The organism is Vibrio sp. 10N.261.51.F12 (assembly GCF_041471725.1).
In the GTDB taxonomy this organism is placed as follows: domain Bacteria; phylum Pseudomonadota; class Gammaproteobacteria; order Enterobacterales; family Vibrionaceae; genus Vibrio.
The window spans coordinates 568,368-626,038 of sequence record NZ_JBFROV010000014.1; the positions used below are offsets into that span (position 1 = coordinate 568,368).

The 57,671-nt window shown below is 44.6% G+C and carries 58 protein-coding genes (1 of these 58 only partly in view); 35 read left to right on the forward strand and 23 right to left on the reverse strand.

Annotated features, from left to right (window positions below):
• The first annotated feature begins 212 nt into the window (after positions 1–212).
• On the forward strand, positions 213–2,213 hold the full coding sequence (locus tag AB4405_RS09820) for a methyl-accepting chemotaxis protein (protein ID WP_372060606.1): 2,001 nt from the start codon (positions 213–215) through the stop codon (positions 2,211–2,213).
• 126 nt (positions 2,214–2,339) lie between these two features.
• On the opposite strand, the gene AB4405_RS09825 is transcribed toward AB4405_RS09820, so the two are convergent.
• The 3 genes from AB4405_RS09825 to AB4405_RS09835 form a co-directional block, all read right to left on the reverse strand.
• Complete coding sequence (locus tag AB4405_RS09825; RefSeq protein ID WP_372060607.1) at positions 2,340–2,984, reverse strand: murein L,D-transpeptidase catalytic domain family protein; 645 nt, start codon at positions 2,982–2,984, stop codon at positions 2,340–2,342.
• 363 nt (positions 2,985–3,347) lie between these two features.
• Complete coding sequence (locus tag AB4405_RS09830) at positions 3,348–4,127, reverse strand: DeoR/GlpR family DNA-binding transcription regulator (protein WP_372060608.1); 780 nt, start codon at positions 4,125–4,127, stop codon at positions 3,348–3,350.
• Between the two features lie 2 nt (positions 4,128–4,129).
• Complete coding sequence (locus AB4405_RS09835; protein WP_372060609.1) at positions 4,130–4,888, reverse strand: glycerophosphoryl diester phosphodiesterase; 759 nt, start codon at positions 4,886–4,888, stop codon at positions 4,130–4,132.
• Positions 4,889–5,180: 292 nt separating this feature from the next.
• Between AB4405_RS09835 and ugpB the strand changes: the two genes are divergently transcribed.
• From ugpB to AB4405_RS09895, 12 genes are all read left to right on the forward strand, one after another.
• Positions 5,181–6,488, forward strand: coding sequence for a sn-glycerol-3-phosphate ABC transporter substrate-binding protein UgpB (ugpB, locus tag AB4405_RS09840; protein ID WP_372060610.1), 1,308 nt, complete (start codon positions 5,181–5,183; stop codon positions 6,486–6,488).
• 70 nt (positions 6,489–6,558) lie between these two features.
• Positions 6,559–7,440, forward strand: coding sequence for a sn-glycerol-3-phosphate ABC transporter permease UgpA (ugpA, locus tag AB4405_RS09845; RefSeq protein WP_102471741.1), 882 nt, complete (start codon positions 6,559–6,561; stop codon positions 7,438–7,440).
• Entirely contained in the window at positions 7,440–8,288 is an 849-nt protein-coding gene (gene ugpE / locus AB4405_RS09850) for a sn-glycerol-3-phosphate ABC transporter permease UgpE (protein WP_372060611.1), read from the forward strand. The genes ugpA and ugpE overlap by 1 nt, the downstream gene beginning before the upstream one ends.
• Complete coding sequence (locus AB4405_RS09855; protein WP_372060612.1) at positions 8,289–9,395, forward strand: sn-glycerol-3-phosphate import ATP-binding protein UgpC; 1,107 nt, start codon at positions 8,289–8,291, stop codon at positions 9,393–9,395. It abuts the gene before it with no gap.
• Positions 9,388–10,347: an HAD-IIB family hydrolase gene (locus AB4405_RS09860; protein WP_372060613.1), complete on the forward strand. Its 960-nt coding sequence runs from the start codon at positions 9,388–9,390 to the stop codon at positions 10,345–10,347. The genes AB4405_RS09855 and AB4405_RS09860 overlap by 8 nt, the downstream gene beginning before the upstream one ends.
• A gap of 317 nt (positions 10,348–10,664) precedes the next feature.
• Positions 10,665–11,504 (forward strand): 5-dehydro-4-deoxy-D-glucuronate isomerase, encoded by an 840-nt coding sequence (gene kduI, locus AB4405_RS09865; RefSeq protein WP_372060614.1) that lies wholly within the window; start codon positions 10,665–10,667, stop codon positions 11,502–11,504.
• Between the two features lie 198 nt (positions 11,505–11,702).
• Positions 11,703–12,692, forward strand: a complete 990-nt coding sequence (locus AB4405_RS09870; RefSeq protein ID WP_372060615.1) for a TRAP transporter substrate-binding protein — start codon at positions 11,703–11,705, stop codon at positions 12,690–12,692.
• 78 nt (positions 12,693–12,770) lie between these two features.
• On the forward strand, positions 12,771–13,304 hold the full coding sequence (locus AB4405_RS09875) for a TRAP transporter small permease (RefSeq protein ID WP_372060616.1): 534 nt from the start codon (positions 12,771–12,773) through the stop codon (positions 13,302–13,304).
• Positions 13,305–13,312: 8 nt separating this feature from the next.
• Complete coding sequence (locus tag AB4405_RS09880; protein ID WP_372060617.1) at positions 13,313–14,620, forward strand: TRAP transporter large permease; 1,308 nt, start codon at positions 13,313–13,315, stop codon at positions 14,618–14,620.
• Between the two features lie 82 nt (positions 14,621–14,702).
• On the forward strand, positions 14,703–15,470 hold the full coding sequence (locus AB4405_RS09885) for an IclR family transcriptional regulator (protein WP_102471748.1): 768 nt from the start codon (positions 14,703–14,705) through the stop codon (positions 15,468–15,470).
• Positions 15,471–15,752: 282 nt separating this feature from the next.
• On the forward strand, positions 15,753–16,286 hold the full coding sequence (locus AB4405_RS09890; protein ID WP_372060618.1) for an acyl-CoA thioesterase: 534 nt from the start codon (positions 15,753–15,755) through the stop codon (positions 16,284–16,286).
• A gap of 244 nt (positions 16,287–16,530) precedes the next feature.
• Positions 16,531–16,962: a DUF3010 family protein gene (locus AB4405_RS09895; protein WP_102471750.1), complete on the forward strand. Its 432-nt coding sequence runs from the start codon at positions 16,531–16,533 to the stop codon at positions 16,960–16,962.
• Between the two features lie 111 nt (positions 16,963–17,073).
• Here AB4405_RS09895 and AB4405_RS09900 read toward each other — a convergent pair whose 3' ends face one another.
• Positions 17,074–18,141: a methyltransferase gene (locus AB4405_RS09900; protein ID WP_372060619.1), complete on the reverse strand. Its 1,068-nt coding sequence runs from the start codon at positions 18,139–18,141 to the stop codon at positions 17,074–17,076.
• A gap of 30 nt (positions 18,142–18,171) precedes the next feature.
• Entirely contained in the window at positions 18,172–18,564 is a 393-nt protein-coding gene (locus AB4405_RS09905; protein WP_372060620.1) for a hypothetical protein, read from the reverse strand.
• Positions 18,565–18,635: 71 nt separating this feature from the next.
• Between AB4405_RS09905 and AB4405_RS09910 the strand changes: the two genes are divergently transcribed.
• The 17 genes from AB4405_RS09910 (at position 18,636) to AB4405_RS09990 (ending at position 34,380) form a co-directional block, all read left to right on the forward strand.
• Entirely contained in the window at positions 18,636–19,310 is a 675-nt protein-coding gene (locus AB4405_RS09910) for a beta-ketoacyl synthase chain length factor (RefSeq protein WP_372060621.1), read from the forward strand.
• A 21-nt stretch (positions 19,311–19,331) separates the two neighbouring features.
• Positions 19,332–20,120 carry a lysophospholipid acyltransferase family protein gene (locus AB4405_RS09915; RefSeq protein WP_372060622.1) on the forward strand — a complete coding sequence of 263 codons (789 nt, stop codon included), beginning with the start codon at positions 19,332–19,334 and terminating at the stop codon, positions 20,118–20,120.
• Between the two features lie 10 nt (positions 20,121–20,130).
• The gene (locus AB4405_RS09920) at positions 20,131–20,388 is read left to right on the forward strand and encodes a phosphopantetheine-binding protein (RefSeq protein WP_372060623.1); all 258 of its coding nucleotides are present in this window, start codon (positions 20,131–20,133) and stop codon (positions 20,386–20,388) included.
• A gap of 18 nt (positions 20,389–20,406) precedes the next feature.
• The gene (locus AB4405_RS09925; protein ID WP_102471756.1) at positions 20,407–20,664 is read left to right on the forward strand and encodes an acyl carrier protein; all 258 of its coding nucleotides are present in this window, start codon (positions 20,407–20,409) and stop codon (positions 20,662–20,664) included.
• Positions 20,664–21,221 (forward strand): hypothetical protein, encoded by a 558-nt coding sequence (locus AB4405_RS09930; protein WP_372060624.1) that lies wholly within the window; start codon positions 20,664–20,666, stop codon positions 21,219–21,221. The genes AB4405_RS09925 and AB4405_RS09930 overlap by 1 nt, the downstream gene beginning before the upstream one ends.
• 6 nt (positions 21,222–21,227) lie before the next feature.
• Positions 21,228–22,637, forward strand: a complete 1,410-nt coding sequence (locus AB4405_RS09935; protein WP_372060625.1) for an AMP-binding protein — start codon at positions 21,228–21,230, stop codon at positions 22,635–22,637.
• A 91-nt stretch (positions 22,638–22,728) separates the two neighbouring features.
• Entirely contained in the window at positions 22,729–23,112 is a 384-nt protein-coding gene (locus AB4405_RS09940) for a 3-hydroxyacyl-ACP dehydratase (protein WP_372060626.1), read from the forward strand.
• Between the two features lie 16 nt (positions 23,113–23,128).
• Positions 23,129–24,973 (forward strand): glycosyltransferase, encoded by a 1,845-nt coding sequence (locus tag AB4405_RS09945; RefSeq protein ID WP_372060700.1) that lies wholly within the window; start codon positions 23,129–23,131, stop codon positions 24,971–24,973.
• Positions 24,957–26,495, forward strand: a complete 1,539-nt coding sequence (gene hutH / locus AB4405_RS09950; RefSeq protein ID WP_372060627.1) for a histidine ammonia-lyase — start codon at positions 24,957–24,959, stop codon at positions 26,493–26,495. Before AB4405_RS09945 ends, hutH begins: the two co-directional genes overlap by 17 nt.
• 38 nt (positions 26,496–26,533) lie before the next feature.
• On the forward strand, positions 26,534–26,986 hold the full coding sequence (locus AB4405_RS09955; RefSeq protein WP_372060628.1) for an acyl-CoA thioesterase: 453 nt from the start codon (positions 26,534–26,536) through the stop codon (positions 26,984–26,986).
• Between the two features lie 55 nt (positions 26,987–27,041).
• Entirely contained in the window at positions 27,042–27,656 is a 615-nt protein-coding gene (locus AB4405_RS09960) for an outer membrane lipoprotein carrier protein LolA (protein ID WP_372060701.1), read from the forward strand.
• Complete coding sequence (locus AB4405_RS09965; RefSeq protein WP_372060629.1) at positions 27,628–30,084, forward strand: MMPL family transporter; 2,457 nt, start codon at positions 27,628–27,630, stop codon at positions 30,082–30,084. The genes AB4405_RS09960 and AB4405_RS09965 overlap by 29 nt, the downstream gene beginning before the upstream one ends.
• A gap of 59 nt (positions 30,085–30,143) precedes the next feature.
• Positions 30,144–30,773 carry a DUF3261 domain-containing protein gene (locus AB4405_RS09970; RefSeq protein WP_372060702.1) on the forward strand — a complete coding sequence of 210 codons (630 nt, stop codon included), beginning with the start codon at positions 30,144–30,146 and terminating at the stop codon, positions 30,771–30,773.
• 2 nt (positions 30,774–30,775) lie between these two features.
• The gene (locus AB4405_RS09975) at positions 30,776–31,981 is read left to right on the forward strand and encodes a beta-ketoacyl-[acyl-carrier-protein] synthase family protein (protein WP_372060630.1); all 1,206 of its coding nucleotides are present in this window, start codon (positions 30,776–30,778) and stop codon (positions 31,979–31,981) included.
• On the forward strand, positions 31,974–32,438 hold the full coding sequence (locus AB4405_RS09980; RefSeq protein ID WP_372060631.1) for a hotdog family protein: 465 nt from the start codon (positions 31,974–31,976) through the stop codon (positions 32,436–32,438). Before AB4405_RS09975 ends, AB4405_RS09980 begins: the two co-directional genes overlap by 8 nt.
• On the forward strand, positions 32,435–33,160 hold the full coding sequence (locus AB4405_RS09985) for a 3-ketoacyl-ACP reductase FabG2 (RefSeq protein WP_372060632.1): 726 nt from the start codon (positions 32,435–32,437) through the stop codon (positions 33,158–33,160). The genes AB4405_RS09980 and AB4405_RS09985 overlap by 4 nt, the downstream gene beginning before the upstream one ends.
• On the forward strand, positions 33,157–34,380 hold the full coding sequence (locus AB4405_RS09990) for a beta-ketoacyl-ACP synthase (RefSeq protein ID WP_372060633.1): 1,224 nt from the start codon (positions 33,157–33,159) through the stop codon (positions 34,378–34,380). Before AB4405_RS09985 ends, AB4405_RS09990 begins: the two co-directional genes overlap by 4 nt.
• Before the next feature lie 157 nt (positions 34,381–34,537).
• Here the strand turns inward: AB4405_RS09990 and AB4405_RS09995 are convergent, their stop codons facing one another.
• From AB4405_RS09995 to AB4405_RS10030, 8 genes are all read right to left on the reverse strand, one after another.
• On the reverse strand, positions 34,538–34,690 hold the full coding sequence (locus tag AB4405_RS09995) for a hypothetical protein (RefSeq protein WP_198593108.1): 153 nt from the start codon (positions 34,688–34,690) through the stop codon (positions 34,538–34,540).
• A gap of 226 nt (positions 34,691–34,916) precedes the next feature.
• Complete coding sequence (locus AB4405_RS10000) at positions 34,917–36,224, reverse strand: TRAP transporter large permease (protein WP_372060634.1); 1,308 nt, start codon at positions 36,222–36,224, stop codon at positions 34,917–34,919.
• A 19-nt stretch (positions 36,225–36,243) separates the two neighbouring features.
• Entirely contained in the window at positions 36,244–36,723 is a 480-nt protein-coding gene (locus AB4405_RS10005; RefSeq protein ID WP_372060635.1) for a TRAP transporter small permease, read from the reverse strand.
• A 79-nt stretch (positions 36,724–36,802) separates the two neighbouring features.
• The gene (locus tag AB4405_RS10010; RefSeq protein ID WP_102471768.1) at positions 36,803–37,762 is read right to left on the reverse strand and encodes a TRAP transporter substrate-binding protein; all 960 of its coding nucleotides are present in this window, start codon (positions 37,760–37,762) and stop codon (positions 36,803–36,805) included.
• Between the two features lie 735 nt (positions 37,763–38,497).
• Positions 38,498–39,220, reverse strand: coding sequence for a DsbA family protein (locus AB4405_RS10015; RefSeq protein WP_372060636.1), 723 nt, complete (start codon positions 39,218–39,220; stop codon positions 38,498–38,500).
• Positions 39,221–39,297: 77 nt separating this feature from the next.
• The gene (locus tag AB4405_RS10020; RefSeq protein ID WP_372060637.1) at positions 39,298–39,834 is read right to left on the reverse strand and encodes a protein disulfide oxidoreductase; all 537 of its coding nucleotides are present in this window, start codon (positions 39,832–39,834) and stop codon (positions 39,298–39,300) included.
• Positions 39,834–42,038, reverse strand: coding sequence for a protein-disulfide reductase DsbD family protein (locus tag AB4405_RS10025; protein WP_372060638.1), 2,205 nt, complete (start codon positions 42,036–42,038; stop codon positions 39,834–39,836). Before AB4405_RS10025 ends, AB4405_RS10020 begins: the two co-directional genes overlap by 1 nt.
• Positions 42,039–42,103: 65 nt before the next feature.
• Positions 42,104–42,559 (reverse strand): hypothetical protein, encoded by a 456-nt coding sequence (locus tag AB4405_RS10030; protein ID WP_372060639.1) that lies wholly within the window; start codon positions 42,557–42,559, stop codon positions 42,104–42,106.
• Positions 42,560–43,139: 580 nt separating this feature from the next.
• Between AB4405_RS10030 and AB4405_RS10035 the strand changes: the two genes are divergently transcribed.
• Positions 43,140–44,270, forward strand: coding sequence for a DUF1624 domain-containing protein (locus AB4405_RS10035; RefSeq protein WP_372060640.1), 1,131 nt, complete (start codon positions 43,140–43,142; stop codon positions 44,268–44,270).
• A 71-nt stretch (positions 44,271–44,341) separates the two neighbouring features.
• Here AB4405_RS10035 and AB4405_RS10040 read toward each other — a convergent pair whose 3' ends face one another.
• From AB4405_RS10040 to AB4405_RS10080, 9 genes are all read right to left on the reverse strand, one after another.
• Positions 44,342–44,701, reverse strand: coding sequence for a PTS glucitol/sorbitol transporter subunit IIA (locus AB4405_RS10040; RefSeq protein ID WP_372060641.1), 360 nt, complete (start codon positions 44,699–44,701; stop codon positions 44,342–44,344).
• Between the two features lie 8 nt (positions 44,702–44,709).
• Positions 44,710–45,696 carry a PTS glucitol/sorbitol transporter subunit IIB gene (locus AB4405_RS10045; RefSeq protein ID WP_372060642.1) on the reverse strand — a complete coding sequence of 329 codons (987 nt, stop codon included), beginning with the start codon at positions 45,694–45,696 and terminating at the stop codon, positions 44,710–44,712.
• Entirely contained in the window at positions 45,693–46,256 is a 564-nt protein-coding gene (locus tag AB4405_RS10050; protein WP_102471925.1) for a PTS glucitol/sorbitol transporter subunit IIC, read from the reverse strand. The genes AB4405_RS10045 and AB4405_RS10050 overlap by 4 nt, the downstream gene beginning before the upstream one ends.
• 131 nt (positions 46,257–46,387) lie before the next feature.
• Positions 46,388–47,164: a DNA-binding transcriptional repressor gene (locus tag AB4405_RS10055; RefSeq protein ID WP_372060643.1), complete on the reverse strand. Its 777-nt coding sequence runs from the start codon at positions 47,162–47,164 to the stop codon at positions 46,388–46,390.
• A gap of 59 nt (positions 47,165–47,223) precedes the next feature.
• Positions 47,224–47,565 (reverse strand): transcriptional regulator GutM, encoded by a 342-nt coding sequence (locus AB4405_RS10060; RefSeq protein WP_372060644.1) that lies wholly within the window; start codon positions 47,563–47,565, stop codon positions 47,224–47,226.
• Between the two features lie 265 nt (positions 47,566–47,830).
• On the reverse strand, positions 47,831–48,607 hold the full coding sequence (srlD, locus tag AB4405_RS10065) for a sorbitol-6-phosphate dehydrogenase (RefSeq protein WP_372060645.1): 777 nt from the start codon (positions 48,605–48,607) through the stop codon (positions 47,831–47,833).
• 53 nt (positions 48,608–48,660) lie between these two features.
• Positions 48,661–49,017, reverse strand: coding sequence for a PTS glucitol/sorbitol transporter subunit IIA (locus AB4405_RS10070; protein ID WP_372060646.1), 357 nt, complete (start codon positions 49,015–49,017; stop codon positions 48,661–48,663).
• A gap of 9 nt (positions 49,018–49,026) precedes the next feature.
• A complete protein-coding gene (locus AB4405_RS10075; RefSeq protein WP_372060647.1) occupies positions 49,027–50,052 on the reverse strand; it encodes a PTS glucitol/sorbitol transporter subunit IIB in 1,026 nt (341 codons plus the stop codon).
• Positions 50,053–50,067: 15 nt separating this feature from the next.
• Complete coding sequence (locus tag AB4405_RS10080; RefSeq protein WP_102471779.1) at positions 50,068–50,616, reverse strand: PTS glucitol/sorbitol transporter subunit IIC; 549 nt, start codon at positions 50,614–50,616, stop codon at positions 50,068–50,070.
• A 369-nt stretch (positions 50,617–50,985) separates the two neighbouring features.
• On the opposite strand from AB4405_RS10080, the gene AB4405_RS10085 reads away from it, so the two are divergent.
• Both AB4405_RS10085 and AB4405_RS10090 read left to right on the forward strand, forming a co-directional pair.
• Complete coding sequence (locus tag AB4405_RS10085) at positions 50,986–51,963, forward strand: KpsF/GutQ family sugar-phosphate isomerase (protein ID WP_372060648.1); 978 nt, start codon at positions 50,986–50,988, stop codon at positions 51,961–51,963.
• Positions 51,964–51,991: 28 nt separating this feature from the next.
• On the forward strand, positions 51,992–52,642 hold the full coding sequence (locus AB4405_RS10090) for an HAD family hydrolase (protein WP_372060649.1): 651 nt from the start codon (positions 51,992–51,994) through the stop codon (positions 52,640–52,642).
• Between the two features lie 68 nt (positions 52,643–52,710).
• Here AB4405_RS10090 and AB4405_RS10095 read toward each other — a convergent pair whose 3' ends face one another.
• The gene (locus tag AB4405_RS10095; protein ID WP_372060650.1) at positions 52,711–54,036 is read right to left on the reverse strand and encodes a ferric reductase-like transmembrane domain-containing protein; all 1,326 of its coding nucleotides are present in this window, start codon (positions 54,034–54,036) and stop codon (positions 52,711–52,713) included.
• 187 nt (positions 54,037–54,223) lie between these two features.
• Here AB4405_RS10095 and AB4405_RS10100 point away from each other — a divergent pair, with 187 nt between their 5' ends.
• Both AB4405_RS10100 and AB4405_RS10105 read left to right on the forward strand, forming a co-directional pair.
• A complete protein-coding gene (locus AB4405_RS10100; RefSeq protein WP_372060651.1) occupies positions 54,224–55,396 on the forward strand; it encodes an efflux RND transporter periplasmic adaptor subunit in 1,173 nt (390 codons plus the stop codon).
• A 17-nt stretch (positions 55,397–55,413) separates the two neighbouring features.
• A protein-coding gene (locus tag AB4405_RS10105) for an efflux RND transporter permease subunit (RefSeq protein WP_372060652.1) crosses the window boundary here: on the forward strand, positions 55,414–57,671 show its 5' portion. It continues 898 nt past the right edge of the window; the window shows 2,258 of its 3,156 coding nt (coding positions 1–2,258); the start codon lies at positions 55,414–55,416; its stop codon lies beyond the right edge, outside the window.

Below are 57,671 nucleotides of genomic sequence, written 5' to 3' on the forward strand. Positions count from 1 at the left end.
AATGGTCCTTTTCTATTGTTAATTAACATACTTATTGAAGACAAAGAATTGCAAACGTAATACTAAATGGATAGGTATTTTTTTGACACCTCGTCAACACCTTGACACTCATTGCGCCACATCATCATTCTATAAATTAACCCGAAAACCTATTTTCACTTATTTCTATTATTTGTTAAATTCGCGTCAAATATATAATAAAGGCTTATATCATGTTCGGATTTTCTCGCTCAGTTAATATAAGAAGTACGATTCTTATTGTATTTCTTATTCCAACATCACTTCTTATCATTTTAATTGGCATTCAGATCAGCAAAACAAGTGAACAAGTTGCGCAAGCCGAGATATCCCAGGAGTCTGTAGAACTCTTTCATTTGTATGATGAAGTTGCCCATCAGTTTGCTGTTGAGCGTGGTCTAACTGCAGGGGTGGTGGCAGCCAAAGGTTTAGGGGCCCAAGTGGAAGCCTTACGGAAACAACGACAAAATGCCGATCGTGCTTACCAAAATCTTATCCGCTTTCAACCTGCACATATCGAGCCGGTATTATTTGATAACCTGATGGCAGATATCAAGCCACAACTTGAGAAACGCGCTAATATTCGGTCTCAAGTGGATGCGCTAACTATCAAAGATTCTCCTTTTGCTTTTTACACGGCAATTAATAGCCTAGCACTCGATAATTTATCGGTCCTTCTTACTCAAATTAGCGACACGCAGCTAAAGCTTCAGCTGCAAGGGTTATTAGAATTACTCGTCATCAAAGAAGAAGCCGGAAAAGCACGTGGCGCGCTGAATGGTGCATTTGCTGCTAAACGTTCATCTTTAGATTCCTATGCGAATATCAACAATTACATAGAAACAGAAAAAAATGCGCTACGACAAGCAAACCTGTTGCTTCAAGGCGATATTCAACACCAACTCACTCAGGCGACTCGCAGTAATACATGGCGTGAGGTGAACACCATACAACAGCAATACCTCGCCCAAAAAGCCTCACTCGACAACCTCAGTGGCCCAACGGCTCAAGTATGGTTTTCACTGGCAACGCAAAGAATCGGATTGATTAAGTCATTGCGCGACGCCTTTGCGCAGGATATCACTCACACTGCATTGAAACTTGAAACACAAGCAAACCGCTTGCGCTTTGGTTACATTGCATTGGCGCTATTTATTGTCGTACCGCTTACTATCCTCGCTATCCATTCCGTTCGCGCGATACGCAGGCGAGTCGCGACATTCACTCAACAGCTCGATCACATAGCCAAAAATAAAGATCTTACCTTGAAGCTAACCAGCTCAAAAAATGATGAGCTCGGTGAAATTGCCTACCATTTTAATTACCTTACGGACAGTTTAAGCCAGGCACTGAGTAAATCACTTGACGTAGCTAATCGCACGGAACAAGAGATGAAGAGCATGAGTCACTTGGTTAGTCAGGCCCAAGAAGTCAGCCAACAAACCCACTTACGCTGCGATAATATTGCGACAGCCATGACGGAGATGTCTCAGACCAGCCAAGAAGTGGCAAGCATTACCGTCGATGCACAACAAAGCGCTGACAGTGTGAAAGACAAAGCGGTTGAGTGTCACCAACACGGCGAAGCCTCGTTAGCCACAACAACCCGTTTGATTGGTAGTGTTAACGACACTTACACGTGCCTAGAGAGCCTTGAACAGCAAACGGTGAACGTGACCGAGATTCTCGATAATATTAATGCCATCTCTGAGCAAACCAACTTACTCGCCCTAAATGCCGCGATTGAAGCAGCACGAGCAGGGGAACAAGGCCGAGGGTTTGCCGTTGTTGCTGACGAGGTTAGAACGTTGGCACAGCGTAGCAAACAGTCCACAGAAGACATTCGTCATCTTTTGGATAGCATCAGTGACAACGCTAAAACCTCGTTTGGTAATATGCAACAAAGTCGAGACGCCAGTTACACGACTCAAACGAAAGTATCGGAAACCAACGATATGATGGACGCACTGATTGTGACCGTAAAAGAGATCACCGACTTCAATACGAGTATCGCTACCGCATCAGAAGAACAGTCTCAAACCACACTATCCGTCGAGTCTGATATCGACAACTTGTTGACGTTGGTTGAAACCACCAACCATACTGTCGCGAATCTTCATAACGAGATGAATACCGTCAAACAACGAATGTCGGAGCTGGTGCAAGAAGTGTCTGATTTTAAGCTGAATGCTTAATCAGATAGCGATTCATTAATGCTGAAGTAGCCGGAGGAAGGTGCGCAATGTGGCACTTTCCTCTGAATGGCGGTGGGAATAAGGTGCAGATAAAGGCAAGTCGTTAACGCCATCGCAGGCTAGGCATCAAGATGCCTTAGAGCTCGCATAAATGACACTGCCACCCTTGATGGTATCAATAATCTCTTTTGAGACAGCTTCTGGCAAAGCTGGACAACCCCAACTGCGCCCCAAATAGCCATTCTTTTTAATGAACGACTCATTCGCATAATTCGCGCCATGCACCACAATATAACGCTCACGGGCATTGTCATTCACACCACTTGTCATCCCATCTAATCTTAGTGAATAGCCATTTGACCCATAGTACGTCGTATCAGTAACAAACGTACCTAATGAGGTCTTACGTGAATTCACCGCATTGGAAAAAGCCGTCGCTTGTTTTGCGCCACTATTGACACCATGAGAGACATAAGTGTTAAACACTAAAGATTTCTTATCCATATCAATGACAAAGAATCGTTTATCAGTCGATGGTTTTGAATAATCAATGATAGTTAGCAACGATTTTTTACGCTCTGGGGTTTTACGATAAGCGATGTACGCATCTTTAAATAGTTGAAAATCAACGACACCGTCTAATGCTGCACTTTGGTATATTCGTTTCGCTATACTTGTGGGTATTTCTGTTTCGCTGCGCACATTAGTTGAAAATATGAGGCTGGTTATGAAAACCATTGCCCATAAAGGAAATAAATTTAGTTTAATCATTGCTACCAAGTAACCAATTAGAACGACTGCATGAGAAGTCTCACGCTCACAATTGACGCAATATTACGCTAAATTTTTCTAACTTTAAATATATTAGGCGATATTTCGACCAATAATTTGAAACTAATCGTGTATTTAATAACTTTGAATATACGGCCTTATTTAAAATCAACAAGTTAAGTTTTTCAATAATGCAGATATTATTATTACTTACCAATACACGCCACACTATTCATAAATTACAATTAACAGTATTTTCCAGTACGGTGAATTTATTTAATCACTCTCTAAGAAAACTGGTTTATCACTATTCAATAAACCATATTTCAATTACTTATCCTCCCTCTCTTTATTCAATTCCATTCATTCTTGTCCAACATTTGTGGGTTCAACACCAAAAACACGATCAAAGTGCTTCAGCGAGGCAATTTTAGCATTCGCTTTTCCTTGCCATTTTGTACGGTTGGCCACCAGCCATTTTTCTTGTGCACCACCGACAATATGCTGGCTCACAACCGCCTCTCTCAGTTCATGCTCGAAAGCGAACGCTTGAGATTCATTTGACGGCGTATTTAACGAGCTCATATGGCTGTCTCTCACGGCAGTAATCGACTTAATTGCCGCACAACTGATAATACCAATATCTGCGGTAAACTGAGCAAAGAAAGACACGACACTATCACCCACCACATCCCTATCATTAGTACGAACCCGCCCTCCCGGCACCCATGTTTCTATGTTGTTGTACTGCGACAAGATATGGGCGGCCTCAAAATTATTGGTGACCACCCTCAATTCTTGGTGTGCGACCAAGTGCTCCGCTATCATTGCAATCGTGGTGCCGATTCCCAAAAATACCGTACTGCCATTAGGTATACTTTGCGCCACTTGCTTAGCGATATCTTGCTTCTCATCTTGGTTTGTCGTTTGCCTCGCCACATAACTGCGATTGGCGAGAGTGACAGGTAAACCAACGCCACCATGATGACGACGTGCAAAACCAAGCCGACACAATTCATTGATATCACGACGAATCGTTTGCGTCGTCATCTCGAAATAATGGGCGAGCTCTTCTATAGAACAATATTCTTGCCCATGTATTTTATCGACGATCTCTTGTTGACGAATACTCAATGGTGGCATCTTTATATAACCTCTAGGTCATAATCATTAATAACCGATTTTGTTTCTTCATTAATATATGCCTGTGGTCTATCGGTAATCATCATGTCTACTCCCCAATGCCCATGTTCACTGACTGTTTCCGGACAATTTGGCGTATAACAATATAATTCATAACCCAGTGACTTAATATATTTCGCTTGCTTGTCGGTTAGGTACCGATAATCACAATGCACACTAAATGCTGACACCGCCAATAATATATAATTCGCATTCGAAGGAATATGTTGCCACAGTTGACCACGTTTAATCTCAGGAAAAATAACACCTAAATACTTTAATACGTCGGTATCAAAACTTGAAAACAATAAATCTGACGTTTTAATATTGCTTTTAATGATCACTGCCTTTATTTGATCGCAAAGCAAGAAAACGTCATCTTCAGGATAGGCCTTTATTTCTATATTTACCTTTGTACCGTTGTTTTTGGCAAGCTCAAGTGTTTCGCTAAGTGTCGGAATTGTCTCTTTATTAAATTCCCAACCAAACCAAGAGCCTGCATCGACCGTTTGAAGCTCTGCTTGAGTCATCGATGAGACTTTCCCCGTCCCATTGCTACATCGGTCAATGGTTTGGTCATGTATCACCATTGGAATATTATCTAAACTTAACTGAACGTCAATTTCAATCCAATCACAATGATACGCCTTAGCAAGATTAAACGCCGCCAATGTGTTTTCTGGTGCAATGCTTGATACGCCTCTATGTGCGGTCGTTTTCATGGCTCGTACCTCTATTCTTCTATTAATTTAAAAACTCTAAAAGTAAGTAATTTGAATGCTTTTGAAATTCGGTGTTCTTTCAAGTTCAAATGAAGAATCGCAAACCTACGTTACCGTTTTATTTCACAACAATTGAAAATGAGTGAACATAAAACGACAAATTAAGTTCATTTTTCTGTCACCTAAGCGTCATTAAGTTCATTTAACTTTCAAGTGAACATTTTGGCGGCGATAACATTATCCCGTCATTTTTTATTAAACGATATTGATGTCCTCAGATAAGGAAAATCTCATGTCAATTAAGACTCTTACTGGTTTAGCTATTACGACAGCGCTATTAAGTACTCAAGTTCACGCTAAAACAGAGGTCGAATGGTGGCACGCTATGGGTGGCGCGCTAGGTCAAAAAGTCAATGAAATTGCAGCTGACTTTAACGCAACCCAATCAGAATACGAGATAAAGCCAGTATATAAAGGCAGCTATGCCGAAACCATGACAAGCGCAATAGCTGCGTTTAGAGCGAAAGAACAACCTGCCATTGTCCAAGTTTTTGAGGTGGGCACCGCAACGATGATGGGTGCAAAGCAAGCGATCTATCCAGTGTACGAGTTAATGGAAGATACTAAAGAACCATTTAATACTGATGATTATCTTGCTGCGGTCACCGGTTACTACACGACTGAAGACGGTCAAATGGTATCGATGCCGTTTAACAGTTCAACGCCCGTTATGTACTACAACCGCGACATGTTTAAAAAAGCAGGTATCGAGACTGCGCCAAAAACATGGAAAGAAATGGAGTCAGTATCACGTAAGCTCATGGAATCAGGCGCTCAATGTGGCTTTACGACGACATGGCAATCTTGGACACAAATTGAAAACTTCGGCGCACGTAATAACATCGCCGTTGCAGACAACAACAATGGGTTTGGCGGTGTTGATACGCACTTCAAATTCAACGATGCGCCTTTTGTAAAACACATCGAGCAAATGGGTGAGTGGTCAAAAGCCGGTATATTTAGATATGGCGGTCGCCAATCTGACGGCATGCCTTTGTTCTACACACAAGAATGTGGCATGACAATGGGCTCTTCAGCAGGTCTGGCTGGCATCCAAGAGAATATGAAAGGCATCGACGTGGGTGTTGCTCAACTGCCTTACGACGATACGTTGATTGAAAAACCACAAAACACCATTATTGGTGGAGCGTCACTTTGGGTTCTTCGTGGTCAATCTGATGCACAATACCAAGGCGTTGCTAAATTCTTTAGCTACCTATCAAGCGCTGAGGTACAAGCTGATTGGCATCAGTTTACTGGCTACCTACCCATTACCAAGGAAGCCTACGCGCTAACGAAAGAACAAGGATTCTACAACGCTAATCCGGGGACGGATACCGCCGTCGTACAAATGACATCGACAGAGCCAACGGCGAATTCAAAAGGTATTCGCTTTGGCAATTTCTTGCAAACTCGCGACATCATCAACGAAGAGCTAGAAGCCGTATGGGCAGGTAAAGCAACCGCTAAAACTGCCCTAAACAATGCCGTCCGTCGTGGTGACGAACAACTGCGTCGCTTTGAGCGCACACAAAAATAACAAAACATAGTTGGTCGCCACCCTAATTATGGGGTGGCGATGCTTAATTGCAGTCCCTTGGAACACTTGTATGTCATCACCTGTTGTCTTTAAAAATAAATGGTTACCCGTCGCGCTTATCGCGCCTCAGTTGATCATCACTTTAGTTTTCTTCATCTGGCCTGCGGGTCAGGCTGTATTTCAATCTGCTCAGCTTGAAGATGCGTTTGGGTTGAGTCGAGAATTCGTGGGATTAGAAAACTTCGTCACATTGTTCAATGACCCCTATTACCTCAATTCCTTTTTGACCACATTACAGTTCAGCATTAGCGTTGCGTTTTTGGCCTTAATCAGTGCGCTTATATTATCGGCGTTTGCTGAGCAAATTGTTCGAGGGTCCACTTTTTATCGAACATTTTTAATTTGGCCATACGCTGTTGCGCCAGTAGTGGCAGGCTCACTTTGGTTGTTTCTTTTTGACCCAACGATTGGTGTTGTCACGGAAATACTGGAGTGGTTTGGTGTGAACTGGAACCCGACCCTCAACGGTAGTCACGCCATGTGGATGGTGATCATCACCTCTACATGGAAGCAAATCAGCTATAACTTTTTGTTCTTTCTTGCTGCATTACAATCGGTGCCAAAATCACTGCACGAAGCCGCAGCAATCGATGGCAGTGGTCCGATTAAACGCTTTATGACCATTAGTTTTCCGCTTATTTCACCGACGAGTTTTTTCCTGTTGGTGGTCAACTTTGTTTATGCGTTTTTCGACACATTTGCCGTTATCCATGCAATGACACAAGGTGGACCGAGTAATAGCACCTCAACACTGGTCTACAAGGTTTATAACGACGGTTTCATCGGGCTCGATCTCGGATCATCCGCGGCACAGTCCGTCATACTGATGGGTCTCGTCGCGCTTCTGACCGTATTCCAATTTAAATATGTAGAAAAAAAGGTGGCGTACTAATGGTTGAAAGAAGACCGCTATTTGGCATTTTCTGTCATGTAATTCTCATTCTCGGCATCCTCTCGATAGCCCTACCGGTTTGGGTGGCGTTGGTTGCAACAACTCATGACAATACGGCATTCGCCACCAGCACTCCGCTGTGGTTTGGCGACTTAGGGTTTAGCGTGTTTAGAGAGTTGTGGAGCAATGAAAGCACCTATAACAACTCAGCACTGCCCATTACGCATATGCTCTTCAACTCCTTTGTCATGGCATTGTGCATTACGGTTGGTAAGCTGACGATTTCCATTCTATCGGCGTACGCTGTGGTTTTTTTCCGATTTCCAGGAAGAATGCTCGCCTTTTGGATGATATTTTTCACCCTAATGCTGCCAGTAGAAGTACGAATCATGCCAACCTTTGAGGTCATCACTAACCTCAATATGCTCAACTCGTTCTCCGGACTCACTATTCCCTTGATTGCGAGTGCCACTGCGACCTTTCTGTTTCGTCAGTTCTTTTTAACCGTACCGCACGAATTAGTGGAAGCCGCTCGTATGGATGGCGCAGGGCCAATTAAGTTTTTCATTGATATCCTCTTGCCATTATCAAGAACCAATATCGCGGCATTATTTGTTATTACCTTTATCTACGGCTGGAACCAATACCTCTGGCCACTATTAATCACTACCGATACCCAGTACTTCACGATTGTCATGGGTATTAAACAAATGCTTGGCGTTGTCGATGGGGTCGTGGAATGGAACAAAATCATGGCGACAACCATTATTGCCATGCTACCACCAGTTATCGTCGTTATTGGGATGCAAAAAGCATTCGTCAAAGGCCTAGTCGATTCGGAGAAATAAATGTCAACGCTCACACTTTCAAATATTGCAAAATCGTACCCTAATGGATACCAAGCGGTACACAAACTGGATCTGGATATTAAGGATGGCGAGATGGTTGTCCTGGTTGGGCCAAGTGGCTGCGGCAAGTCAACGCTATTGCGAATGATTGCCGGTTTAGAAGAAATCACCTCCGGTACGCTGACGATTGATGATAAGGTCGTCAATGAACTTGAGCCCGGCGAACGCGACATCGCAATGGTCTTTCAAAACTACGCTCTGTACCCACATATGTCCGTTTTCAATAACATGGCGTATGGGTTGCGTAATCGCAAGACGCCAAAAGCCGAGATTCAGCGCCTTGTTGATGAAGCCGCTGAGATGCTTGAGCTCTCCCACCTACTCGACCGCAAGCCAAAAGAGTTGTCAGGTGGGCAACGCCAACGAGTAGCGATGGGCCGAGCTATCGTTCGTGAACCAAAAGTGTTCTTATTCGATGAGCCTTTATCGAACCTTGATGCTAAGTTACGAGTTCAGATGCGCCTCGAGATCAAAAAACTTCAGCGTCGACTCGCAACAACCGCCGTCTATGTGACTCACGACCAAGTTGAAGCAATGACACTGGCCGACAAGTTGGTGGTTCTTAACAAAGGTAATGTCGAGCAAGTTGGGTCGCCGCTAGAAATCTACGACAACCCTGCCTCTATGTTTGTGGCGACATTCATCGGCTCCCCTGCTATGAATATTCTGGATGCGCAAGTGGTCGTTGATGGACTTCAAATCGGAGAATCATTAATGCTGAGCACAACGCAAACATTGGATCTTGGCGAGATCAAGCTAGGATTAAGACCAGAACACCTAACGCTAACAGACCATCACCCTTGGTTTAATGTCGACGTTGAATTGGTCGAATCTCTTGGTGCAGACTTATTGCTTTACTGCCAAACGAAAGACGACCAACAACAAAAGCTCGTCGTGCGAGTCGAAGGACACAGTAATATCAATATTGGTGATACGCTTGGTCTAACCATCAATCCTGAACACGTGCACCTATTTGATGCCAAGACTGAAAAACGCATCGAATTTACGCCACATGCAGCGATCAACCAAGAGGTCATCAATGCCTAGCTCGCGACAACCCAACCCGTCTTTCCTAGGTGGTCCAAACCAACGAGATAGCCAGCGCCGGCTAGATAACCCAAAACCACTGGATAGCGTGTCATTAGACACGCTCAAGAATATTCAATGGTTGCTCACGGATGTGGATGATACGTTAACATGGGAAGGTACATTGCCGCCCGAAACGTTACATGCTCTAACCCAACTCAAGGCTGTTGGCGTACATGTTGTTGCCGTCACTGGTGCCTGCGCGGGTTGGTGCGACCAAATTGCCAAGCTGTGGCCCATCCATGGGGTCATCGGTGAGAATGGTGCATTTTATATGCAGAAGAACACCACTGGTTTTCATACTCAATCTGCGCTTCCGCTATCAACAATGAAACGGCAACAAACACGGTTACTCGAGCAATTGCAAACGCTGCTGGATGAATACCCTGACATTCAATTTGCTGATGACCAAACATTTCGCTATTGCGATGTGGCGATCAACATAGGGCAAGACCGGGCACCTGTTGACGCTACTATTTGTCAACGTTTACTCGAGCATATTCGCACATTGATGATCGACGGCCAGCAGGTAAAGGCAACGCAAAGCTCTATTCACATCAACGTCTGGCTCGGCGAACACAGTAAACGAGTGTCCAGTGAGACTTACCTCATCGACAATCAAATAAGCAATCACATAGGCACAAGCTCAGTGCAAGGTCTTGAAGACACGCCTAATAGAGATCTCGCTCTGTCTCTTGACCAGGTGACTTATATTGGTGACTCGCTAAATGACGAGTCCATGTTTGCGTGGCTACCCACTACCTTCGGCGTAAACAATATCTCACGCTGGTTACCCCAACTCAGTGATAAACCCAGTTATATCACCAAAGACAATGGTGGTTATGGCTTCGCTGAGCTGGCAAACAGGATAGTCGATGCTAAACGCATCGATAGATGTACAGGACACGATTAATTCATTTCTCAAAACCAAAGGGGTTCCCCTCCCCCTTTGGTTTACTCATTTTTTATATGCCATCCAACGATGAGCCACCGAACTAAACACACCCCAAAAAACAAAATGAACCATCATTTCAATTAAAAAAGTTAAAAATGATCAACCTCTCATTTCATTACTGATTCGATGCTTTTTTACCCGTACCTGTCACATATATTGGTTACTTTCCCAGCAATTAATTTCTTGAGTTCACAGACAAAATAAATTCAAATATAAACGATATTGATCAAATATGAATATTTAGTAAGCTTAACTCTATCAACAAGGAGTTATCGATGTTTATTAATTACAATAACAACCCCAAAGATTCAAAGGCTTACGATACATCTCGATTACGTGACGAATTTTTGACCGAGACACTATTCCAGCCTGATGCTCTACAAATGGTGTATAGCCATATTGACCGTGTCGTCGCCTTCGGGGTGTGTCCAAAAACAGTCAAAATCGCACTTGATGACCACATTGATAAACAAGCATTTGGCACGGAATTCTTCTTACAGCGCCGTGAACTTGGCATGATCAACCTCGGTGGAAAAGTCGAGGTAAAAACCGAACGCCAGACCTATACCTTGAATCCATTTGATGCACTTTATCTAGGCAAAGGCGAGCAAAACGTTGTTTTTTCCAGCCTTGATTCAACCATTGAACCGGCTATTTACTGCTTAAGCGCCCCTGCTCATCACAGTTATCCTTCCCGAGTTATCACTCAAAAGGACGCGCGAAAGGTTGAACTGGGCAGCAATGAAAGTGCGAATCAGCGCATTATCAATCAGTATCTGCACCCCGATGTGTTACCGACGTGCCAACTTTGCATGGGCGTAACTCATCTGGCAGAGGGAAGTGTCTGGAATACCATGCCAGCACACACACATGAACGTCGCATGGAGGCATACTTGTACTTCAATATTGCGCCAGAACATGTGGTCTTTCACTTTATGGGGGAACCCGACGAGACTCGCCATCTCATTGTAAGAAATAAACAACTGGTACTCTCGCCTAGTTGGTCTATTCACTCAGGTTGTGGCACAAAAAACTACAGCTTTGTATGGGGGATGCTTGGTGAGAATCAAACCTTTGACGACATGGATTTCGTTGATATGACAGCAATCCGATAACCACAGAATCTATTTTATCGCGTTATATCTAGGGCACACTTTTACCTAGGGCAACGCGTTAATAGTGACTGTTCAACTTAAGTGGCAAGCCGTATTCCAATATATAACCCAACAATATACGTACCTGAACTTTACGCACCAGAACTATACGAACCGAACTATACGAACCAGCAATGCATACCACATGGAGACAGTATCATGCGCAAAATAATGACGTTAAAAGTCGCGGCTCTAACCGCGATAATGAGCAGCACTTTAGGGTTCTCAGCTCTCGCTTCTGCCGCTACTGAGATTAAAGCAGCGTTCAACCAATCCGATAGCCACCCACAATATTTAGCACTTAAGGCATTTGGAGAGAAACTCGAAGAGCAGACCGATGGTCGCTACAAGCTGGCGATTTATCCTAACGATTTACTTGGCGATCAGCGTGCTGCGCTAGAGCTGGTTCAAAATGGCGCCATTCAAATGGCGGTTGTTGCTAACCCACTCGTCGAAAACTACGACCAAACCTTCCGAGTTTTAGGCATGCCTTACGTCTATACCGGTCCAGCGCATCAAGAAGCGGTCTTTACGTCAGGTGAATTAAATGATCTATTCGCGTCAACCAAGAAATTTGGTTTCGAGGTACTGACGGCGTATACCGCAGGTGCTCGAAGCATGTACACCAAGGCTGCTCCAGTGAACTCAATTGCTGATATGAAAGGCAACAAAATTCGCGTCATGCAATCCGATACCATGATTAAAACCTTATCTTGCATGGGTGGCACGGGCGTACCAATGAGCCAAGGCGAGGTGTATACCGCCATCCAACAAGGGGTCTTAGACGGTGCTGAAAATAATGAAATCACCTATGCGGATCTAAAGCAATATGAAGTGGCGCCGTACTTTTCGGCCACTCGCCACTTAATGGTGCCCGATTTAGTCGTTATCAGCAGCTATTTCTTAGACACGATGTCGAAAGAAGACCAAGCGACAATTAAGAAGCTAGCCAAAGAAAGTACACCTAATGAATTCAAAATTTGGAATAGCCAAATCGAGAGTGCGATGAAAACTGCGAAGGCAAATGGAGCGACGTTCAATGAAGTGGACGTGTCACCATTCCAGAAAAATTGCCAATCATTACAATCAAGTCTAATTGATACTAATGAGCAAAAAGCGCTGTACAAAAAAATTGTCGCTCTGCAGTAACGTACTCATCGGTAGTACTTGCTCGTAGCGGTAACGTGATCGCGGGGCCGTCATTCGGCCCCTATTAGGATAGACAACATGCAATATGAGAAAATGGATCGTCTTCTTTCGTATTTTACTACTGCAAAGTCATGGGTTGATAGAATCTTGTCTTTAACTCTCATCGGCATTGTCGGTGCAATGACATTACTCGTGACTTATCAGGTAGTGGTTCGCTATTTATTTAATAGCCCAAGCGCCATCAGTGAAGTGATGTCACGCTATTTATTCATTTGGCTCATCTTGTTCGGCAGTGCTTATGTGTTTGGTTTACGCGAGCATATGGCCATTACTTTTATCAAAGATAAGTTTAATGAGAAACTGAAAACTATCGTTGAGATGTTTATTGAATTTGTCACCGTATTTTTTGCATTTTCGATCATGATTATTGGTGGCTATAACAGTGCGGTTCGTCAGATGTGGCAACTAGATTCGGCTCTACAGATCCCGATGGGTGTTATCTATTCCGCGATTCCTATTGCTGGTGGATTGATCGCTTTCTACTTCTTATACAACGAATTCAAGCTCATCAATAAGCTACTACACCTGAATAGCGCATCATCAAACACGTGAGGTTTTAAATGGATATTGCATTAACGGCGTCACTCATCATGTTTTGTGGCGCGATATTTCTCTTAATCATCGGCGCGCCTATCGCGATTAGCGTCGGGGCCGCCTCCTTTGCCGCGATGACAGTGATTCTGCCCTACCACGGTGCTATGGTCACCTCAGCTCAACGAATGTTCGTTGGATTGGATTCGTTCGCCTTACTCGCCATTCCGTTTTTCATCTTGGCCGGTAATATTATGAACAATGGTGGCATCGCCATTCGGCTCATCAATTTTTCTAGAATTGTGAGTGGCTTTTTCCCCGGCTCATTGGCTCAAACCAATGTCGTTTCCAATATGTTATTTGGTTCTATTAGTGGCTCAGGGGTGGCATCCGCTGCCGCCGTGGGTGGCATCATGTCACCCATTCAAAAAAAAGAAGGCTATGACCCTGCATTTAGCACAGCCGTTAACATTGCTTCCGCGCCTACTGGTATGCTTATTCCACCCAGCAATACCTTGATTGTCTATGCCACAGTAGCAGGCAGTGTCTCTGTATCGGCCTTATTTGTTGGTGGCTACTTACCGGGCATCCTTTGGGGATTAGGTGTCATGATTGTGGCTGGCATTATGGCAAAGCGAAAAGGGTATATAGCGAAACACACCATGTCTTTAACAGAATGTGGACAGGTCACACTGCAAGCCATCCCAAGTCTGTCACTGATTGTGGTGGTGATTGGCGGTATTCTCGGCGGCATTTTCACGGCAACAGAGGCCTCTGCGATTGCGGTCGTTTACTCGCTATTTCTTACTGCATGCTACCGTTCATTACAGCTTAAAAAAATACCCGACATCTTTTTAAATACGGCTAAGATGTCCGCGATTGTTATTTTTATGCTAGCAACCTCTTCAATCATGTCTTGGGTGATGGCGTTTACTCAAATCCCAACCATGATAGCGGATTCGTTACTGGCACTGACCGACAACCCTATATTGATCCTGCTTATCATTAATCTGGTTCTTTTGTTTGTCGGGACCTTTATGGATCCCACGCCTGCGGTGTTGATCTTTACTCCGATCTTCCTGCCTATTTGTATGAACCTCGGGATGGATCCTGTGCAGTTTGGTATCTTGCTGGTATTCAATCTATCACTGGGCACCATTACTCCGCCTGTTGGCCCCATTTTGTTTACCGGGTGTAAGGTAAGCGGTATTAGCATCGACAGTGTGATCAAAACATTACTGCCCTTCTTCTTCGTGATATTTGGCGTACTTATGCTGGTGACTTACATTCCAGCGATCTCAATGACTATCCCGCAATGGATGGGTCTGATTCGCTAAAAACGGTCATTATCTTCATCTTTTAACTAGGAAGTGATGCTGTCATACTGTCGGCAATTTGTATGACAGCTAATCAAAATATATGGATAACATTAAGAAAACTGAGTATCGAGCACCTGCTCTTGAGAAGGGACTCGATATCCTCGAGCTACTGGCTTTCTCATCGGAACCTCAAAGCAAGAAACAGATCGCCGAAAAGCTTGATCGCAGTGTTAACGAAATTTTTCGGATGCTTTCCGTATTGATTGAACGCCAGTATATCGAGTTTGATTATGAAACCTCCAGTTACGCGCTGAGCTTAAAAATGTTTGCGCTCTCCAATCAACACCCTCCAACAGCGCAACTTCTCAAACGCGCCGCGCCGATGATGGAAGACTTATGCGGAAAAGTGTCTCAGTCATGCCACTTGAGCCAATACAATAATGGTGAGTTGCTTGTCATTGGCTCTCAAGAAAGCCCTTATAAAATGGGCTTTGGGTTAAGGCTTGGTGCGGTTATTGATGTCTGTTCTTCCGGATCAGGCATCGTTCTTCTTGCCTACAGTACGAAAGAAAAACAGCAAGAAATCATTGCTAAATCTGATGCGACAAAAGAAGAAATCGACTACGTACTCAGCCATGTAGATGAAACCTTGCAACAGGGCTACTATATTGGCGTCAGCCCGCAGATCTCTGGCGTCACCAATATCACCTTCCCTATTTTTGGCGTTCTTGGCGATATTATGGCCATCATTACTATTCCTTATATGACGCTGAATTCTAGGACAGTCCATCATCACATCGAAGACATTGAGAACACTCGACTCGAATTAATGCGCGTAGCCAAGTGCCTAAGTCAAAACTTAAAATAGCTGTAAAAAAATCCATTCATGATACTCAAAACAGACGTGAGGCTTAGCATGCGCTCACGCTTACTCTCAACGCATGTCAATGGGCTGACACTTCATTGATGAACCACATTCAGGTTCGCTATCCGCTGTTACTCCTCAAAATTCAGGCTAAACCTCACATCTTATGTAAAGTATTTGTTTTTAGAATGTTAACTCTATAGGGTATACAAAAACGCTGGTGTTTCTTTGGTACTGAATATCAGTCGATTCAATAGATGAGTAACCGTTTAAGGAAAAACGAGTATGTATCCGTTCCTACGTTTAGCAAAAGTGATGTGGCAGGCCAAGCGCAACACTACGATTCATTTCACCGACAAAAGCGAGATTTCGTTTTCTTGCCATCCATGGGATTTGGATATTTTTAATGAAATGAACAACGGCAGAGTCCTGACACTTTACGATTTGGGCCGTACCGAGCTAGGCATTCGGTGTGGGTTAATGAAAGTACTCGCCGATAAACGCTGGGGGTTAGTCGTTGCCGGTAGCTCCGTACGCTATCGAAAACGTGTTCATATGTTCAACAAAGTCACCATGCACACACAATGCGTGGGATGGGATGACAAATGGCTGTATGTCGAGCAGTCTATGTGGGTCAATGGCAAACCTTGCTCTTCGGTGTTGATTCGCGCAGGGGTAACCGCTAAAGAAGGCTTAATCTCACCCCAACAAATCCTCGAAGCCATGAACGAGCCTGTTGAGTCTCCACCACTCCCTTTGTGGGTAACCGAATGGGTGGATTCAGAGCAGCACAGACCTTGGCCGCCGATTGGCCACTAACTTAAGTCAAATATACCTAAATACCCTTACCATGGAGTAGAGGCTAATTCCTATCGGATCCCTCGTTATTTAATAACGTCGGGTGAGAACTGGTCTTCAGTTGTGACGTGTAAAATATCATTTTCCCTGAACCGAGGCTCTACAGCGTGATTCTTGTCTATGGCGCTCGACTAAAACACACAATGCTGGCACATAGTGACAACGCACCGTATAATCTCAGGTTCATCAAAGACAAGGTAATGAAATGAAAATTTGTGGTGTTGAACTTAGTGGTAATGACGCGATTGTAAGCCTACTATCACTGTCCGATGGGGTATTCACGATCCCAGACTGCCGAGTAGCTAAAGTATCAATCGGTGATGCAAACGATACTCAAAAAATGAAAGATTTTCAGTTTTCATTCGCTAAGTTGATGCAGGATTATCAAGTCGATCGCGTGGTTATCCGCCAACGTCAGACAAAAGGTAAGTTTGCGGGTGGAGCGGTTGGTTTTAAACTAGAAGCGGCTATCCAACTCATCAATGATCTTCCAGTTGAAGTCATTGCTGCTACTGATATCAAAGAGCGTCTGAAACGTAACCCGCTTGCTGTACCATTTAAAGAAACGGGCCTGAAGCAATATCAAGAGCCAGCATTTCTTGTTGCCTATGCATGCATCATGAACTCAAACGGCTAATCGTTGCGACACATTACCAATGTGTTCTAGCCCTTTGCACAAAAAGGCCGACATTGATACGTCAATGTCGGCCTTTTTTTACTCACTAAATACCTACGTAACACATCAAAATTATTTTGCGCGTAGTTTTAGCAATGTATGCCCCAAACCAATATTGTCCGTTCGATTCACGACTTCTAAGCCGGAAGCATCAACAATTTCTAAGAAATCTTCACTGCGGTAAAACCGGCTGTTGCCATTCGCTAAGCAAGTAAAATACAGCGATGTCGCATTGAGGCTAAAAGACGCAGCATCGTACTTTTGTGCATCCCAAAACAACTCTAATATATACACCGTTGAATCAGGCGCTAATTGCGCACGTACGTTTTTCAAAATGGTCAGGATTTCCATTGGAGAAAAACAATCAAGGAATTGACTCATCCACCACACATCAGCATGAGCAGGCAGGGCTTGTGCTTTATCCAGCATATTCGCTGGAAATGGATGAACACGCTCAGCAAACCCGTTATCCGCGACATTCTTCATTGCCACATTCAACTGTTGTGGCAAATCGACAATCGTCACCTCAACATCGTCGTTATAACCACAACACTGCATGGCCCATTTACCGGTGTTACCACCAATATCAACAATGTGTTTTGGCTCAAGGCTAAACACTTCTTTGAGCAAAATAGGGAACGAACGATCCGAATAGAAATGGTCAAATTTAAACCAGCTTTCTTTCGCTTTTTCAGGCAACTGAGACAACCCTTGATAAATGGTCTCCCATTCACCAAGCTCTTTCAAACCTGCCGGTTTGCCTTCTTTGATAGACTCAGTCAAATGCATCATAGCGGCGTAACACACGTCAGCAGTGAAATCCATATTGGCTTGAGTCATGCCATCGTGTAGCAGGAAGAATCCCATATTCGCCAAGGAATAGTTAGGTTTATTCCAAAGGACGATGTGTGCGCTGATCGCCATGTCGAGCAGCACCTTAACACCGTATTCGGAGACGCCCGTCGCGTCAGCAATCTCATCGGCATTCAACCCTACTTCACCGGCTTTATCCAATGCGGATAAAATCCCCAAATCTCGCAGGGTGCGGGCGGCTTGAAAAACAATAGGAGCAAAAGACAACTCCTGAGCGGCTGTTTTTGCTTGAAATGCATTGTATGGATCAATATTTTGTTCAGACACGTAGCAACCTAATTATGGCTATTTAATTGATTATTTTGATGCTGCAATGGCAGTCAATTTCTTTTTTATATCAGTATTCAAATTATTGGTCCAGCGATTGTAATTTCGGTGAATTTCGCCGTTCGATGCTTTCAAGTTATTTGAACTCACGTAAGTAATTGAATAATATTTTGCTGTATAAGGCATTTCAATTTCTGCTTCATGGCCACGCACCAAAATATTAGCATTCAACACACCTTCTTTTGGCTCTGTAACCACCCAACCTCTGTTCGTCGCCGCCTCAGTAATCACCGCTTTCACTTGTGCCGCAGTCAACTCTGTTGTTACTGGTTCATTTTCAAAGTTAAGAATCGGTTGTACTCGCCCACAGCCCACTAAAACTAATGTCATGAAAAATGCTATTGCGAACTTTAGTACCTTCATATTATTTCCTTACGTTTTGGTTTATAAAGCGATATAATTATCCCGTCAGCCTTCTAATAAATCAATGCCTTATGCCCAACCAACATCCATTAATCTCTTTCAATGTTGATCGCTGGCGTGCTAAATCCAGAGGATTACACACGCCACAAGATTGGATTACCTTATCTGTAACGAATCAATGGCCAAAAGAAGGTGACATTGAGGTAAACCATATTCCAGCCATGATGCGCCGCCGAATGAGCTCATTAAGTAAGCTTGCTGTGCAGTGCGCACTTGAGTTAATGAAAGACCAGTCTATTGATTATATTGTTTTTTCTAGCCGACATGGTGAGCTACACCGCAGTTCAGCATTGATTAAAGATATTATCAGTGGTGAAGATGCCTCCCCGATGGCATTTTCTCAGTCGGTTCACAATACCGCGGCTGGCCTTGCTACCATCGCGGCCAAGAGACCAATACCGGTGACTTCCATCGCCGCCTCAGATAACACGTTTAACAGTGCCATTATTGAGGCATGGAGCTATTTAGAAGAACATCCTTATCATCGTGTACTACTGGTTGATTTTGATGAACCCGTCCCTGATGTGTACGCGCAGTTTCAGGAGCAAGAATTTAATGGCTACAGCATCGGCCTCGTGTTGTCTCACGGTAACGATACCTCGTTTTCGATAAAACAAACCACGCGGCCCCCCCATGCTCAACCACAAGCATTGGATTTTCTACAACACTTGTTATCCCAACCGTAATCGGGAGAAGGTCAGAATCAAATGGCAGTGAAACCACTATATCAAAAGGTCAATCAGCTCTGGCGTATTATTGCCACAGGGTTCTGCTTTGGTATTTTTGGCTTCGGAGGACTCATTCTCAGTTTTCTCTTGATTCCTGTCATAATCCGAACGACCTCAGAGAAGGCCACTCGAGAATACCGGGTACAAGCACTGGTACAACGTTCATTTCATCTGTTTTGTCGCTTAATGAAGTTCACAGGCGCCATTGATTACAAGATCACAGGCGCAGAGGTTTTGCAGCAAGACCGAAATTGTCTCATTGTTGCGAATCACCCCAGTCTTATCGACTATGTATTAATCGCCTCACAACTCAAACAGTGCGACTGCTTGGTAAAAAGTGCCATTTGGACTAACCCTTTTATGAAACATATTGTCCAAGCCGCCGGGTACATCCCTAATGAAGCGCCCGACGATGTGATGGATTTATGCGAAGAGCGTTTTGACCAAGGCAACGTCCTGCTGGTCTTCCCAGAAGGCACACGAACCACGCCAGGTATCGAGCCCAAGCTTCAGCGTGGCGCCGCACAAATCGCCGTTCGAACCCAACGAGATTTGCGGGTCGTCCATATTACGGTCAGCCCAAGCTTCTTAACCAAAGAAAAAATGTGGTACAAAGTCCCGACAATCAAACCCTTTTTCCATATTGAAATAAAGGGTAAGATTGAGGTAAAGCCGTTTGTTGAACAAACACACTCTCCGACTTTAGCCGCCAGACATTTAAACCGTCATTTGGCTGAAGCACTTTTTCCAGAAAATGACCAACAATAAGCAGGATCTTGTGGAAGCATTACAACAGAAAATCAAACAACTCATTATTGATGCCTTAAACTTAGAAGACATCACCGTCGATGATATTGACACCGATGCCCCTCTTTTTGGTGAAGGTCTGGGGCTTGATTCTATCGACGCACTTGAACTCGGCTTAGCGATCAAGAAAACATTCAACATTGTGATTGATGCAGATGATACCAATACTCGCGAGCACTTTGCTTCTGTTGCAAACCTTGCTCGTTACATCTCATCTCAAGCCAGCTAATAGACGACAGATACCAACATGACAGAACTCAACCAACAACAAGTTTTTGAACAAGTAAAAAGCGCTCTAGTGGAGCTTTTTGAGATTGATGAAGCCGACATCCAATTGGACGCGCACCTCTATCAAGACTTAGATCTTGACAGCATTGATGCTGTTGATCTCGTCGTTCATCTTCAAAAAGTTACCGGAAAAAAAATCAAACCTGAAGAGTTTAAAGCCGTGCGAACCGTCAACGACATCGTTGTATCCGTCGCCGAGCTATTGAAAGATAAATAATGCGAGCGTTGCTGACAGCACTGTCTGCACTGGTTATCTTAGCTTACCCGTTTGCGGTTTATTTCGGTGTTGAGAGATTTGGCATTCAAGCGATTAGTGGGGTTCTTGTCAGCGTCTTTGTGATAAGAATCCTCTCAAGTAATAAGGTCAAGCTGAAAGAGTTTAAGCACCTTGCCTGGGTCAGTGGCTTAACCGGTATCACCTTAAGCGTGCTTGGTGTTCTATTCAAACAACACGGGTGGTTAACCTTCTACCCTGTCGTCGTCAACCTTTGTATGCTGACCGTTTTTGCTATTAGCCTCACGCAACCGCAATCCATCATTGAACGTTTTGCTCGCCTTCAGCAACCTTCTTTACCCGAGAGTGCCATTCGTTATACGCACAATGTTACGAAGGTGTGGTGTGGTTTTTTCGTGATTAATGCGAGCATCGCACTCTATACCTGCTTTCAATCGTTGGAAATCTGGACACTCTATAACGGGTTAATCAGTTACCTAGCCGCAGGAAGCCTGTTCGCTGCAGAGTGGATAATTAGACAATTTGTCCGCGAGGATTAGCCAACCATGTCACATCAACATTCAAAGACCAATCCAGTGAATCAATATTATTCTCTTGCTCGCTTGCTTAGCTCACCAAGAAGCGATGACCAGCTCATTGCTTTTAGCAACAACAAAAACTGGACATGGCATCAATTGCAGCTTGATGTGGCCAATATGTTACGCCAACTCGAACACGTTGAAGCGGAACGCATTGCTCTGTGCACCATCGACAGTTATCACTTTACGGTTGGTTTTCTTGCCATTTGTCACGCGAATAAAACGGTCGTCTTGCCCGGTAATTATCAGCCATCTGCCTTAGCAGAGCTGTCTGCCAACTTTGACTTGCTTATCCATGATGAGGATATCGCGCCACTAAGTGACCAACCTAGCATGACTATTGCCGTCAATACCGCCAAGTCAGGCAACGCGGATACGTTGCGGTTCTGTTCACTTGATTTAGACCGTATCGATGTCATTTTGTTTACATCCGGATCGAGTGGCACACCCAAAGCTATCAATAAAACCCTTACTCACCTTGATACTGAAGTGGCTATCTTAGAGTCGCTGTGGGGCGAGCGCTTGAAAGATAGCGTCATTGAGAGCACCGTCTCTCACCAACATATCTATGGCCTACTCTTTCGAGTACTTTGGCCACTATGCAGTGGTCGAGCGTTTGCCTGTGATAATCTAGAGTACCCTGAACAGGTGATGAACCATGCCAATGTCAATTGCGTCCTGATCAGTAGTCCTGCGTTGCTCAAACGGCTTCTAACCGCGCCATCACCGGCCTCTATTCGAGCCATATTCTCCTCCGGCGGTCCTTTACCCTACTCGGCGGCTCAGCAGGTGAACCTTTTATTCAACCAACTTCCATTTGAGGTTTTTGGTAGCACCGAAACCGGTGGTATTGCATATAGACAACAACGTTGTGAAACAGAATATTGGCAGTTATTTCCCGGCGTCATCGCTGAGTTAAACCCAGAGCAATGTTTGAGGTTGAAGTCACCTCATATTGACCCATTAAGCTGGTATCAAACTGCGGACGCCTGTGTATTACACCACAATGGACTATTTGAACTAAAAGGGCGCACCGACCGTATTGTTAAGATTGAAGAGAAACGCATCTCGTTAGTCGAGGTGGAGAAACGCCTAGAACAGCTCGACTGGATTTGCGAAAGTGCGGTAATCTCGATGCAAGATAAGCAGCGACTCTCACTCAACGCCGCTATCGTGCTCTCTGAATCGGGCAATAGAAAGCTCACAAAACTCGGCAAAGGCAAGTTTTGGTTACTACTGCGTTCAGAGTTAAGACAATGGATAGAGCCGATTGCTGTACCCCGTCGCTTTCGAATCCTCGACGACATTCCCGTTAATAGCCAAGGGAAGCGACAAGTGCGTGATTTAGAGCTGTTGTTTACTGACTCTGGCCAGTAAATATGTGATTCACAGACATGATGGCAATCTCGCAATAGCGAGAAACCACCGATTTTACCTTTACCGTTTCACGACCGATGCCGACAAGACGATGACAAAAAGAAAACCGACAATTATACAATCTAGCGTACAATTTGAAGAACAAGCATCGCCTAGCGCTGAGCTGTGTTTGAAAGCCGATGCGGACATCTTGGATTTTCAGGGCCATTTTAGCCACTTTCCACTGCTGCCCGGTGTCACTCAAATCGATTGGGCACTGTACTACGCGGTTGAATTATTGCATGTCCCCAGTACATTCAAAGGAATGGAAGTCATCAAGTTTCAAGAGCCTATCCTTCCTGATGCGAAAGTAACGCTGACTTTGCACTGGAACAGTGGTACTCAGAAGCTGGCTTTTAAATATACGTCAATGAATGGGGATAACCCCGTTGTGCATTCTTCTGGCAAGATGAAACTGGGCGAGCCTCGTGAATAACCCCTTGAGTAAAAAAATGACGGAACAGCACGGCGGTCCACAACACGACACACTCAATGACTCGGCCTCTCATGAGGTAAGCGAGCACTATACCCCGTGTTTTGTCATACCATGCTTTAATCACGGCTCAACCGTCGCAGATGTCGTCAACGCATTGAAGGGGTTCAGTTACCCGGTGCTGATCGTTGATGACGGCAGTGAACAATCCACCAAAGACGCCCTAGCCGTTTTACTGAAAACAGCACACGAGCAAGCTCTATCCAATGATAGCCACTCTAAACTTCACCTGATCACGCTTGAACAAAATCAAGGGAAAGGTGGCGCGGTCATGGCGGGGATTCGTCATGCAAAGGACCTCGGCTTTAGTCACGCGATTCAGATCGACTCCGACGGCCAGCATGATCTTGCCTCGTTACCCACCCTCATTGCAGCATCACTGCAGCATCCCGACGTATTGATTTCTGGGAAGCCTGTTTACGACGACAGCGTGCCAAAATCGCGCTTATATGGCCGATATGCTACTCACATCTGGGTATGGATAGAAACCTTGTCATTCGATATTAAAGACAGCATGTGCGGATTTCGAGCCTATCCGGTCAGCCGCACCGTTGCCGTGTTGAACAAGTATCGTATCGGTTCCCGTATGGATTTCGACATAGAAATTCTGGTTCGGATGTATTGGGAAGGTCATGATATCCAATTTGTGGACACTCGCGTGATCTACCCAGAGGGGGGGATTTCGCATTTCGATGCCCTTTGGGATAACGTTAAAATCAGCAAGATGCACACCAAGCTATTCTTTGGCATGCTGCCGCGTATTCCAGCACTCATTGCTCGTCATTTTAGTCGTCATCAGACTGACGCTTCAGCGCACACTGCAACTACTACAACTGCCAAGACTGCCAAAGCAACGCACTGGTCCGCTCAAAAAGAACGAGGCACAGTACTTGGTATCAAAACCCTGTTATTTGTTTATCAAATCCTGGGGAGAAAAGCCTTCAATCTTATACTGTTGGTCGTCATTCGTTACTACCATCTCACGAACCGCCGTGCTCGCGACGCTTCCGAACAGTACTTGCAACAACTTGGCACGTTTGCTCAGAATCACAATCTTACGCTGCCCGGCAAACTAGACAGCTATCAGCATCTACTGTCCTTTGGTCACACGATGTTAGATAAGCTTGCTGCGTGGAAAGGCGATTTCTCACTCGACAACCTCACGATTAACGGGCAAGAACAGTTTCAACCACTTATTGATAGCAAACAGGGAGTGTTACTACTAGGTTCACACCTTGGTAATATTGAATTGTGTCGCGCTTTGAGTCGTCGTTACGCTCACATTAAAATTAACGCACTCGTGTTTACTGAACATGCGGAACGGTTCAACTCGGTCATGAAGGCCGTAAACCCAAACTCAGAGTTAAACCTCATTCAGGTTAATAAAATGGGCCCAGATACCGCCATTCTATTGCAGCAAAAAATAGATCAAGGCGAATGGGTCGTGATCGTAGGTGATCGTACATCCACCAGCAAAGAACAGCGTTGTGTATGGGCCGATTTTTTAAATAAGCCCGCCCCTTTTCCACAAGGCCCCTTTATGCTGGCATCCGTACTGAAGGCGCCAGTCTACCTTATGTTTGGTTTTCGAGACGATAGCCAAAAAGTACCCCATTTCAATGTCTATTTTGAACACTTTAGTGACAAAATAGTCTTACCACGTAACACTCGACAAGCCTCACTTCAACACGAAGTACAACGTTACGCTCATCGCCTAGAGCACTACGCCACACAGGCACCGTTACAGTGGTACAACTTTTTCAATTTTTGGACGTTAAGTAAACATCATGACGAAGAACAATAGTATTATTTTTGGTGCTGAGCGCCTCTCCATTGAAGATGTCGTCGCCATTTCTTCTGGTGCCTCTGCAAGCATGAATCGCTCGCCTGACTATGTCGCCAAGATCGACCGAAGCGTGGCATTTTTAGAGCGCCTATTAAAAGAAGAAGGGGTGATTTATGGCGTGACCACCGGATACGGAGACTCTTGTACCGTCGCGATTCCGCCTCATCTTGTTGACGAACTGCCTTTACATCTAACACGTTTCCATGGTTGCGGGCTCGGTGATATCTTAACGCACGAGCAATCACGTGCCGTACTGGCGACCCGCTTGTGTTCTCTGGCACAAGGAATGTCAGGTGTTTCTCACGAGCTACTCAATCAGATTACGACCCTTATTAATCACGATATCGCTCCTCGTATCCCGCAAGAAGGATCCGTGGGTGCTAGCGGCGATTTAACGCCATTGTCCTATTTAGCCGCAACGCTTATCGGCGAGCGAGACGTCCTGTATAAAGGTGAAAACCGCCAAACACTCGATGTGTTTAAAGAATTGGACATTGCGCCGATCACGCTAAAACCCAAAGAAGGCCTTGCCTTAATGAACGGCACATCGGTGATGACCGCGCTTGCTTGTTTGGCGTACAAACGCGCCGAGTATTTAGCCCAGTTATGCACCAAGATTACCGCGATGGTCTCAGTAGGCATTCAAGGCAATGATTTCCATTTTGATGAGGCATTGTTTGCTGTTAAACCACACCCTGGCCAACAACAAATTGCCGCGTGGTTGCGAGATGACTTGCAGGCAGAACAGCCCCCTCGTAACAGCGACCGATTACAAGATCGATACTCACTTCGTTGCGCACCTCATGTAATTGGCGTGGTGCAAGATTCACTGCCATGGCTACGTCAGTTGATTGAAAATGAACTCAACAGCGCCAACGACAACCCAATCATTGATGGCGACAACGAAAGAGTACTGCACGGCGGTCATTTTTATGGTGGTCACATCGCGATGGCGATGGATACACTCAAAACCGGTGTCGCCAATCTAGCGGATTTGCTTGATAGACAAATGGCGCAGTTGATGGATTATAAATTCAACAATGGCCTGCCTTATAACCTAACCGGGGCAGAAGGCGACCGTAAGCCCATCAATCATGGCTTCAAAGCGGTACAAATTGGCGTATCGGCGTGGACAGCCGAAGCACTCAAACACACGATGCCAGCGAGCGTATTTTCCCGCTCAACTGAATGCCACAATCAAGATAAAGTCAGCATGGGCACCATTGCTGCCCGTGATTGCCTTCGCGTTTTAGAATTAACCGAACAGGTTGCCGCGGCTTCTCTGTTAGCTGGGACACAGGCAATTGAGTTAAGAAAACGCCAGAATGAACTTGACGAGCACCACATGAGCGCAAATTTAAAAGCCATTCGTGATTCGGTATTAAGTGAATTCGACATGGTCATTGAGGACCGTCCACTGGAAGCGGATTTACGCCATTTCATGGATAGAATTCAACAGCGCCATTGGTCACTGTACTAACCTTACCGCTTTAATGATGCTTGGCATTAGGAGAGACAATGACTGAGATAACACATTCGCTGACTTGTGAGGTGACACTTGTCACCTCATTTCAAGACGCGGACCCGATGGGCGTTATTTATCACGGTAACTTCTTTCGTTTTTTCGAAGAAGCTCGCCGTGTCTTAATGGAAAAAATTCAGTACGGCTATCGTGCGATGCAAGCATCGGGCTACGCATGGCCAATCATCGACACACGAGTAAAATACGTCAAAATGATCCCCTTCAACCACGCTATTCGTGTCACGGCCACACTGACTGAATGGGAAAACCGCCTACGCGTTGACTACGTTATCTACGATGCCAATTCAGGCACTCGAATGTGCAAAGCCCATACCACACAGGTTGCCGTATCGATTGAAAGCGAAGAGATGTGTTTTGCTTCGCCACGTATCTTCATCGAAAAAGTCGATCATTGGCACCAACATGGAAGGCTCAACAATGACGATTAATTCACGCTCTTTGTCTCTGTCGAGTACACCAAACCACCTCGTTTGGCGTTTCACTATGTTCCGTTTGTTGTTTTTATTCGTGCCATTGTTCTTATTCACGCCCGTGTCTTTTGCTCAAGTAAACAACCTTGCTGATTTACAAGCCCAGCTGGCAAGTCATGACCTGGTTCGGGGCGACTTTACACAACAGCGTCATATCGAAATGTTTGAGCAGCCACTGGTTTCATCCGGACAATTTACCTTAGACAAAGGTAATGGCTTACTGTGGCATCAGCACGTTCCGTTTTCCGTCCAATTGGTGCTCACTAATGACAAGCTGCGCCAAACCTTTGCTGAACAACCGCCACAAATCATTACTGCGAAAGAAAATCCAATGGCGTTCTATTTTAGTCATATTTTCCTGGCGGTTTTTCACGGTGATACCGAGCAATTAAAGCAACAATTTGACTTAGCGTTTTCGGTAGAAAGTGGCCAGTGGTCTCTCGTATTAACACCTCTAGCCGCGCCATTAAAATCGGTGTTTGCTAGCATCACAATACGAGGCAAAAATGACCTTGAAAGCCTCACATTACAAGAAATTCGCGGTGACAAGACCGATATTATTTTTAGCAATCAACGCTATCAACCAAAGAGCCTAACGGATGCTGAACAAGCGCAGTTCCAGTTCTAAACCGTCCAACACGGTGTTATTAAATACCGCCCGCAGTTACCAACTGGCGGGTTTGTGGCTAGCCGTCGTTTTATTTGCTATCGCTTTGCTCATCAAACAATGGGCACTGAGCCCTGTCTCGCCGATAGAAACGGACATCCTTAAACTACTGCCAGTCAATAAACAAAATCCTGTAGCGGAAAGTGCCTTTAATAAAGTCACGGCTAGCATGAGCGATAAGGTTGTCTTCGTTCTCTCCGCCGAACGCCCCACTCAAGGCGGTAGTCATTCAGATACAGGTGCAGGTGCAAATAGTGTCGAACTCCATAATACCGAGCCAAACCAAGCACGATTATATGACGCTGCGCAGACGTTTTCAGCGCAGTTAACCCGCAGTGGCTATTTCGCGACGGTGACCGCCGAGATTGAAGATACCCAGCAACAACAATGGGCTCAATATTATTTTCAACACCGCTTCCAACAGCTCACAGACAAACAGCGCCAACGGTTGACAACTCATCCAGAGCAACAAACTCAGCACGTTGTACAGTCGGTTTATAACCCTTTTTCTGGTGTCTCTGGGCAAGAACTCACTCATGATCCCTTTTTGCTTTTTCGTGATTATTTAAGCCAGTTAAGTCAATCCACCTCAGCGTTCCAGTTGACTAATGGCTACCTCACCACTCATGATCAAGGCCGTGATTACCTGCTCATTACTGCCGAACTTAATGACTCGCCCTACAGCTTAGCGGCGCAGCAAGCGGTGCCTCTTATTGAGCAATGGCAGGCGAACATCACACAGCATTATCAGGTAAACATCGACCATACTGGCGTTCTGTTTTATGCAGACTTTGGTACCAGAAGTGCAAAATCTGAAATCAGCACCATTGGCGTATTTTCCTTGCTGGGTGTTATTTTACTGATTGCAGTAGTGTTCCGCAGCCTCACCCCACTTGTACTTGCGCTACTGTCCGTCTCTGTCGGACTGTTAGTCGCGATGGCCGCAACCACCTTCATTTTTGGTCAGGTACATTTATTCAGTCTGGTTTTTGGCGCAAGTCTTATTGGTGTCTCCATTGACTATGCTTTTCATTACCTGACAGACCGGCTTGCGGCGGGTAAAAAATGGAACAGCCTATCCGGTCTAAAACATATCTTTGTGGCTATTACTCTTGGTCTGGTGACCAGCTTAATCGGCTACTTAGGCCTACTGATCGCTCCTTTCCCCGGTTTACAACAACTTGCCTTGTTCTCCGCGATCGGTCTCACCTCAGCCTACGCAACCGTGGTTGCTTGGTATCCTATTTTAGCTAAATCAGCCAGTCGGCCTCGCCCGCTGCCGGGACGCACATTAAGCCATCATTGGTTAAACCTTTGGCACAATAAAGCACTGGCGTGGGGCTTACCCGCCGTGATTTTGCTGCTCAGTGCTATCGCCATGACACACGTTCGCTACAACGACGACATTCATCAACTGCAAGCGATGCCCGCTGACTTAAAACAGCAAGAAGCGAAGATTGCGTCACTCACGGGCATACAAGCGTCACAACAAATGCTCGTGGTAACCGCAGATAACAACGAAACGTTGCTGCAATCTCTGGAATCACTTTCAACGACACTGGATACTTGGCAACAAGCGAAGGTCATCAGCGGCTATCAAAGCTTGCAGCAGTATTTGCCGTCTCAACAACGCCAAGCTGAAGATTTTGCCCTTATTCAGTCTTTGTACCAAAACCAAGGCAACGCATTGTCCAAGGCGCTCAATCTCAATACACCGCCAACAATAGAAGCGAAACCGACTCTTATCACCTTACCAGACTATCTAAAACAGCCCGTTTCCGAGCCAGTAAGCTTCCTTTATCTGGGAGAAATTGAGGGGCAAACCGCATCAGTTATCCTTATCAAAGACGTGTCTGACAGTAGCGTTATTAAATATTTCGCCCAACAACACGATAACCTAACGTACCTCAACAAGGCAGAAGAGGTTTCCCAGTTGTTTGCTCAGTATCGAATTAAGATAATGGAATTATTGGCCATTGCAACGCTAGCCATTACCATTGTCTTGATCTGGAGGTATGGCGTAAAGCGCTGTGCCCGTATCCTGCTACCATCTCTTATTGCTTGTCTTGCAGGATTAGCAGTTACTGGGATGACCGGCAGTGAACTCAACTTGTTTAATCTCCTAGCGCTGGTATTAATTATTGGTATTGGCATTGATTACACTCTGTTTTTTGCCGAGCAACAGCGATGTCACAGTACCTTGCTCGCGATCACGCTGTCAGCCATCACGACCCTGCTATCTTTTGGCCTGTTATCTCTTAGTGATACCCATGCCATCCACAGTTTCGGTCTCACCGTACTCACGGGTATTTTTGTCGCGTGGTTATTATCCCCTATGGCTATTGATGCCCCAACCGGGCACCAACACGATTCAAAGGATCAGCAATGACACTCACAAGATGCCCCCTTAACTCAAGATCGTCGAGCCTCGTCAATATCGCAACGTCAATGACGGTGTTTCGCCGGACAGTATGTCGATGGCTGGCCATCGCGTTACCACTTTTCGTCCTTTCTGGGTGCGCATTAAAACCGCAGCAAGCCTCTACTCAAGTGGAGGTAAAGCCCAACACCATGGTTAACCTACCTACACCGGCTGATTTAGGGTATCAGCTGACTGCCAGTCAGTTGATTACGGCGACATGGCATGGCAAAGACGGCAATGAGTCATCTCAGCTACCCGTCCAGTTGCAAGTCGACAACTCAAAGGTCGTACTGGCTGGTTTTTCTTCTTGGGGCACACGTATTATGTCGCTCACCTACCAAGATGATGAAATACAAGCCAATGTTCTGAATGGACTCGAGAATACCTTGCCAGCGCCCGAACAGATTTTATTTAATCTGATGGTCACCTTATGGCCCCTAAATGCTTGGGAAGCCTCATTAAATAAGATAAAGTGGCACATTACTGATTCAGAACGTCAGCGCCTGATCACCGATGAAACTGGGGCAACGGTTATTATCATTAACTATGAAAATGACGATCCCCTACAAGGTACGATCCGCTTTACGCACCAACAGCTGGGTTACTCCATCGTCATCGACACCCTTAATTTTCAACTCAATAACGAAAACAATTAGGCATGAAACGAACCAACCCTCAAATCCCATTGTTTATCCATGATTGTGGCTTTCACTCATCGCTAGGCAAGACCTCTGAAAGCATTCATCGAAGCTTGTCTTTGGGCCGCTGTGAACACATGGTGCATGAAGACGGATTACTAAATAACGGTAAACCAACCGTTGTCGGGCGCGTCACGGAATCACTGCCTTCACTACCACAATCTTTGGTTGCATTCGCTTCAAGAAACAATCGCCTCGCCCTTTCTGCTCTGCAGCAGATAGAACCGTCTATTCACGACGCAATACGTTGCTATGGGTCAGACCGCGTGGCGGTCATTATCGGTACCAGTACTTCAGGTATCTCAGACGGTGAAACCGCGTATGCACACAAATTGGCGACCGGTCAGTTCCCCAATGATTTCCACTATTCAAAACAAGAGTTGGGCAACACGAGCGACTTCATTCGTCAATATTTTGGTATTAACGGGCCAAGCTATTCCATCTCGACGGCATGCTCATCCAGCGGTCGAGTCTTTATCAGCGCTAAACGCCTACTCAAAGCAGGCGTTGTTGATGCCGTTCTTGTCGGTGGCGTTGATACTATTTGCGCCCTCACTCTCAATGGCTTTAATAGCTTAGAAGCGCTATCCAACACGCTTTGTCGTCCGTTTGATGAACACCGAAATGGCATCAACATTGGTGAATCCGCCGCTTTCATGTTGCTTAGCAAAAAGGCACCGGCCAACGATGACAACCCTATCGCTTTACTCGGCGCCGGTGACAGTTCCGATGCCCATCATATTTCCGCGCCACACCCTGAAGGAGAGGGTGCCGCTCAAGCCATGGAAAAAGCTCTGAATGACGCAGGACTGCAACCTGAAGACATTGGTTATATCAACGCCCATGGAACCGCTACGCCATTAAATGACCGTATGGAAAGTAAAGCCATCAGCCGTGTATTCCGCCAATCGGTGCCCGTGAGCTCAACTAAACCGCTAACCGGTCATACATTAGGGGCAGCTAGCGCGACCGAAGCAGCCATTGCCTGGCATATACTCAAGCATGACTTGGTGTTACCAGCGCAACATTGCCAAAGTAAAGCCCCAGACATCGAGGTTACCCTGGTCGAAAACAAGACTAAGCTCAATGGTAAAGCCATTCTGAGTAACTCCTTTGCATTTGGTGGCAATAATATCAGCCTTATTTTTGGAACAGTACATGACTAGCTATCCCCCTATAGAGCAGCTTCTTCCTCATGATGCCCCAATGGTTTTGGTGGATCGAGTTGTTGATATTCAAGCCGAGTCCGTTCATTGCCAAGTTGATATTGGTGATCACCATTTATTTTTTGATCCAAAGACACAATCAACACCTGCTTACGTAGGCATTGAATTTATGGCGCAATCTGTTGCGGCGTGGTCTGGGTTTCATGCTCAACAAAAAGGCGAAGCGCCACCCATTGGCTTTTTACTTGGTAGCCGCCGATATCAGGTAGAGTGTGATGCGTTTCAACAAGGGCAAACTCTCGACATCTACGCAGAAAAAGTAATAGAAGACAATGGCATGGCCGTTTTTTCGGCGCGGCTTGAACGTAATGGGACACAGATTGGCTCTTGCCAACTCAACGTTTATGTCCCCTCTCACGAAAAACTAAAAGAAATGAAAAATAGGAATCCTCAATGAGTCGACAAGTATTAGTGACGGGTGCCAGCAAAGGTATCGGTCAAGCTATCGCCATCCAATTAGCCAGTGATGGATTCACCATCGCCGTCCACTACATGGGCGATGAGGCAGGGGCTCAACAGACGCTGGCGACCATTGAAGCAAACGGTGGCGCCGGACGCTTGATTCAATTCGACATCAGCAATCGCACGCAATGCCGTGAACGACTCGAAGCCGACATTGAGTCGCATGGTGCCTACTACGGTGTCGTCAACAATGCCGGCATCACCAGAGACACCGCCTTTCCTGCCATGACTGAAGAAGAGTGGGACGGCGTTATTCATACCAATCTCGACAGTTTTTACAACGTGCTGCACCCTTGCGTAATGCCCATGGTTCAAAAGCGCAAGGGTGGACGTATCGTTACCCTCGCATCGGTCTCCGGCATTATGGGCAATCGCGGTCAAACCAACTATAGCGCTGCCAAAGCAGGCGTAATTGGTGCAACAAAATCGCTCGCCCTTGAACTCGCAAAACGAAAAATCACCGTAAACTGCGTCGCACCTGGGTTGATTGATACAGGTATGGTAGACGAGCATGTAAAAGAACATGCCATGCCACAAATTCCATTACGCCGCATGGGTGAGCCTGAAGAAGTGGCAGGATTGGTGAGCTATCTAATGTCAGATATCGCTTCGTATGTTACGCGCCAAGTTATTTCAGTCAATGGAGGCTTAGTATGAACCGTCGAGTAGTAGTCACGGGGATGTCTGGTGTCACCGCATTTGGTAATGACTGGGGATCTATTGAACCAAAATTGCGCGCATGCGAAAACGCAACACAGTACATGGCCTCTTATGAACAATATGACGGCCTAAATACCAAGCTTGCTGCACCTATCGATCACTTTGAATTGCCTAAGCACTACAAGCGTAAGCAAGTCAGAGGTATGGGTCGAGTATCAAAGCTTGCCACGGTTGCCACAGAAAATGCCCTGAGCCAATCCGGTTTGCTCGGCAACGAGATATTGACCAACGGACAAACCGGCATTGCTTATGGCTCTTCAACAGGCAGTACCGACGCGATTGGTGCCTTTGGCGTCATGCTAAACGAAAAAAGCACGAAGGCCATCACTGCAACAACGTATGTGCAAATGATGCCCCATACCACCGCCGTTAATGTTGGGTTGTTTTTTGGTCTAAGAGGCCGTGTCATCCCAACCAGCAGCGCGTGCACCTCAGGAAGCCAAGCGATTGGTTACGCCTTTGAAGCCATCAAACATGGCTATCAAACCGTCATGGTCGCGGGGGGTGGTGAAGAGCTTTGCCCAACGGAGTCAGCGGTATTTGATACGCTGTTTGCCACCAGCTTAAAAAACGACGCGCCCAAATCAACGCCAAGCCCTTATGACGCAAGCCGTGATGGCCTTGTTATTGGTGAAGGTGCCGGTACTTTAGTGCTGGAAGAGTACGAACATGCGATGGCACGTGGTGCGACCATCTATGCAGAAGTCATCGGCTTTGCTAGCAACTGTGACGCTGCCCATGTGACCCAACCACAGATGGAAACCATGCAGATTTGTATGGAGATGGCATTGCAAAATGCGGCGCTGTCTGCCGATAAGATTGATTATGTCTCTGCCCACGGTACCGCGACTGAACGTGGTGATATTGCAGAAAGCAATGCGACTGCCAATGTGTTTGGCAAGGTGCCTATCAGCTCTTTGAAGAGCTACTTTGGTCATACACTTGGTGCTTGTGGTGCCATTGAGGCATGGCTGGGGCTAGAGATGATGCATACCGGTTGGTTCAACCCCACGCTTAATCTCGATCAACTGGACAGCCAATGCGGTGACCTAGATTACATTACTGGCACAGGCCGTGAAATGGACGCTCAATACGTTATGAGTAACAACTTTGCCTTTGGTGGCATCAATACGTCCATCATCTTTAAAAAAATCTGACATATTACCAATCCTACGACTGGCGACCTACCCGTCGCCAGTTTATGGCGACCAGAAAAACCTTATTCAGCCACATCAACCCAAACGGCTCCCTTCAATCAAAATGAGGCCGTTATCCAAATGAAAACGAGCAGTCCCTCTGCAAAAACCTAAACAGCTAATCATCCGCGCCGCATTTTGCACACTCAGAATAAGTACGCTCGCCTTCATTGATCACAACATAACTGGTGACGCACTTTTCACAGAGTACTAGCTTAGGATAGGCTTTTTTTGCCTGCTTATCGCCTTCAACGGTGTAATATTTTCTCATTTTCCCTCTAACGCTCAGTGGTATTTAACCCCAGAGTATATAAGCTTAAGGGCATGATCAACGCTCAGTATTAATCGCCCATGACAAGAGGTGTTATTGCAGACCAGTTGCCAATTCCATCGCGCACGACTCGCTCTTTGCCGGGCGTCGGCTAAACATGGCGATAAAACAATGAAGGCCTTAACATTACTGCTAAGGCCCTATTTACTTTATTGAGAGGTCGACTTTATTGAATCAAGCCAAACATTCTTGGCAGGGTCAAACTAATTGACGGAATGAAGGTGATAAGTAGTAAGGTGATCATCATTACTGCGCAAAATGGCCATATTGAACGAATCACACTTTCAATTCTTGCACCACTGACACTACAACCGACAAACAATGCGGTGCCGACCGGAGGAGTCGCGATACCAATACACAAGTTAAAAATAATCATCATTGCAAAGTGGATCGGATCCATACCCAACTGAGTAGCAATCGGCATAAAAATTGGCGTGAAAATTAGTAATGCCGGCGTTAAGTCCATGAACATACCAATAATCAAAAGAATAATATTCATCAATATGAAGATGATGATTGGGTTATCTGATATCGATAACATCCACTCACTGATCATGGTCGGTAAACCTGTAAACGCCATTGCCCAAGACATGATGGTTGAGGCGCCAATAAGAAAGAGCATAATCCCTGTAATTTCGGTTGTCTCTACACAGATCGTTTTCATATCGGTCAACTTCAGTGACCGATAACAAAGCGAGAGCGCAAACGCATAAAGAACCGCAATACATGCGCCTTCCGTCGCAGTAAAGACTCCACCAATAATCCCACCAATTACGACAATGATCAGTCCAAGGCTCGGAGTAGCTTGCCACACAACGGTCGCGATCTCCTTGAGCGTTTTTCTTGGACCAACCTCAGCACCGTAGCCTTTTTTCTTTGCGATAAAGTAAGCCACGACCATGCAACTAACGCCCATCAAAATTCCTGGGACATAGCCTGCAACAAATAAAGCCGCCACCGAGGTACCGCCGCTGACAACGGAAAAGACAATTAAAGAGTTGCTCGGTGGAATCAACAAACCAGACGGACATGAAGCAACATTTACCGCCGTCGCAAACGACTTGTCGTAACCCTCTTTTTTAAGTTGTGGAGCAAGGGTTTTACCTACCGCAGCGGCAGAAGCGACGGCTGATCCAGAAACGGCACCAAACATCATATTTGACAGGATATTAACGTGTGCCAAAGAACCCGGTAGCCACCCCACCAATAATTTCGCAAAGTTAACTAAGCGAGTCGCAATTCCGCCTCGATTCATAATGTTACCGGCTAGAATAAAAAATGGGATCGCGAGTAAGCTAAAGCTGTCTATTCCGGTCACAATTTTTTGCCCAGCGGTCATCGCAGCGACATCGAATGGCAAGATAGTAAATATAATAATGAGAGAAGACATGGCAATTGCAATTGCAATAGGGACACTAAAAGCAATCATCACCATAAATAAGCTGAGTAACCAAATGCCTATGGACATATCCATACTTGGAATTCCTTATTAATTATTTTTCGTAGAACGAATCCAGCATATTAAGCAAGAGATATATCGTTATAAGAACGGCTGAAACAGGTAATATGCAATACACATACCCCATTGGTATTTGTAAGGCTGGTGAAAACTGTTGCATGGTTCGGCCAATTAACGCTACCCCGCCTTTAAACATTGCGAGCGACACAAACGTTAGAATAAGCGCATTAATAGCCAACTGAAGAACTTGATTCACTCGCTTAGGAACACTGTCAGCAAGGAGGGTGATCGCCAAATGTCCTCTTACGCCAAATAAATAACTCGCACCTAGCAACCCTAACCAGATCATAACGTAGCGCGATAATTCATCGGTAAAAGAGCTAGGATCATTTAATACATATCGACTAAAAACTTGCCATGTGACGGTTATTACCAAAACAATCAGTGCCACTCCACAGAATGATAGTATTAGCTTGTCTACAATACTTCGTAGACCTTTCAAAAAGGAATGCATTCAATATCCTTATTATTATAAATACAATACCGGCCCTATAGGCATATTATTTATAGAGCCAGTATTAGACGGTTAATACTTACATCTCTTGAATCTTATTGACGTAATAACCTAGTTTTTCATCTTCACGCGCAGAATCTAGCATCGGCTTAACTTTTTCTCTGAATTTTTCTTTATCTACTTCTACAAAGGTGACACCCAGCGCTTTCGCCTTTTCTACATTGGCACTCTCGGTCTCATCCCAGATGCGAATTTCTTCGTCTAGCGATTCTGCCGCTGCTTCTTTTAATATTTTTTGCTCAGCATCACTTAAGCGCGCCCATGTTTCTTCTGAAATGATGATAAGGTCAGGCGTCATGGTGTGTTGATCCAACGAATAGAACTTGGCGACTTCTGTATGACGCATCTCCACTAAGCTCGACACATTATTCTCTGCCGCGTCGATGACACCTTGTTGCAATCCAGTATAAATCTCAGTGAATGGCATTGGTGTTGCTCTAGCACCTAAAAGATTAATCATCTCCATCATCGTTGGAGACTCAGGCACACGCACTTTTAGACCTTTCAAATCTTCTGGCGTATTAATTGGTTTTTCACTGTAAAAGCTTCGAGATCCTGAATCATAAAATGTCAGACCAATAAAACCTTTACCTTTACTCGACACTAATAATTCTTCTGCTGTATCGCTCTTCATAAAGCGGCGCATATGCTCAGGATCATTAAATAAGAAAGGAATAGATAGTACTTTAAATGTTGGTTCAAACGATTCAGACAATGCACCGTTTATTTTCGCCATATCAATTGCACCAGTTACCACTTGTTCGGCTTGGTCTCGCTCTGATCCCAACTGAGCATTAGGGAATATTCTAACGTTCATGTCGCCATTAGATTTCTCTTTCACCTTGTCAGCAAAAATAACCATTCCTTTGTGGGCTGCATTATCTAATGACATTGCATGCCCCAACGTTAACGTTGTCGCGCTTACATTAAAAGCGGCTAAAATGGATGTCGCCAATAATGGTAATATAAGTTTTTTCATTGAACTTCCTTAGATGTGTTTTCTGTCAATTCCAACTCAACATTCAATGCCATTATAAAAATGCACTTTTGTAATACAATAATCTAAGAATACATACATGAGCGAGATCACAAGTGTTCATACAACAAAAAATAATATTTACTTATTGGTGTTACATCTATTTACATGTAATTTATAGAATCAATCACGTTTTTCACCTCATTAATATCTCACCTCAAGATTGACATCTAACAATTAATATAAATTACTGACAAAACTATCTTTTATCAACGGTAAATATGTAGCTAAGACAATTAATGTTTTTGTGATGGCTCTTCAACTCTCTCAGCTAATTATCTTGTCATATAATAACAATCCTGTTTGTAGGTAATCATTATCAATACCTACAATGACTTCCGCCTCTCAATATTTTCTGAATACATTAACGACGTACCGAAGGGTGGATCCAGCTAAAAGCATGTGTACACAGATGGCAAAAAAGCCACCAAACAGTGACTTTTTATAATGAACGGGTTAACTACTGACAACCAGTCGCTCGTAGTTAGGCGCTTTAGCATCTAGTACTAATGTGGCTGATAAAGATTGGCATTCATTTCTTGGCCTTTTATGGGCAGGAACAACCTCAATCAAGGCACTACACTCAACATTTTCTTTGATCAACTCATCAATTTACGACTGCTTCATCGGTGGCAACGATTTTACATATCACATAGTCTAGCAAGCCTTTCCTACTTATTAATCAAGCTCAGACTCTAACGCTTTCTTTAGCTCTGAATAGGGTAAATAACCAGGAATAATTTGGTCGTTAATAATCATGGCTGGCGTACCGCGCAAGCCTAAATCGAGGAAGAATTGGTTATTTCGCTCCAAGATTTCATCCGAAACATTCGATTGCACCAACTGGCTTTGTGTACCCGTTTTATCAGCAATAGCCTTCAACGAACGTTCATTATGAAGACGTGGATTCGCTGCCAACAAATCATTCACTTGCTGAAACTTATCCGGTGCGTCACGCCATACATTCAAGGCATAACTCGCGGTTGTGTATTCCAGTTTACTGTTGCGCTCTTTCAGTGGCACATAGATATTAATCACCTTCACTTGAGGGTAATCTTGCACCAGTTTTTCCAATTCAACATCGAGTTTTTTGCAGTAAGGGCAATTGTAGTCCGTCACATTTACAATCGTCAGTTGTGGATTTTCTGCCTCACCGAACGATGAATGAACAGCGCTATTAATATGTGGCTGATAACGCTGCAGCGCGACACTAATACCTTGCTGTTGCGCGATAAATCCGCTGAGACTTTGATGAAGCGTGTCCACGACTTCAGGATGCTCTTGAAGCATTTGAGTGATCTCTTTAATTTTCAAATTGGTCGCGTCCGAGGCTGAATCCGCCATCGCGTTAACGCTAAAACCAAGCAACCCAATTGAGATTAATGTCTTAATTTTATTCATTTTTACTATCCATTTAACTGTCTATATCAGCAAAGCTCTGCCATGCTGATCGTGCAATAAAGAATGATGTCAGTTGACTACAACATCACCAAGCGAGCGAAGAGGCCTATCGGGGTTGTGACCCCTGTTGTGGTGGAGGCGATTTTTCCGTCCTTTATAATGACAATGGTTGGCGTTGCCGTAATACCCCAACGATGCAAGATCTCACCTTTTGGGTCATTGAGATTTGGGAAGTCCGTTTCTTTGCCGGCCATAAACTTTTCTACCCGTTCAGCAGGGCCGGAAGTCGCAGAAACGCCCACAACCTTGTAAGGGCCATTAAACCAATCAACCGTTGGAGTGACGAACTTGCACGCAGGACACCATGTCGCCCAAAAATAGACAATCACCGGTGCTTGTTTACTCTCTTCCAACACATCTATCCACTCGCCTTGCAATGTCTGACCCGCTAAAGAAGGCAGGTCAACGACTGGCATATCGCGAGTGCGGTAGTGGTCGACAGCGATACTCACCACGGTGATGATCAGCACTATCAAGCCCCACTCTTTGACGTGATGACGCCAGCCTTTACGTGGCTTTTTAGCTTTGTTTTTAACGCGCTTATCACCAACCATTATTGTACTCCCTGCGCCTCGGCGATGGCACCAAGTACGGTGTCATCCGATAAGATCACGGGAAGTGGAATGCCTTGTGGTGCATTGGGACCAAATACGATGTTAAATGGCACACCGTATCGCCCGTAAGAACGCAAGAATGCCGTGACATTGTCACTCGGTGTTGTCCAGTCACCTTTCATGGCGATCACATCACTACGCTGTAGCGTGTCATAGACAGGCGGTTGCAAGATAACGCCAATTTTATTGGCCTTACAAGTAATGCACCAATCTGCCGTCACATCGACAAATACCGTATTACCAGCGGCAACCTGCGCTGAAATCTCTTTCGTGGAGAGCTTCACCCAATCAGGCTCAGGAGGCAGCGGTGTTGCCCAGCTATTTGCCGTCATACTGCCACCAATGAGCATACCCGCCAGGGTAACAATGCTAACACCACCCAAAATTAAGGCTGGTTTATCACCATAGGTTTTCTTTACCCGTAAAAACAGCCACACGAAACCCGCTAAGGCCAGCACTCCGACCCAAAACGGTGGAAGATGATTATTCAGCAAAGACAAGAGCCAAATGGATGTCATGAGCATCATCACACCAAAGACAATCTTGACCTTATTCATCCAAGCGCCTGGCTTCGGTAACCAAGAGACCATGCGAGGAAACAAGGCGATAAGAATCCATGGGGATGCCATGCCGACTGCTAGAGCGGTAAAGATAGCAAACGTTGCCGCTGTACTCGTCGCCAGCGCAAACGCCACAGCGGTACCCAGAAACGGTGCTGAACAAGGTGTTGCCAATAATGTCGCAAACATTCCCTGTACAAAGTGCCCCGCATAAGAGCTGTCTCCTTTCGTAGCGACCCACGTGTTCAGACTACTTGGCAATCGCAGCTCAAATAGACCGAGCATATTGGCCCCAAACAATGCCGTGATAAGCAACATGAACCCAATAAAGCCACCGCTTTGGAATTGAATCCCCCAACCGATACTTGACCCGGATAATTTCAATAGCGTGATAAATAAGGCAAGCAACCAAAATGAGGCCAAAATACCCAAAGCGGACGCCATAAATTGAGTTCGAACCTTGGTCCGTTCCGACGCCGCGGCAGAGATAACGTGGCTTAATTTCATTCCCAGTACAGGAAAGACGCACGGCATGATATTAAGGATGAGTCCACCCAACAGGGCAAAACCTAACATCGACAACATCGAACCTGAAGCCCATGAGTCAGAGGCACTTGGTTCACTGACCACACCATTAGTCACGGTGAGGGACTGCTCAGCCAGTAAGTTTTGATCGATTAAGGTCACCAATATCGGTCGCTGGTTCAGGTCAGGGTCACTTAACCAACTGGTCACCTTCATCGTTGCCACTAAGGTATCTTCATTGACGACAATGTTTGGCGATAGAAATGAGTAGTCTTCAATATCAACGTCGCTGCTATCCACCAATAAATCTGGCTTCACCCAGCCTTGTGGATTGACGACGGTAACTTGTAGCTGTTGACGAGAGCTATCCCAGATTGCCTCAACCTTTTCAATTATTGGCGATGCTTTGGGTACTTGACTGATAGCCTGTGCATATTGATACATCGAGGCTTCCGACACCTGCAAGTCCATTGGTACAAAGGTCATGTCTATCGGAAAGTCTGTCAGTACACACACCGTTGTGCAGCTTGAAATAGTGGCGACCGCCGAAAGCGTCACCGGTGCATGAATGTCCTTCACTTCAATATGGAGTGGGAACGTCACGTCATGCTTGTAGCCCAACGTTTCAAGGCCAAGTAGATCGAATCGATGCGGGTACGGCCATTCCCAATCAATAGCTTTGATATTACTTGAGGCTTGCCAGTTGATTTCAGGAGCGATCCCCCCCTCACCAGGTGATCGCCAATACGTTTTCCAGTCTCCTGATAAACGAACCTCGAGAAAGCCCTCTACGATTTGGGTTTGTTCGTTTACTTGCCCAGTCAGCACGACCCTGGTTTCAACGTGGGGATAATCACTATTTTGTATCCAGCCTGTGCCTATTTCTGTCGCAGTAGCGGTCGAGTCGTTCTGACGTTCACTCACCCCAACACTGAGAATCTCAGGGCTCCCCAAAAGCTCCTCTTTAGCAAATGCTGGCGAGGTGAACGATGACAATACGAGCACAAATAACGTTAACAGTATCGTTACTGAACGTTGGTATAAGTTTAGTTTTTTCATTGATATTCCTAAAATAAAATCATGACGAATCCGATTGCGATAAGCAATCCAGTACGACGATATTTTTACTCGTGGAAAGTGCAAAGCCGGAGATGGATCCGATACCGACTAAAAATAGGCTCAGTAAACGGACGGTATGAATGGTAATAAACACGGCAAACGCCGAACGTGAGCAGCATAACCGTGAGGGTAATCAACCATAGGCCATCAAGGTCTAAGGTGTGAAAGTTGAGTAACTTACTCGATAAGCTGCATTCATCACTGGCTTGTTTCACTGGCGCTGAAGCCGCAGGACTAACAAGGGACGTATCTCGATTAGCAGAGCTTACCTCAGATATCACGCCTTTTGAGCTACTCAGCGATTGACTGGATTCAACGATATTAGAATGAGAACACACTTGCAGTAGACCACTATTTTGCATCAAGCACACAAACAACACCCACCCAGTAAGGATGAGCGCCAATTTGGCTTTTTTGCTTAATGATTTCTCTCTGAGATCAGAGATAAAAAGTGGACTCAAAATAATTTCGTTACCGTTTGTCAGTGTTACTGTCTGCTTTTCGCACAGTGTAGTGAACCTCTGTGACTAACTCTAGAGAAATTTATACATTTTCGTGATTATTAACACTTTTCGGACCATAAACTCTATGAATAGGAAACGTCATAGTCTGACATGACTATCCAACATTTAATCGAAACGCTTGAATCAAATGCTCATAGTAGACACCTCGGGTTATCGACTCATCGCGGGTTAATTTGCTTGAATCTCCCTTTATCTGCCACGTCAATTGAGGTGCCTTCATAAAATCCTTGTTAGCTTCTACTGACTCTTGTCACACCCAAGCATTCCTTCGTACTTTTGTCTGATAGTAGTCATGTGTTACCCGCACTTTATTTCAATTTATATTTTTTTTTAACCCTCTCCCGTAGGCTATGTTATAACACAACTCGAACTCAGCTAATTGATAACTATTCGTGATTATAGCTGTATCAATCTACTTGGCCAGCACCTAGCTTCCAACTCCAATACTCAAATAGGTACACATCTCCACATGTCAGCCCAAACCACTATTCCGCCCTCACCTTCGGACGTTCAAAGTGTGAAAACACGTCTCGCTTCTATCGATATTATGCGGGGATTAGTTATCTTATTGATGCTCATTGATCACGTACGTGAGCGATTTTACTACCACAAGCCCGTATCTGACCCAATGAGCCTGTCGGATACCGAACCAGAACTGTTCTTCACTCGCATCCTTGCGCACTTATGCGCACCGTTATTTGTTTTCCTGACGGGGATTTCGGCGTGGCTTTATGAAAACCCACACGGTAGACCCAGCAGGAATGCGAGTGAGTTCCTTTTAAAGCGTGGCTTGTTTCTGGTCTTTCTTGAAATGACATTGGTGAACTTTTCATGGTTTGGGCGCTACGAGACGCTGTATTTACAAGTCATATGGGCTATTGGGTTGAGTATGATAAGCCTTAGCTTACTTTGCCGTTTACCACGTACCGCCACCGCACTCTTGGGCTTGTTGATTGTATTTGGGCATAACTTACTTACCCCAATTAATTTCGCCATGCATGAGGTGGGATATACGTTTTGGACTATCTTCCATGACGCGAATTTTTTAGTCACTGAAGGGCCACTGAAAATCAAAGTGTCGTACCCAGTATTACCTTGGATTGGGGTTATTCTACTCGGTTATTCTGTCGGCCCACTATTTGGTTCAGCGGTCACTCAAGCAAAGCGTCAATCAACCCTAGTTAAACTTGGTTTGCTAAGCCTTGCATTACTCATTGTATTGCGTGGATTCAACATATATGGAGAAACAGATGCTTGGGTTAGCAATGGGAGTCTGCTTGAAAGTGTCATGTCTTTTGTGAACTTTACTAAATATCCGCCGTCGTTGTTGTATATCCTGATGACCTTAGGTGCTGGCCTCCTTTTGCTCGCTGCATTTGAAAAGATGAACAATGCGGCCACCAATGTACTGCAAGTCTTTGGCTCCGCGCCCATGTTCTTCTACATAATACATCTTTACTTGTTACTCATTGGCTATCGATTAGTCTTGACGGTCTTTGGTCCAAACCATGGTGACTTATTCGGAATACCAAGCGTGGGCTATATTTGGTTAATTTCAGCGATCTTAGCTGCCGTACTTTATTTCCCTACGAAGGCTTTCTCGACCTATAAACAACGAAGCAACAGTAAAATTTTGAAGTATTTCTAAATAACTCAATTGCTATACGTCGAGATGACCTTCACTTGTAAAGTGGTCAGGTCATCTCGGTACTGGTCATATTAGCCAAAAACAATAGCGTCGTTTATGCTAATTGTTGTTGGTCGCTTCCCAAGAACGTGAACCATACCGGGTAATTCTGGTGTCATTCTTCCATCAAACTTTATCGTCACATGTCCTAGTTCATTAAGGTTTTTGGTCGCCATCTTACCAATAGAAGTCACTATATAATCTCGCTCACCAATCAGTAACGTGCTTTCAGTCGTTAATGTACCTCGCTCTGCGCCTTGGTTATGGATAAAGCAATAATCCACTACATCTTCAGGAGCAGATTCATTGAATAAGATCATCATATCGTCCTCCAATGAATCATTCGCAAGTTCACCAATTTTCGTTATAGATGCTTTAAATTGAAGTGACATCTCAACTCCTATTGATAAATGAACATAGACACGAACCACGCCAATAAGACTGTAGGAGCTCCTGTAATAAAGCGAGAGTACAATACGGATGGTACGCCAATTTCTACCGTTTCTTGCTTAGCATCTGCCAACCCAAGCCCAACAGGAACAAAATCACAGGCTGCCTGAGAATTTATCGCAAACAAAGCAGGCAATGCTAAATGAGGGGGGATGGCACCCGCACCAATTTGCACCCCTACAAGCACGCCGATGACTTGTGCAATGACAGCCCCTGGGCCAAGAAATGGCGAGAACAGAGGGAATGAACAAATTAATGCCAGCGTAATAAGGCCTAATGGATTCTGTGACAAGGGGGTCAGCACGTTTGCGATAAGATCACCTATACCTGACGCCATGATAATACCGATGAGCATCGATACAAACGCCATAAAAGGCAGAATTGTTTTCAAAACAGTATCAATGGTGTCTCGTCCTGCTTGGTAAAATATCGACATGACATTTCCCATCGAAAGTCCAATACTGGCAACTAAACCACTACTCTGCTCGCTTATTTTTTTTGTTATATCAATCGTAGGAGCAGTGGGTGAAGGGATAGGATCCGAATGAACGACTTTTCGATGTTCGATAGTTCGAGAAACTAGACTCATGCCAGAAGAGTCTATGGATGAGACATAAATGTCTTCTCGAATATACTCAGCCAGTGGCCCACTCTTACCAGTCGCATGTATATTAAGCGTAAATAGTTTTTTCTTAGGGTATAAGCCACAACGTAATGTTCCACCACAATCGATAACAACGAAGGCCACATCTGAGTCGTCGACAATATTCCTAAACCCATCAACCACTTCTAAACCGGTTAATTGACTCAAATAATCAACAATCTCCGGCTTTACTCCACCAGTTACATATAAGATTTTCTTACCAGGTTTTATTGGAATATAGAGTGGGCCTCCCCAGCCTCCACTGCCTGCAATTACCTTTAAACTTTGATTCATACATTCCTCCGGCTTTCAAAGTCCGGATTGTCCGAAAGCGTTTTACCTTGCTGCCGACATAGCATCGAAGTCGTGAAGTCCGTGACCCAGCCTCTAAAGAAATTACTTATCAAGCCCACAAGTAAATAAGTGATAGCTAAAGGGCCTAGAGGAAGACCTAATTGTGACAGTCCATTTGCAATGCCCAAATATATAAAAAGCTCCCCGGGATTTACGTGAGGGAACATACCGTTCATAGTATGGCAACTGTATGACGCTGATGCGTAATAAGAAGGTTTATAACGTTCCGGTAGAAACTTACCCAAACTTAATGTCATAGGATTACAGAAGAAAAAAGTACCAAGGAAAGGAAGAACTAAATAACGAGAAAACGGGTTGCTTGCACATTTTTTAGCAAGTTTTTCAATTCGATGCTGCCCGATAATTCGAATAAGAGAATTCATGGCAACGAGCAAACAAATAAGAACTGGCAATATATCAACGACCATTCCTAGTAGAACATCCCCTCCTTTTTCAAAAAGGCTAAAAAACCACTCAGCGGCAAGTGTTATGCTATCCATAGTGTCCACACGGTTACGTTCAAGTGACCACTATTTTTCATTGGTTGCAGTCACTTGAAAAGCACATATCTTTCATTTTGTGAGTTATATCAATAACAAAACTTTCAAAGTGAAAGTGATCACTTTTAACCTTACACTAGATACACCGTAATCCCTTTACTCTTTAAGCCCTCTAGATCACTTTTCGCTATGTCTGTATCCGTCACAACGATATCAACGAGATCAATAGGGACCACAACGTTTGGACTTTTACGACCAAACTTCGAAGAATCAAGCACCGCTATAATTTGATTCGCTGATTGACACATCGCTTGACTGACTTGATAAGCTTCTATGTATGTCGTACAGCCTTGAAGTAAATCGAAGCCGTCGGCTCCAATAAATAGCTTGTCAAACGAAAACTGGCTAAATGCGCTTTCTGCTAAGCTACCATGAAAAGAAGCCGATTTTTTCCTGTAAGTACCACCTGGCATTATCACCGTATGCTCTGAGTCGAGATCATTCAGAGCACTTAGAATATCAATACTGTTTGTCATTAATGTCAATGACATAACCTTATCTAAGTTGGGTATCATCTGTAATGTGGTGCTCCCACAGTCCAAGATTATAGATTCACCATCTTGAACAAGCTCTGCCGCTTTGCGAGCAATTCGGGTTTTCTTGTCTAGATTGATTGTTTTCTTGTCATCCATCGCTATATCTTCGGCGATAGATGTAGGTTCTGATGGCGCACAAGCTTCTGCACTACCATACCGTCGCGCAACGACACCTTGAAGCTCCAGTTGTCGTAGATCCGTTCTAATTGTTGCGCCAGAAGTTTCAAAGATAGCCGCGAGTTCATTCACTGCGGTCTTCCCGTGCTCTTGTAAATAAGAGACCAATCTACTACGTCTATCACCAATGGTCATTAGCTAAAATCTCCTCTTTTTTTTATTGTACACGAAAAGCATTTCATTTTAAAAGCCGCTCATTCAGTTTGAAAAGCCACCTTTAGCGCTTCTTGTGTACCCTTATCAAGGCTACTTACCTTTTGATTTGAAAAAGGAAATGCATCACCAATTAAGCTATCTAACGTTTCAGGCCTAGCAAATACCGTCACACCCTTTAACACTTTTGCATCAATAATTTTACGTTCTGGAGATTCAGAAAGAACTACTATCGTTCTTTTTTTCCATTTACTCTGAGTGCGTCCTATTTTTACCGTCCCTTTTTTCGCCATTGCTTGAAGCATTCGGTTAAAAGCTCGAATTTGAAAAAAACTCAAGCCTATTTGCCCTATCCAGGCAGCAATCGCCACCACAATTAACATCGATATTGAGTCCATAAATCACCTATGACGCATTTACATTAAATCAAATAACTTTACTGACAGTAATATTACTACACCGTCATTTCTTTAACTTCATTACATCAATGAAAAACCGCGTTGCAAAAACCATTGCCGCGAAGACTAAAACATCAATCACAATGTCCATGAACTGCTCCTCAAATCAATCAAAAAATTCGCCCCTAAAGAGGAACTCCCCCATACAATGATGTGGGGGAGTTACAACATAACCGTTCACATTCGTCGTTTAAAACATTACCTGTCCACCAGTAATATTGATGGATTGTCCTGTGCAATATTTAGCACCTTCACTTGCATAGAATTTCAATACATTCAGGACATCATCATAACCACAACCTGCTTTAAGTGGGACTTTATCGATATAGTGGTCCATTACTTTATCTTCCGGCAATCCTAATTTTTTTGCATATTGCGGAATTAGACTCTGGAACATAGGAGACTGCAACAGGTTACCCAGCATTAGACTGTTCACAGTAATATTGTCATCTGCCAAGTCCAAGGCGATGGACTGCGTAAGCCCTATACCTGCAAATTTTGCAGAGCTATAACCCGCGTTATGCTTACTTCCAACTTTACCCGATTTGCTGTTGATTTGAAGAATTCGCCCCCCCCTACCTTGGTCAACCATATATCGAGCAGCTTCTCTGGCGCATAAGAAATAGCCATTCAAATTGACATTGACGTTAAAATTGAAGTCATCGAGCGAAAAGTCCGTCACCTTTGCCGCTTTTGCAACACCTGCGCTGTAAACTAATACATCGATACTACCGAATTGATCATTAATTGCTTTGAACGCTTTCTCAACACTACCTTCATCAGTGGCATCAACTGCGACTCCGAATGCGTTTGTTTGCCCAGACATAGTGCAGATATGATCAGCTACTCTCACTGCATTTTGACCATTGAGGTCAGCAACACCAACATTGTACCCTTCTAGTGCTAATCCTTCACAAAGGTACTCACCAAGCGTTTGACCGCCACCAATTACAACTGCTGTTCTCATAACAAACTCTCCAAAAAGGGCGAGGCTTGAAAGGTTCAAACCTCAAATATTAATTAATTAAATGAAATCGTTGAGCCAACATGTAACGATTGAGGCTGCAGACCATCTAGGTGCAAACTTCCAACAAAATCGGCCTCATTGGCGGCATCAAAACGTAAAGTGATATGACCTAAGTTACCTAAATTTTGGTTAACAGCATCGCCAACAGCGGTAATCGGATATTGTGTATCATTGATAACAACGTTCCCCCCGACGTTAATGACACCTTTAAGCTGATCATGACTGTGAACAAAACAGTATTCAGCAGCATCGGCAGGCACTGACTCATTAAATAGAATCAGCATGTCATCACTCAAAGCCTCTATTGCAGACTCACCTACTTTAATAATTTGTATATCGTATAAGCTCATGATGTGCTCCTAGTTATAGATGAACATTGAAGCAAACCAAGCAAGTAATACTGTTGGTGCGCCCGTTAAGAATCGACTGTATAAAACCGATGGGACACCGACTCGCACAGTTTCAGGTTTCGCTTCCGCCAAACCCAACCCGACAGGAATGAAATCACAGGCTGCTTGTGCGTTAATAGCGAATAAAGCTGGTAGCGCTAAATGTGGCGGAATATTTCCTAACCCTATTTGCGTGCCAATCAGCACACCAATGACTTGAGCAATCACTGCGCCAGGGCCTAAGAAAGGTGACAGAAATGGGAATGAACAGATTAATGCCAATGTAATCAGCCCCACTGGATTAGTCGCGAGCGGCACTAGCACATGTGCAATGCTATCTCCAATCCCACTGGCTAAGATGACCCCGATTAACATGGAAACAAATGCCATGAATGGGATAATTGTTGATATTACGGTATCAATGGTATCCCGGCCGGCTTGGAAAAATGTCGCCATGACATTCCCCATACCCATACCAATCCGAGCTAATAAGCTGTCTGACTGTTCCGTCAATTTTTTATTTGTATCGATGTACCCGCCACCTGTAAGAGAAGCATTACCATTGGCATCAACCGATATGTCTCCCACTATTTGATGAGGTGCCGCCTTCGCGGTAGACGCTACAGTTTCAGTTTGATTGGCAAAGCTGACACAGTCGACATCCACACTCGACACATAATTACTTTCATTAATATATTTTGCCATCACGCCAGACTTACCCGTCGGCATGACATTCAAGGTTGGAATATTATTTTTTGGATACAAACCGCACCGCATTGAACCGCCACAGTCGATAACAGCACATGCCATCTCCTCGTAATCACACCCCTCAGCAAAACCATCTACCGCTTCTAGACCTGTCAATTCAACCAATTTGTCAACCAACGCAGGGCGAGTCCCTCCCACCATGTACATGATTTTTTTGTTACTAGGGAAATTAATTAGTAATTCACTACCCCAACCGCCTTTACCTGCTTTCACTCTAAGTGTTGTCATTGTGGTATCTCCTAATTAACCAAATTTAACTTCACGCTCTAACGAAATGCCTTGTTGCTTCTCAACCATCATGGTCGTGAAGTCAGTCACCCAACCTCTGAAGAAATTAGACACCGCACCAACAACTAGATACGCCACAGCTAATGGTGCAAGAGGCAGTCCTAACGTTGTGAGGCCGCTAGCTATACCTAAGTAGACGAACAACTCACCCGGATTGACGTGAGGAAAGAGTCCATTCATTGAGTGGCAAGAATATGAACCGGCAGCGTAGTAGCTTGGCTTATAACGCTCTGGTAGAAATTTACCTAATGACAACGTCATCGGATTACAAAAAATGAAAGTTCCAACCACTGGGAGTATTAAGTAGCGTGACACCGGGTTGCTTGCGCATCGGCTTGCTAGTTTCTCAACGCGATGTTCCCCGACAAAAGCAATCAACGCGTTCATCGCACATAACAAAGCAATAAGTAACGGAAGAATACCGGTCATCATACCGAGCATGACTTCTCCGCCTTTTTGAAATAACCCTATAAACCATTCAGCTAAAAATATTATTGTGTCCATCTGTTTCACCTTGTTGTTATTTGATGGACTGATTATGCAAGATAGCTTTCAAAATAAAAGCGATCGCTTTCACAATTTTCAATTCAAAAACCAAAGGTGAGACAAAAAGAAAATAATGAAAGAAATATGAAAATAAATCCCGACAGACCTTAATGAAAAAATAACCTTATTAAACAATTAGATACAAAATAATAATTCAAATAAGAGCCAGCAAGGCAGAATATCACACCATATTGAGTAATTTAACAGTATGTGACCCTCGTCAAACAATAACATCCACGTTCATAAAAAAAGAAATGAAAGCAACTGTTTTCATTTTGATAATTACATCGTAAAGTAAAGGTACAGAAAAGATTGGGAGGAACGAGAATGCATCAACCGTATGACAATGAAGAAATATGTAGAACAGCAACCACAATTATTGAGAGAGAAATAAAACATGCATCTCAATTAATTGGTGGCATAAACGATAACTTCGCCAATGCATGCCACAGTATCGCAGGATGCAAGGGTAAAGTGATTGTCTCAGGTATTGGTAAATCCGGGCATATAGGCAAGAAGATTGCCGCAACACTCGCTTCAACGGGGACCCCCTCTTTCTTTGTGCATCTCGCCGAGGCCTTACATGGTGATCTGGGGATGATCGAGAAGTCAGACATTGTTATTTTCATTTCAAACTCTGGCCAGGCTAACGAACTCAAAACCATTCTGCCATTGTTGGCAATAAAAATGATAACGACCATTGCTATCACATGCCGAACCGATAGTTACCTCTCAAAAGAATCAACATTTACCTTGCCAATTGCAATTGAAGAAGAAGCTTGCCCGCTTGGGTTGGCCCCCAGTTCCAGCGCCGTTAACACTCTCATATTAGGCGACGCGTTAGCTCTCACAGTAATGACAATGAAAGGATTTGGAAAAGCGGACTTCGCTCGCTCTCACCCCGCAGGAACACTAGGCGCTCAGTTGTTAACACAAATCAAACAGCTACTCAAAGAAACACACCGATTAGCCTATTGTAAAGCAGAGACCTCTCTGATGGAGGCGGTACATGTCATGTGCAAAACAGGTCTGGGTTTAATCGCTGTCGTCGACGGTGAACATGTTATTGGTGTCTTTACGGATGGTGATTTACGTCGTTCATTAAACGACAAAGTGTCATTAGATAACGGTATTGGCACTGTCATGACTCGTCAATTTCATAGCTTAAATGAAAATGACCTCTGTAGTAACGCGACGCACACAATGAATCACCACACTATTTCGGCGCTTCCTGTGACAAACAATGCGGGGAAATATGTTGGGGTCATCAACCTCAGTACTATTCATGAAGCGGGTATTTATTAGATTTTTTATAATTAAAACAGGAGGGTATATGTTTCAAAAAACACTTTTTATCTTTGATATGGATGGTGTGCTAATTGAATCGGAGCCGTTTTGGAGAGAAGCGCAGATAGAAGTATTACGTCATTACGATGTAACTATTTCCGCTGAAGATTGCATTTGCTATACGATGGGAAAACGTATCGATGATATTGCTAGATTGTGGATTAAGCGTTTCAACCTACCCGTCACAGAAGAGTGCTTAAGGTCTAAAATTATCGAAAAAGCCGGAAGTTTGATACGCCAATTCGGGACCATAAAGCCTGGCATAAATGAACTCATCACTCAACTGCAACACCAACGCTATAGAATTGCGCTCGCTACGTCTTCTAGTCAAGCTATCATCGATGCCGTGATACACCGACTCAAGCTTGACAATATCTTCGAACTCGCACTTAGTGCTGACGACGTGCCATTAGGTAAGCCTGCACCTGATGTTTATAACGAAGTATGTCGACGCCTAAATGTAGAACCAACAAAAGCGATCGCGTTAGAAGACAGTCTCACGGGAGTCCGATCTGCACTAGCCGCAGGTATCACAACGATTGCTATACCAGAATTCCACAGCATCGAGTTCCACATCGCTGATTATTGTGTCTCAAATATCAACGAAGTATTCGTTTTATTGCAAAACGATCATTAACTATTAACAAACAGCTCAACAAGTTGGGCTGTTTGTTAAACCACGTTGATTACATTGATGTCCATACACTAACGCATCTTAAACGCTTCCTGATGAAAGCGGTTCGCTGGCAACCCAGCCTCCACCAGTCCAGATTTTAGCGAATCACCAAAGGTCTCTGGACCACAAAAACTGACCTCAAACGACTCTGATGTGAATGATTCTAGGACTTGAGTACTGTCTAAGAATTCCCCTCTTTCGGCATCTACCACATGCAATTCAACGAAGGATAGATGGCGAAGTAGCATCATTATCTCATGGTTAAAAAAGGCTTCTTTCTTCGACTGTACACAGTAAAATAAATGTATTTTATTGATGCGGCTGACTTGATCGTTTGACTGCGCTTTTAGCCAGTACAATCGCGAGATAAATGGCACGATACCAATACCAGCACCTACCCATATTTGGTGCATCGATTGAGGTACTTGAAAGTAACCATACCCTCCTTCAACTGTCACACCTTGCTCTGCCGCTAACGTGTTGACCAAGTCGTGGGTATAATCGCCTAAGCTCTTGATTCCGAATTCAATGCGTAGGGTGCTAGGGTCATAATTTAAAATAGAAAAAGGATGAGGTGATTCCCCATCATGGAAATTCAAATAGGCAAATTGCCCTTCTTTATACAGAATGCCCGAAGTTAATTGAATCGTTATGCGAATGGCGTCGTTGTGACTCAATCCTTTAGCCTGAGACGAAAACGGCTTTACTTCTACTACGGTACCATCAGCCTTATTCTTGCGCCCAATGCGACCAGTCAGCGACAACCAAGACCCCACTCCCCCAGCCAAGCAAAGGGCAATAATCGTCATGTTTTGTGGGATCGCCACCAGCGTCCAATCAAGCAGCAAGAGTGTGTGAAAAATCCCTGCAACCATCAAGGCTCCCCCTAACTTATGAGTGAACTTGAATTTTTTATAGCTAATCGCTTGTACTAAGCTAATCACACTAAAGATAAGCAACACGTAAAACGCCAGTTCACCCACCTGCTCCGCAATTGGCCGCCATTGAATCCCTTCGACAATGGCTCTAGGCCCTCGATGGGGACGCTCAATCATACCGGCACCGACCATCCATTTGGCAGACTGAACCGTCAACCAATGCAATAGCAGTGCTACCGCCGCACCAATGCCTAGCTTTTTGTGTAATTTATAACCTTGGTCGAGGCCATTAACCATTTTTTCTACCCAACGAAACCGGGCAACCAGCAAGACAGCCACACTCATATACGCCAGCCCCAACAGGCCAGTAAGCATAATGAGCTGGTGGCGCCATACAAAGAATTCACCTAACTTATCCCATTGAATCAATAGATTGGGTAGCCAAAGCAAGGTCAATAATACGGTAAGTCTCAACATGAGAGCCTCTTTCGATTAATAAAAATTTCCACTCAATAGGATACGCTCAATAATCCGCACAAAAAGTAGGTTTACACACCTTTAATCTGATTTACATTTGTTTACAAACAGCGTTAACCCCTTCTTAACCCCCCTATTGTTATCTTACCTGTCATTGCTATGTCGCTACTTTTTTGAAGGTCACCTTATGTTCTCATCTACTGTGCTTAAACGCGGTGTTAGTCTGCTTCTTCCTTTCGTTTTACTTGGTTGTAATGCCCAGGCAGAACCAGAACAAAAAGCCGTTGAATCGGTCCACGTTGATACGCTCACATTATCGTCATCGACCTTACGATTAACCAAAGAATTACCAGGACGAATTTCCGCATTTAAACAAGCCGAGGTGAGACCTCAAGTGTCAGGCATCGTCATTGAGCGTTTATTTGAGGAAGGCAGCTACGTCAACAGTGGTGATTTACTTTACCAGATTGACTCGACCAGCTATCAAGCCACGGTGAACAGCGCAAAAGCTCAACTTGATAAAGCGATCGCCAATGAAAATACGACACAAAAAGCGGCGGTACGATACAGCGAACTGCTCAAGAAAAATCTAACCAGTCAGGTACTTTCTGACGAAGCGACCTCGGCCTATCAACAGGCTGTCGCGGAGGTTGCGATTCGCCAAGCGGATCTTGATAACGCCAATATTGAGCTATCCTATACTCAGGTGAAGGCGCCCATATCTGGAAAAATCGGTATTTCTCAGGTTTCTGAGGGCTCTTTAGTGACGTCTGGGCAGTCTGCGTATTTGACGACGATTATTCAATCAGATCATGTTTACGTGGATATGCAGCAGTCATCACTCTCGCTGTACAAGATACAACAAGAATTTATCGGACAAGAACACGGTGACATTGACGTTCCTGTTTCGGTGACTTTAGAAGATGGGACGCAATATGGAGAGATCGGTTACTTAGCGTTTTCCGATGCACACGTTGATGACTCGACAGGAAGCGTAACACTACGAGCGGTTATACCAAACTCGAATCATGCGTTGTTATCTGGGATGTTCGTGCGAGCGACGATCTCAATGCCTGTAGAGAAAGACTATTTGGTGGTACCGCAATCGACGGTAGTACGAAGCCAGTCAGGTGAGCCTTCAGTATTTGTTGTCGATGAAACTGGTTTAACTGAAAAAAAACCGGTGGTTTTAGGTAATGAAATTGGTAATGGTTGGGTCGTAGAAGAAGGACTTGTTGCGGGTGACAAAATCGTGGTGTCTAACCTTATTAGAGTCAAGAACAATCAAAGCGTTATCATCGATACAGACACCGATGTGAATGGCGACATTATCTATACCGCTAGTGTTTCGACCCATTAATTTAATAGGATTTCTTCATGTCTCGCTTTTTTATTAACAGACCGATATTTGCTTGGGTCATCGCCATTATCATCATGCTTTCAGGCATTGCTTCTATCTTAAGTTTGCCGGTTGCTCAATACCCCACGATTGCTCCTCCATCAATAAAGATCAGTACTTCGTACCCGGGCGCCTCAGCAAAAGCGATTGAAGACAGTGTGACTCAGGTCATTGAGCAAAGCATGACCGGACTTGATAACCTTTTGTACATGTCGTCCATTAGCGATTCTTCAGGCAATGCGTCTATCACCCTAACGTTCAGCGCTGATACCGACCCAGACATCGCACAGGTTCAGGTTCAAAATAACCTGCAACAAGCGACTAATCGCCTGCCAACGGCGGTTCAAAACCAAGGAACCTCGGTGACAAAAAGCAGCTCTGGGTTCATGTCCGTGACCAACCTGTATTCACCAGACGGCACCATGAGTTCTGCCGATATTCAAGACTATGCTAATTCAAGTATCAAAGATATTTTGAGCAGAGTAGATGGTGTGGGTGAAATCACCGTATTCGGGCCATCTTATGCCATGCGTATTTGGCTCGATCCTGCAAAACTAAACAGCTATACCTTAACCCCTTCGGATATCTCTGCAGCTGTTTCAGAGCAAAACAGTCAAGTCACCGTAGGACAGTTAGGGGGAACACCGGCCACCGATTCTCAGCTTATCAACGCCTCGATTACCGCTCAGAGCCTGCTCACAACAACGGAAGAGTTTGAGAATATCCTCATCAAAGTGGAAGACAATGGTTCTCAAATTCGCCTCAAGGATGTGGCGCGAGTCGAACTTGGCAGCGAAGATTTCAGTGTGGTCCCTGCCTTTAATGGTTATGGTTCTTCTGGGATTGCGGTCACCTTAGCATCTGGCGCGAACTCACTCGACACACAAGCGGCGGTCGATGCCAAGCTAGCGCAACTGTCAGAGAGCTTCCCAGATGGCTTATTGATGGCCAAAGCCACCGACAATAACGCCTTTATTCGTCTGTCCATTACTGAGGTGGTAAAAACCCTTTTTGAAGCAGTCGTACTTGTTTTCTTTGTTATGTTACTGTTTTTGCAAAACTTACGTGCCACCTTGATTCCAACCATTGCGGTACCCGTTGTATTGTTGGGCACCTTTTCCGTTATGGCCGTGCTGGGTTTTAGTATCAACACACTAACGATGTTTGGCATGGTGTTGGCTATAGGACTCTTGGTGGATGATGCCATTGTTGTGGTTGAGAACGTTGAACGAATCATGCATGAGGAAAAGCTGTCACCACTAGAAGCCACTAAAAAGTCCATGACTCAAATTACCGGCGCGCTCATTGGTATCACGATGGTACTGGCGGTGGTCTTTATTCCGATGGCATTTATGTCAGGGTCCACCGGGGCGATTTATCAACAGTTCTCACTCACCATCGTTTCTGCCATGGTTCTGTCTGTCCTTGTTGCTTTGATTCTAACGCCAGTGTTGTGTGCTACGTTGCTAAAACCAGCTGGGCATGCCTCAAACTCAGCATTCTTTAATGCATTCAACCGTTTCTTTGACCGGTCATTATTTCGTTATCGTGCTTCAATAAAACACGTACTGAACCGCCCATTACGCTTTGTTTTAATTTATATCGTTCTGCTTGGCGGTGGCGCGTATATCTACACTTCGTTACCAAGTTCATTCTTGCCTAACGAAGACCAAGGTGAGTTCATGGTCATGGCATCACTACCTAATGGTTCAACGTTAAGGGAAACCACAGAGGTCATGAATGATGTCACAGCGTATTTTCAGCAACATGAACCAGATACGGTCAATACCGTTTTTACAACATCAGGGTTTAACTTTTCAGGTAAAGGACAAAACGCAGCGATGGGATTCATCGGGCTAAAAGATTGGTCTGAAAGAACAGCAGAAGGCACCGATGTTAACGCCATTATTGCACGCACCATGGCGCATTTTTCTACCTACAAAAAAGCGTCTATATTTGCTTTTAGTAGCCCAGCAATTCGAGAACTTGGCACATCATCAGGCTTTGATTTCTATCTCGAAGACGTCGGGAATTTAGGTCATGACGAGCTTATCAATCTGCGTAACCAACTGCTCGAGAAAATGGCACAAAGCCCTGTTTTGCAAAAAGTGCGACCGAACGGTTTAGAGGATAATGCTCAGTTCTTTCTGGATATCGACTACGAAAAAGCCAAAGTGCTTGGTCTCGAAATCAACGATATCAATGAAACGCTCTCCATCGCGTGGGGGTCAGCCTA

Excerpts from the sequence above, each read along its gene's own strand:
- AB4405_RS09890 (WP_372060618.1), top strand. The coding sequence starts at position 15,753 with ATGTATCCGTTCCTACGTTTAGCAAAAGTGATGTGGCAGGCCAAGCGC.
- AB4405_RS10060 (WP_372060644.1), bottom strand. The coding sequence starts at position 47,565 with ATGTTAATTGTGGTGGCGATTGCTGCCTGGATAGGGCAAATAGGCTTG.
- AB4405_RS09965 (WP_372060629.1), top strand. The coding sequence starts at position 27,628 with ATGCTGAACAAGCGCAGTTCCAGTTCTAAACCGTCCAACACGGTGTTA.
- AB4405_RS10000 (WP_372060634.1), bottom strand. The coding sequence starts at position 36,224 with ATGGATATGTCCATAGGCATTTGGTTACTCAGCTTATTTATGGTGATG.
- AB4405_RS09995 (WP_198593108.1), bottom strand. The coding sequence starts at position 34,690 with ATGAGAAAATATTACACCGTTGAAGGCGATAAGCAGGCAAAAAAAGCC.
- AB4405_RS09855 (WP_372060612.1), top strand. The coding sequence starts at position 8,289 with ATGTCAACGCTCACACTTTCAAATATTGCAAAATCGTACCCTAATGGA.
- AB4405_RS09885 (WP_102471748.1), top strand. The coding sequence starts at position 14,703 with ATGGATAACATTAAGAAAACTGAGTATCGAGCACCTGCTCTTGAGAAG.
- AB4405_RS10090 (WP_372060649.1), top strand. The coding sequence starts at position 51,992 with ATGTTTCAAAAAACACTTTTTATCTTTGATATGGATGGTGTGCTAATT.
- AB4405_RS09860 (WP_372060613.1), top strand. The coding sequence starts at position 9,388 with ATGCCTAGCTCGCGACAACCCAACCCGTCTTTCCTAGGTGGTCCAAAC.
- ugpB (WP_372060610.1), top strand. The coding sequence starts at position 5,181 with ATGTCAATTAAGACTCTTACTGGTTTAGCTATTACGACAGCGCTATTA.
- AB4405_RS09895 (WP_102471750.1), top strand. The coding sequence starts at position 16,531 with ATGAAAATTTGTGGTGTTGAACTTAGTGGTAATGACGCGATTGTAAGC.
- AB4405_RS09880 (WP_372060617.1), top strand. The coding sequence starts at position 13,313 with ATGGATATTGCATTAACGGCGTCACTCATCATGTTTTGTGGCGCGATA.
- AB4405_RS09910 (WP_372060621.1), top strand. The coding sequence starts at position 18,636 with ATGCCCAACCAACATCCATTAATCTCTTTCAATGTTGATCGCTGGCGT.
- AB4405_RS10040 (WP_372060641.1), bottom strand. The coding sequence starts at position 44,701 with ATGTCACTTCAATTTAAAGCATCTATAACGAAAATTGGTGAACTTGCG.
- AB4405_RS09940 (WP_372060626.1), top strand. The coding sequence starts at position 22,729 with ATGACAAAAAGAAAACCGACAATTATACAATCTAGCGTACAATTTGAA.
- AB4405_RS10050 (WP_102471925.1), bottom strand. The coding sequence starts at position 46,256 with ATGGATAGCATAACACTTGCCGCTGAGTGGTTTTTTAGCCTTTTTGAA.
- AB4405_RS10010 (WP_102471768.1), bottom strand. The coding sequence starts at position 37,762 with ATGAAAAAACTTATATTACCATTATTGGCGACATCCATTTTAGCCGCT.
- AB4405_RS10070 (WP_372060646.1), bottom strand. The coding sequence starts at position 49,017 with ATGAGCTTATACGATATACAAATTATTAAAGTAGGTGAGTCTGCAATA.
- AB4405_RS10100 (WP_372060651.1), top strand. The coding sequence starts at position 54,224 with ATGTTCTCATCTACTGTGCTTAAACGCGGTGTTAGTCTGCTTCTTCCT.
- AB4405_RS10095 (WP_372060650.1), bottom strand. The coding sequence starts at position 54,036 with ATGTTGAGACTTACCGTATTATTGACCTTGCTTTGGCTACCCAATCTA.
- AB4405_RS09820 (WP_372060606.1), top strand. The coding sequence starts at position 213 with ATGTTCGGATTTTCTCGCTCAGTTAATATAAGAAGTACGATTCTTATT.
- AB4405_RS09975 (WP_372060630.1), top strand. The coding sequence starts at position 30,776 with ATGAAACGAACCAACCCTCAAATCCCATTGTTTATCCATGATTGTGGC.
- AB4405_RS09990 (WP_372060633.1), top strand. The coding sequence starts at position 33,157 with ATGAACCGTCGAGTAGTAGTCACGGGGATGTCTGGTGTCACCGCATTT.
- kduI (WP_372060614.1), top strand. The coding sequence starts at position 10,665 with ATGTTTATTAATTACAATAACAACCCCAAAGATTCAAAGGCTTACGAT.
- ugpE (WP_372060611.1), top strand. The coding sequence starts at position 7,440 with ATGGTTGAAAGAAGACCGCTATTTGGCATTTTCTGTCATGTAATTCTC.
- AB4405_RS09970 (WP_372060702.1), top strand. The coding sequence starts at position 30,144 with ATGACGGTGTTTCGCCGGACAGTATGTCGATGGCTGGCCATCGCGTTA.
- AB4405_RS09905 (WP_372060620.1), bottom strand. The coding sequence starts at position 18,564 with ATGAAGGTACTAAAGTTCGCAATAGCATTTTTCATGACATTAGTTTTA.
- AB4405_RS10025 (WP_372060638.1), bottom strand. The coding sequence starts at position 42,038 with ATGAAAAAACTAAACTTATACCAACGTTCAGTAACGATACTGTTAACG.
- AB4405_RS10075 (WP_372060647.1), bottom strand. The coding sequence starts at position 50,052 with ATGACAACACTTAGAGTGAAAGCAGGTAAAGGCGGTTGGGGTAGTGAA.
- ugpA (WP_102471741.1), top strand. The coding sequence starts at position 6,559 with ATGTCATCACCTGTTGTCTTTAAAAATAAATGGTTACCCGTCGCGCTT.
- AB4405_RS09935 (WP_372060625.1), top strand. The coding sequence starts at position 21,228 with ATGTCACATCAACATTCAAAGACCAATCCAGTGAATCAATATTATTCT.
- AB4405_RS10005 (WP_372060635.1), bottom strand. The coding sequence starts at position 36,723 with ATGCATTCCTTTTTGAAAGGTCTACGAAGTATTGTAGACAAGCTAATA.
- AB4405_RS09825 (WP_372060607.1), bottom strand. The coding sequence starts at position 2,984 with ATGATTAAACTAAATTTATTTCCTTTATGGGCAATGGTTTTCATAACC.
- AB4405_RS09835 (WP_372060609.1), bottom strand. The coding sequence starts at position 4,888 with ATGAAAACGACCGCACATAGAGGCGTATCAAGCATTGCACCAGAAAAC.
- srlD (WP_372060645.1), bottom strand. The coding sequence starts at position 48,607 with ATGAGAACAGCAGTTGTAATTGGTGGCGGTCAAACGCTTGGTGAGTAC.
- AB4405_RS09830 (WP_372060608.1), bottom strand. The coding sequence starts at position 4,127 with ATGCCACCATTGAGTATTCGTCAACAAGAGATCGTCGATAAAATACAT.
- AB4405_RS10080 (WP_102471779.1), bottom strand. The coding sequence starts at position 50,616 with ATGGACACAATAATATTTTTAGCTGAATGGTTTATAGGGTTATTTCAA.
- AB4405_RS09870 (WP_372060615.1), top strand. The coding sequence starts at position 11,703 with ATGCGCAAAATAATGACGTTAAAAGTCGCGGCTCTAACCGCGATAATG.
- AB4405_RS10015 (WP_372060636.1), bottom strand. The coding sequence starts at position 39,220 with ATGAATAAAATTAAGACATTAATCTCAATTGGGTTGCTTGGTTTTAGC.
- AB4405_RS09960 (WP_372060701.1), top strand. The coding sequence starts at position 27,042 with ATGTTCCGTTTGTTGTTTTTATTCGTGCCATTGTTCTTATTCACGCCC.
- AB4405_RS09875 (WP_372060616.1), top strand. The coding sequence starts at position 12,771 with ATGCAATATGAGAAAATGGATCGTCTTCTTTCGTATTTTACTACTGCA.
- AB4405_RS09980 (WP_372060631.1), top strand. The coding sequence starts at position 31,974 with ATGACTAGCTATCCCCCTATAGAGCAGCTTCTTCCTCATGATGCCCCA.
- AB4405_RS10085 (WP_372060648.1), top strand. The coding sequence starts at position 50,986 with ATGCATCAACCGTATGACAATGAAGAAATATGTAGAACAGCAACCACA.
- AB4405_RS10020 (WP_372060637.1), bottom strand. The coding sequence starts at position 39,834 with ATGGTTGGTGATAAGCGCGTTAAAAACAAAGCTAAAAAGCCACGTAAA.
- hutH (WP_372060627.1), top strand. The coding sequence starts at position 24,957 with ATGACGAAGAACAATAGTATTATTTTTGGTGCTGAGCGCCTCTCCATT.
- AB4405_RS09955 (WP_372060628.1), top strand. The coding sequence starts at position 26,534 with ATGACTGAGATAACACATTCGCTGACTTGTGAGGTGACACTTGTCACC.
- AB4405_RS09925 (WP_102471756.1), top strand. The coding sequence starts at position 20,407 with ATGACAGAACTCAACCAACAACAAGTTTTTGAACAAGTAAAAAGCGCT.
- AB4405_RS09915 (WP_372060622.1), top strand. The coding sequence starts at position 19,332 with ATGGCAGTGAAACCACTATATCAAAAGGTCAATCAGCTCTGGCGTATT.
- AB4405_RS10055 (WP_372060643.1), bottom strand. The coding sequence starts at position 47,164 with ATGACCATTGGTGATAGACGTAGTAGATTGGTCTCTTATTTACAAGAG.
- AB4405_RS09985 (WP_372060632.1), top strand. The coding sequence starts at position 32,435 with ATGAGTCGACAAGTATTAGTGACGGGTGCCAGCAAAGGTATCGGTCAA.
- AB4405_RS09945 (WP_372060700.1), top strand. The coding sequence starts at position 23,129 with ATGACGGAACAGCACGGCGGTCCACAACACGACACACTCAATGACTCG.
- AB4405_RS09930 (WP_372060624.1), top strand. The coding sequence starts at position 20,664 with ATGCGAGCGTTGCTGACAGCACTGTCTGCACTGGTTATCTTAGCTTAC.
- AB4405_RS10045 (WP_372060642.1), bottom strand. The coding sequence starts at position 45,696 with ATGAATCAAAGTTTAAAGGTAATTGCAGGCAGTGGAGGCTGGGGAGGC.